This is a genomic window from Sinimarinibacterium flocculans, from assembly GCF_003201205.1.
In the GTDB taxonomy this organism is placed as follows: Bacteria; Pseudomonadota; Gammaproteobacteria; order Nevskiales; family Nevskiaceae; genus Solimonas; species Solimonas flocculans.
The window spans coordinates 55,792-113,462 of sequence record NZ_QICN01000013.1; the positions used below are offsets into that span (position 1 = coordinate 55,792).

The 57,671-nt window shown below is 67.0% G+C and carries 33 protein-coding genes (2 of these 33 only partly in view); 11 read left to right on the plus strand and 22 right to left on the minus strand.

All coding sequences use genetic code 11. The annotated features are described in order from the left end of the window. From C8D93_RS18505 to C8D93_RS18515, 3 genes are all read right to left on the minus strand, one after another. On the minus strand, nucleotides 1–1,005 hold the start of the coding sequence (locus C8D93_RS18505; RefSeq protein WP_245903996.1) for a TonB-dependent receptor. It extends 1,617 nt beyond the left edge of the window; only the first 1,005 of its 2,622 coding nucleotides appear in the window; it begins with the start codon at nucleotides 1,003–1,005; its stop codon lies off the left edge, out of view. Between the two features lie 177 nt (nucleotides 1,006–1,182). Continuing rightward, nucleotides 1,183–2,184 (minus strand): flavin reductase, encoded by a 1,002-nt coding sequence (locus tag C8D93_RS18510; RefSeq protein ID WP_281269323.1) that lies wholly within the window; start codon nucleotides 2,182–2,184, stop codon nucleotides 1,183–1,185. Then, the gene (locus C8D93_RS18515) at nucleotides 2,181–4,115 is read right to left on the minus strand and encodes a DUF1302 domain-containing protein (protein ID WP_245903999.1); all 1,935 of its coding nucleotides are present in this window, start codon (nucleotides 4,113–4,115) and stop codon (nucleotides 2,181–2,183) included. The genes C8D93_RS18510 and C8D93_RS18515 overlap by 4 nt, the downstream gene beginning before the upstream one ends. A gap of 377 nt (nucleotides 4,116–4,492) precedes the next feature. Here C8D93_RS18515 and C8D93_RS18520 point away from each other — a divergent pair, with 377 nt between their 5' ends. The 9 genes from C8D93_RS18520 (at nucleotide 4,493) to C8D93_RS18560 (ending at nucleotide 22,587) form a co-directional block, all read left to right on the plus strand. Next, a complete protein-coding gene (locus C8D93_RS18520) occupies nucleotides 4,493–7,156 on the plus strand; it encodes a GH92 family glycosyl hydrolase (protein WP_170124109.1) in 2,664 nt (887 codons plus the stop codon). 14 nt (nucleotides 7,157–7,170) lie between these two features. Next, nucleotides 7,171–8,310: an endonuclease/exonuclease/phosphatase family protein gene (locus C8D93_RS18525; protein WP_110266724.1), complete on the plus strand. Its 1,140-nt coding sequence runs from the start codon at nucleotides 7,171–7,173 to the stop codon at nucleotides 8,308–8,310. 163 nt (nucleotides 8,311–8,473) lie between these two features. Further along, the gene (locus C8D93_RS18530; protein WP_170124110.1) at nucleotides 8,474–10,906 is read left to right on the plus strand and encodes a neutral/alkaline non-lysosomal ceramidase N-terminal domain-containing protein; all 2,433 of its coding nucleotides are present in this window, start codon (nucleotides 8,474–8,476) and stop codon (nucleotides 10,904–10,906) included. 229 nt (nucleotides 10,907–11,135) lie between these two features. Further along, nucleotides 11,136–11,789, plus strand: a complete 654-nt coding sequence (locus tag C8D93_RS21260; RefSeq protein WP_110266726.1) for an alkaline phosphatase D family protein — start codon at nucleotides 11,136–11,138, stop codon at nucleotides 11,787–11,789. Beyond that, nucleotides 11,767–12,825 carry an alkaline phosphatase D family protein gene (locus C8D93_RS21265; protein WP_170124111.1) on the plus strand — a complete coding sequence of 353 codons (1,059 nt, stop codon included), beginning with the start codon at nucleotides 11,767–11,769 and terminating at the stop codon, nucleotides 12,823–12,825. The genes C8D93_RS21260 and C8D93_RS21265 overlap by 23 nt, the downstream gene beginning before the upstream one ends. 53 nt (nucleotides 12,826–12,878) lie before the next feature. Beyond that, a complete protein-coding gene (locus C8D93_RS18545) occupies nucleotides 12,879–14,378 on the plus strand; it encodes a metallophosphoesterase (protein WP_245904000.1) in 1,500 nt (499 codons plus the stop codon). A 14-nt stretch (nucleotides 14,379–14,392) separates the two neighbouring features. After that, the gene (locus C8D93_RS18550; RefSeq protein WP_146216659.1) at nucleotides 14,393–17,245 is read left to right on the plus strand and encodes a CehA/McbA family metallohydrolase; all 2,853 of its coding nucleotides are present in this window, start codon (nucleotides 14,393–14,395) and stop codon (nucleotides 17,243–17,245) included. Then, nucleotides 17,242–20,895 (plus strand): CehA/McbA family metallohydrolase, encoded by a 3,654-nt coding sequence (locus tag C8D93_RS18555; protein WP_110266729.1) that lies wholly within the window; start codon nucleotides 17,242–17,244, stop codon nucleotides 20,893–20,895. Before C8D93_RS18550 ends, C8D93_RS18555 begins: the two co-directional genes overlap by 4 nt. A 30-nt stretch (nucleotides 20,896–20,925) precedes the next feature. Next, nucleotides 20,926–22,587 carry an alkaline phosphatase D family protein gene (locus C8D93_RS18560; RefSeq protein ID WP_110266730.1) on the plus strand — a complete coding sequence of 554 codons (1,662 nt, stop codon included), beginning with the start codon at nucleotides 20,926–20,928 and terminating at the stop codon, nucleotides 22,585–22,587. Between the two features lie 23 nt (nucleotides 22,588–22,610). Here C8D93_RS18560 and C8D93_RS18565 read toward each other — a convergent pair whose 3' ends face one another. The 5 genes from C8D93_RS18565 to C8D93_RS18585 form a co-directional block, all read right to left on the minus strand. Beyond that, nucleotides 22,611–25,892, minus strand: a complete 3,282-nt coding sequence (locus tag C8D93_RS18565) for an efflux RND transporter permease subunit (protein WP_110266731.1) — start codon at nucleotides 25,890–25,892, stop codon at nucleotides 22,611–22,613. 27 nt (nucleotides 25,893–25,919) lie between these two features. Beyond that, entirely contained in the window at nucleotides 25,920–26,900 is a 981-nt protein-coding gene (locus C8D93_RS18570; protein ID WP_170124112.1) for an efflux RND transporter periplasmic adaptor subunit, read from the minus strand. Between the two features lie 256 nt (nucleotides 26,901–27,156). Next, nucleotides 27,157–28,614, minus strand: coding sequence for an efflux transporter outer membrane subunit (locus tag C8D93_RS18575; RefSeq protein WP_110266733.1), 1,458 nt, complete (start codon nucleotides 28,612–28,614; stop codon nucleotides 27,157–27,159). Next, nucleotides 28,607–31,753 (minus strand): efflux RND transporter permease subunit, encoded by a 3,147-nt coding sequence (locus C8D93_RS18580; protein ID WP_110266734.1) that lies wholly within the window; start codon nucleotides 31,751–31,753, stop codon nucleotides 28,607–28,609. The genes C8D93_RS18575 and C8D93_RS18580 overlap by 8 nt, the downstream gene beginning before the upstream one ends. Beyond that, nucleotides 31,750–32,925 (minus strand): efflux RND transporter periplasmic adaptor subunit, encoded by a 1,176-nt coding sequence (locus C8D93_RS18585; protein ID WP_211307419.1) that lies wholly within the window; start codon nucleotides 32,923–32,925, stop codon nucleotides 31,750–31,752. Before C8D93_RS18585 ends, C8D93_RS18580 begins: the two co-directional genes overlap by 4 nt. Before the next feature lie 111 nt (nucleotides 32,926–33,036). Here C8D93_RS18585 and C8D93_RS18590 point away from each other — a divergent pair, with 111 nt between their 5' ends. Beyond that, nucleotides 33,037–33,663, plus strand: coding sequence for a TetR family transcriptional regulator (locus C8D93_RS18590; protein ID WP_146216660.1), 627 nt, complete (start codon nucleotides 33,037–33,039; stop codon nucleotides 33,661–33,663). Between the two features lie 8 nt (nucleotides 33,664–33,671). Here C8D93_RS18590 and C8D93_RS18595 read toward each other — a convergent pair whose 3' ends face one another. The 9 genes from C8D93_RS18595 to C8D93_RS18635 form a co-directional block, all read right to left on the minus strand. Beyond that, nucleotides 33,672–34,694, minus strand: a complete 1,023-nt coding sequence (locus tag C8D93_RS18595) for a hypothetical protein (protein WP_110266737.1) — start codon at nucleotides 34,692–34,694, stop codon at nucleotides 33,672–33,674. Nucleotides 34,695–34,696: 2 nt separating this feature from the next. After that, nucleotides 34,697–36,583, minus strand: a complete 1,887-nt coding sequence (locus C8D93_RS18600; RefSeq protein ID WP_110266738.1) for an alkaline phosphatase D family protein — start codon at nucleotides 36,581–36,583, stop codon at nucleotides 34,697–34,699. Nucleotides 36,584–36,606: 23 nt separating this feature from the next. Continuing rightward, entirely contained in the window at nucleotides 36,607–37,911 is a 1,305-nt protein-coding gene (locus C8D93_RS18605) for an alkaline phosphatase PhoX (protein ID WP_110266739.1), read from the minus strand. Between the two features lie 49 nt (nucleotides 37,912–37,960). Next, entirely contained in the window at nucleotides 37,961–39,637 is a 1,677-nt protein-coding gene (locus tag C8D93_RS18610; protein WP_245904001.1) for an alkaline phosphatase D family protein, read from the minus strand. Between the two features lie 198 nt (nucleotides 39,638–39,835). Continuing rightward, nucleotides 39,836–42,991: a penicillin acylase family protein gene (locus C8D93_RS18615; protein ID WP_170124114.1), complete on the minus strand. Its 3,156-nt coding sequence runs from the start codon at nucleotides 42,989–42,991 to the stop codon at nucleotides 39,836–39,838. 110 nt (nucleotides 42,992–43,101) lie between these two features. Next, nucleotides 43,102–45,891, minus strand: a complete 2,790-nt coding sequence (locus tag C8D93_RS18620) for a hypothetical protein (RefSeq protein WP_110266742.1) — start codon at nucleotides 45,889–45,891, stop codon at nucleotides 43,102–43,104. Beyond that, nucleotides 45,888–47,759, minus strand: a complete 1,872-nt coding sequence (locus C8D93_RS18625) for a hypothetical protein (protein ID WP_110266743.1) — start codon at nucleotides 47,757–47,759, stop codon at nucleotides 45,888–45,890. The genes C8D93_RS18620 and C8D93_RS18625 overlap by 4 nt, the downstream gene beginning before the upstream one ends. Nucleotides 47,760–47,776: 17 nt before the next feature. Then, nucleotides 47,777–50,221, minus strand: a complete 2,445-nt coding sequence (locus tag C8D93_RS18630) for a DUF6351 family protein (protein ID WP_110266744.1) — start codon at nucleotides 50,219–50,221, stop codon at nucleotides 47,777–47,779. 126 nt (nucleotides 50,222–50,347) lie between these two features. After that, the gene (locus C8D93_RS18635) at nucleotides 50,348–52,180 is read right to left on the minus strand and encodes an alpha/beta hydrolase (protein WP_170124115.1); all 1,833 of its coding nucleotides are present in this window, start codon (nucleotides 52,178–52,180) and stop codon (nucleotides 50,348–50,350) included. Between the two features lie 214 nt (nucleotides 52,181–52,394). Between C8D93_RS18635 and C8D93_RS18640 the strand changes: the two genes are divergently transcribed. Continuing rightward, complete coding sequence (locus C8D93_RS18640) at nucleotides 52,395–53,825, plus strand: WS/DGAT/MGAT family O-acyltransferase (RefSeq protein ID WP_110266746.1); 1,431 nt, start codon at nucleotides 52,395–52,397, stop codon at nucleotides 53,823–53,825. A gap of 66 nt (nucleotides 53,826–53,891) precedes the next feature. On the opposite strand, the gene C8D93_RS18645 is transcribed toward C8D93_RS18640, so the two are convergent. The 5 genes from C8D93_RS18645 to C8D93_RS18665 form a co-directional block, all read right to left on the minus strand. After that, nucleotides 53,892–55,163, minus strand: coding sequence for a serine hydrolase domain-containing protein (locus C8D93_RS18645; RefSeq protein WP_110266747.1), 1,272 nt, complete (start codon nucleotides 55,161–55,163; stop codon nucleotides 53,892–53,894). Further along, nucleotides 55,163–55,483, minus strand: a complete 321-nt coding sequence (locus tag C8D93_RS18650; protein WP_110266771.1) for a 2Fe-2S iron-sulfur cluster-binding protein — start codon at nucleotides 55,481–55,483, stop codon at nucleotides 55,163–55,165. Before C8D93_RS18650 ends, C8D93_RS18645 begins: the two co-directional genes overlap by 1 nt. A gap of 19 nt (nucleotides 55,484–55,502) precedes the next feature. Beyond that, complete coding sequence (locus tag C8D93_RS18655) at nucleotides 55,503–56,744, minus strand: NAD(P)/FAD-dependent oxidoreductase (protein ID WP_110266748.1); 1,242 nt, start codon at nucleotides 56,742–56,744, stop codon at nucleotides 55,503–55,505. A 177-nt stretch (nucleotides 56,745–56,921) separates the two neighbouring features. Further along, nucleotides 56,922–57,344, minus strand: a complete 423-nt coding sequence (locus C8D93_RS18660; protein WP_110266749.1) for a 6-carboxytetrahydropterin synthase — start codon at nucleotides 57,342–57,344, stop codon at nucleotides 56,922–56,924. Then, on the minus strand, nucleotides 57,334–57,671 hold the 3' end of the coding sequence (locus tag C8D93_RS18665) for an SDR family oxidoreductase (RefSeq protein ID WP_170124116.1). Its footprint extends 355 nt past the window's final position; only the last 338 of its 693 coding nucleotides appear in the window; the start codon falls outside the window, past its right edge; it ends in the stop codon at nucleotides 57,334–57,336. The genes C8D93_RS18660 and C8D93_RS18665 overlap by 11 nt, the downstream gene beginning before the upstream one ends.

A 57,671-nucleotide genomic window follows, 5' to 3' on the forward strand; every position in this document is an offset into this window, starting at 1 on the left:
GTCGGAGTAAACGGAGTTCGCAACTGCATACGGCTTGAAGAACTCCGCCAAGCCATGATCGGTTTCCGGCAACAGAACCCCTTGATAGAGGTAGTTGACGTACTCCAGATCGGTGTACTCGTACCCGTAATCGACAGTCAGACCGTCGGTGGGCAGCCAGCGCGTGTCGAAGCGCAGGCCCAGCGCCCGCCGGTCGCCGAAGTCCCGACCCTCGCCGGTATTTTCAACAAAACCGTCGCTGCGGCGGGCAACCAGGGCAAGCTTGACTGCCAAGTCATCAGTCAGCGGCACGTTGATCGAGCTGCGCGCGGAGAGCAAGTTGCGCTCGCCGACGGTGAGCTTGTGCTGCATGTTGAACGCCAGCGGATCGGGGCGCTTGGAGATGACATTGATCGCGCCGCCGGTGGAGTTGCGCCCATAAAGAACACCCTGCGGCCCACGCAACACTTCCATTCTTTCGACATCCGCCAGGTCCAGGGCGAGTCCCACCGACCGAGCCAGATAAACGCCATCGATATAAATGCCGACCGCCGGATCCTGCGTGACCTGAGAGTCGTTGACGCCAACGCCTCGAATCGCGATACGCAGAGTTGTTGCGGACAATGGGAACGGCTCGATGATCATGCTCGGAACGTTGGTGCCCAGATCCTCAAGCCCGCCAATGCCGCGCAGCTCGAGTTTCTCGGCGCCGAAGGCCTCCATCGAAATCGGCGTGTCCTGCAGCGTCGAGGTCTTCTTCTGTGCGGTGACGATGATTTCCTCGAGCTGCCGGCTGCGCTCAGGCTGACGCCCGACCTCGGGTGTCGGAGTGGGCTGCGCGACTTCGATGAAGTCTTCGTAAACGTCATCATCGGCAGTGGCGGCTTTATCCGTCTCTGCGGGCGGTAGCGACTCGCTTGCGACGCCCTCTTGCAGCAGCAGCAAGTCAAGTTCGTCCTGCGCCGACACCGGCGTTTGTACGAGCACATACATCACTGCGAGCAGCACTTTTGAGGCCAGCCTCATCTTTTCTCTCTCCAGTTTGCGGAGAGCGCCAACGTCGAAGCGCTCGAATGATCACGGGTCACGGCCCCGAGTCCTCATGCCTGTGCAGGCGGACATCCGGTACCGGAAACTGCGCCCCACGCCCCTGATTGCCGCTTTCGCGGGAATGGCGTTGCCGGAGCTGAGACTCGCGATCGATCAGCCCTTGCGCTCGCCCTCGCCTGATTGCCACAACACATCCGCCGCGCTTTCATCGACGACGCCCAGCAGGCGGTTGAGCGTCGTCTTGAGAATCACTGCATCGCCGGTGCCGAGTCGTTCGAGCACCTGCGATTCGACCGCCTTGGCTGCGGCGATCAGCCGAATCGCCGCTTCGCGTCCGCCATCGGTCAATTCGAAGCCGTCGGCTGCGGTGCGTCGGGCGAAGCCACGTTCGACCAGGCCATCGAGGGCGCGCTGACGGTTGGCGTCGAGCACGCCGGCCAGGCCCTCGGCGATCTGGCCCTCGGTCAGCAGCGGCTTGAGGGTCAGCGTCGACAGGACGTAGAACTCCATGTCGTCCAGACCTTCGTGGTCCAGAAACGGACGGATCTGCGCGAAGAACCGGAAATGGCTGCGGCCAAGCAGATAGCCGAGAAAGTCCTCGCCGAAGCTGCCTGCCAGATGCGCGCTGCGCGGCTTGATATCGGGCGGATCGCGGCGCGTCGCGTGCGCGTACTTGCCGCCATGGAAGACTAGCGGCGCGGCCTCGTCGCGGTCAAAGCGCAGCACTTCGCCGATGAAGATCAGGTGATCGCCGCCCTGGTATTGCGTGGCGGTACGGCACTGGAAGCGCGCGGCGCAGCCACGCAGCAGCGGCACCCCGCCCTCGCCTTCATCGGTGTCCAGGCCGGAGAACTTGTCCTCGCCGCGCCGCGCGAACCGGCCCGACAGGTCTTCCTGATCGGAGCCGAGCACATGCACCGCCCAATGCAAAGCGTTGCGAAACGCATCGAAGCTCATCGCGTTGTTGGCCAGGCTCCACAGCACCAGCGGCGGGTCGAGCGATACGGAGTTGAAGCTGTTGGCGGTCAGGCCGATCGGCGTGCCATCCGCGGCGCGCGCGGTGATGATAGTCACGCCGGTGGCGAAAGTACCGAGCGCCTTGCGGAACTCCGTTGGATCAAACGACTCGCTGCTGGGCTGCAAGGACTGGGTCACAGGTTGTACTTGATCGTGAAGGTCGCGTAGTCGCGATCCGTAACCGGGTTGGATGGAATCGGGCTATCGCGCACTGTCTTGGCGGGGTTGCCCAAGAACCAGTTGTAACCTACGGCGACCTCCAGATTCTGCAAGTACTGCGCGCTGACCGACAGCCCGGCGCGCCGGTCGCCCTCACCGAAGAGCGCGCCAAAGCTGCCAGCCACCGATGCATAACCATCAACCGCATGCGCGTACGCTATCGGCGTACCGATATCCCAGCCGGGAAAGACGTTACGACCCTTCGGTAGAATCAGCGTTTGGAACGCCCACGCATTGCGGTCATAGAACAACTGACGGCCATCACCGCGCGGGACCTGCCCGTTAAATGCTGCGATCGGGTCAACGTTGTCCACATACAGGTACGAGACTTCTGACGCGATCGCGACTTCGTCAAAGAACAGCGCGCGCGGATTGGTCACGTACAGTGCGGAAATATTGCCCTGCCATGCCTCAGCCCGCGTAAATACCGGGCTAAGGACACCGGAGATGTCGGCTGCAGCGGAGGTATCAATGCCATCGCGATAGCTGATATCGCCGGCGACGCTGAGTCCGAACAACGTCGTAGACCAGCTCATCGCTATCATTTCGATATCATCAAAGTACTTGACGTTGTAACTCACTGGCGCAGCCTGATTCAGCAGCGCCGTGGTCAGCGGAACGCCGGCAATTTCACCGATCACCGGAAACCCGAAGTTCAGGTTCACCGTTGGATTGTGATTGTGATAGCGCAAGTAGTAGACGCCGGCGCTGGTCTCTGGGGTAACTTGAGCCTTGAAGCCAAGCCCCCACTGACCATCCTTGTCCGGACGAATGTCACTTTGACGTGGCACATTGATCGTCCTCGGCGCATTGAGAAGCACCCCGCCCAACCCACCGCCGAGTTGACACGCAAAGCTCAACGGACCCAGCAAGCCCGGGCAGTTGTCGACATAGGCCGGATTACCGGAACCGTAGACCATCTCGGCGCCCGGTCCGACGACATCGGCCACCGAGAAGAAGTCTCCGGCAGGAAACACTTCGGTCGGCCTGTACTCAAGCTGGTAGTACCCCATAAGCGAGAAGTCATAGCCGAACGCAATCGTCGCCGAAACTTGATGCACTGGCAGCAGAATTTCCTTGATCTCGGCACCCGGAAGAAATGCTTTGGTGGCATCGTTCGGGCTCTGTGCGCTGGCGATATTGGGGAAAAACAGGCTCTCACCCCAAGCTACGAGGTGCTTGCCAAAACGCAGGCTCAGCGCAACCGTGTCGGTCAACATGAAGTCGCCGTACACGAACGCATCCAGCGTCCGCGACCTCTCGCCGTTGTAATAGCGAGCCCCGTCGGAGAAACGGTCGAAATCGCAATTGAGGCGATCGGCCGCACAGGCCAGCGTGTTGGGCGCGTAATCGTCGAGATTGCCCGGGTCGACTGGATCGCGATCGTTACGCCCATGGACCACCCAGTCATAGAAGGCCGAGCCGCTGTACACCAAGCCAATATTTTCACGGCGCAGGCTGACCTCATAAACCGCCGTCAGCCGGTTGTTGATCGGGCTGCCGCGGTCAAAAGCACGGTTGCCGTCGTCGATGTTGATGGTCGTCGGCAGCCCCGTATTAGTGAACCCAATAATTTGCTGACCGTTAGGCAGCAGCGCTGCACGAAATGGGTCCACCGGGCCATCAACCAGCGCGCCGTGTGCGTCCTGCATCCGCGCGGCGAGACTGTAAGTGGTCGTAAGCTTATAACTACCATCAATGCCCGCAAATAGATCAAAAGACCCCGCTCCCGCGGGGCCGCAGAAGACGCTCGCGCCGGCAAGGAGCAGAAGCTTCCGTATTGGCCAAGTGTCGCGCAGATGGCGCTTGATCAACTGCCCCCTCATTGCAACTCCCTGTGGATCGTTCATTAACCCCTCGTTGCGGAATGTAGGAGCAAGCAAAAGCCTCGGCATCATCCGAACTGATTATTGAGGCGCCCACACCGACCCTGGTTGTACAAGGGAGGGGCAGACCCTTGCCGGCGTCCGATCCGGCGCTGCCTTGCAGCCAGGCGTAGTGCGCTCTTGGTCATGCCGTTGACAAGATTCGCTTGCGGTGAGTCAACGCCGATCGATACGACGAGGTACAGTCCTCGGGCGTCAGCAAGCTCTACGGCGGCGACGGCAGTCGGCTGCCGATGAGCCTGCGGCTCACGCGCGTGGTCGGGGCCGCGCGGAGCACCACAGTCGTCTGGCAGCGACGCGTTCGCACCTGATCACGTCGCGCGCATGTGATGGAGCACCGCATGGCCCACCTTACCACCCGGCAACTTTGGCGAACGGCCGGCATCGCCGGCATCTCGATCCTGGGCGCGTGCGGCGGAAGTGATGCGCCCGTCGCAGAAGGTGGCGGCGCCGCGGCCGACGCGGCAGCTTTGGTCAACGTCTTTCGCGGGACCCAGCCGGGCGCGCCGGACCAGGGCACCGGTGGCGGTGCCGGCAACACCTTCCCCGGCCCGGTCGTGCCTTTCGGCATGATCAAGCTGGGTCCGGATACGCTGCCCGCCCAGGCCAATTTTGGCGGCGGCTATGCCTACGATGACGACCGCATCCGCGGCTTCTCGCTGACGCGCTTTTCCGGCGCCGGCTGCTGGGGCTATCGCGATGTGCCGATCATGCCGACGACCGCGCCGATCAACCGCTCGCCAGCCAGGCCGCTGTCCTCGAATCTGAACCCAATGCACGTCGCGAATTACTCGCACGACGAGGAGGAGGGGGCGCCGGGCTATTACCGCGTGACCCTCAATCCCGCCAGTGACGCACCAATTGATGTCGAGCTTACCGCCGCCACCCGCGCGGCACAGATGCGCGTCACCTTTCCGGAAAACGCCGAGCACGCCAGCCTGCTCTTCGATCTCGGTGGCTCGGTCATGGGTGTGCGCAATGCCGAGGTGACCATTGATCCAGAGCGCGGCGAGATCAGCGGCTCGCTGCTGTCCGGCGATTTCTGCTTTCACCCGCATCGCTACCGGCTGCACTTCGTCGCTCGCTTCGATCGTCCGATTGCCTCACACGGCACCTGGCGCCGACAACTGCTGCAGCCCGGCGGCACTTCGGCCTCGGATGTCTCGCTGGTACCGCCCGGCGACCTCCTGGCGATCCCGAACCTGCTGACACTCGGGCAGAACTTCGGCCTTGGCGGGGACCTCGTCGATACTGCCTCGGTCGGCGCCTGGGCCGCGTTCGACGCGCACGAGCAGCGCGAAGTGACGATGCGCGTGGCGATCTCCTTCGTCAGTCGCGACAACGCGCGCGCCAACCTCGACGCGGAGGCCGAGGGTGTCAGCTTCGATGCCATGCGCGCGAACGCCCGGGCCCGCTGGAACGACAACCTGGAGCGTATACAGGTCGAGGGCGGCAGCGAGGCCGACCGACGCACCTTCTACACCAGCCTGTATCACGCGCTGATCCACCCCACGACCTTCACCGATGCCAACGGTGAATACATGGGCATGGACGCGCAGGTTCATGTCGCTGATGGCTACACGCAGATCACCGACCTGTCCGGCTGGGACATCTACCGCGCGCACGTGCAGCTGCTGTCGATCATCGCGCCGGAGCGCGCCCGCGACCTCCTGCATTCTCTGATCGCCAACGCGCGCGAGTCCGGGTGGCTGCCGAAGTGGCCGGTCGGCAACGGCCATACCGGCAGCATGACCGGAGATCCGGCACCGATACTGATCGCCAGCGCCCATGCCTTGGGTGTGCGCGACTTCGACACCGCTGCAGCGCTGGCCGCCATGGTGCGCGGCGGCACCGAACTCGGGCGCAGCGAGAACGCCGGCTATGTACAGCGGCCGGTGATCAACGAATACCTGCAGCTGGGCTATGTGCCGCACGAGCGCAATGCCAACCAGCTGACACAGGTCGTGGATGCGATGCTGCGCGCCTATCCGCTCCTGGGTCTCGATGGCACCGAGCCGCTGGTCACCGTGCTCGACGCGGTTCTCGGCGGCGCCAGCGCGTTGCTCGATGCGGTGCCCGGCCTGGACGTGCTGCCGGTGCCGAGCGGCGTCGACGATCTGACGCTGGCCTGGGGCTCAGCCGGCACGACCATCGAGTATGCCAAGGCCGACTTCGCCATTGCCTCGCTGGCCGGAGCGCTCGGCGAGACGGCGGTTTGCGAGGATTTTCTCGCCCGCTCCGGCAATTGGCGCAACGTCTTCGATCCCGATCTCGGCGCGATGCGGCCGAAATGGGCCAGCGGTCTGTGGCTGGCGCCCTACGACCCCGCCTTCAACGACATCTTTTCGAGCATGGGCTTCGCCGAAGGCAATGGCGTGCAGTACACCTGGAGCGTCGGCCACGACCCGGCCGGATTGATCGCCCTGTTGGGCGGTCAGGCGGCGGCGGTGGCGCGACTGAGCGAGCATCTGACCAAACTCAACGACGGTTTTTCCTCGCCCCATGCCTTTCTCGGCAACGAGCCGTCCTTCTACACGCCGTGGCTGTTCAACTGGATGCAGCGGCCGGATCTCACCCAGGCCACCGTGCGCCGCGTGCTGTTGGAACTCTTCAACGACGGCCCGGGCGGTTATCCCGGCAATGACGATCTCGGCACGATGTCGGCGTACTACATCTTCTCCGCCCTCGGCTTTTACCCCTTCCAGCACGGCCAGGACACGCTCGCGCTGAGTGCGCCGCTGTTTCCGCGCATCACGCTGCGCCGCGCGCGCGGCGATATCGTCATCACGGCGCCGGGCGCCTCACACAGCCGCGGCTTCGTTGCCGGGCTGCGTGTCAACGGCGGGGAGCACGAGCGGCCCTGGCTGCCTTTCACCGAGCTGGTCGACGGTGGTCGACTGGACTATGTGCTGGCCGACACGCCACAGGCATGGGGCAGCGATGCCGGCGCCGCGCCGCCTTCCTTCAGTGCAGACAGCGTGGCACGGTTGTGCCTGAGACCTTGAACGAGGAGTAGACCATGCGCCGCTATTCCCTTCTCGCGCACACGACGGGCAGGTCGCTGCTGCTGGCAGCGTTGCTGACGCTGTCCGCCTGTGGCAACAGCAGCGATGACGGCGAAAGCGGCACCTTCCTTGCCGTGACCTACAACGTGGCCGGTCTGCCGCTGCCGGGCGTCATCACGGGCGAAGACCCCGCAGCCAACGCCCCACTGATCAGTCCATTGCTCAATACCTACGACCTGGTGCTGCTGCAGGAGGACTGGGGCGACCCCCTTGCCTTTCTGGAGGAAGCGGGCGTGGTGCCGGCCGGCACGCAGCCGGGCATTCTCGGCTTTCATCACCTCGTCGTCGCCGAGGCCGACCATCCCTACCGTTCCGAGCCGGCACCGTTTCCGCTGCTCGATCTGGGGCTGCGACGCGGGCTCGACGGAGTGCTGGGCCCGACCTTGCTGGGCGACGGCCTCAACCGCCTGTCGCGCAGCCCCTTCGGGCCGCTCGAGCGGATCATGTGGCGTCAGTGCAATGGCTCGATTCTGGTGACGCCGTTGGAGGAACTGCTCGACGTACTGCTCGACAACGTGCCTGGCCTTGATTCGCTACTCGCGCCGTTGAACCTCACCGGCGACGAAGGGCTGATCGATGACGGCTCCACCGACTGCGCCGCGCTGAAAGGCTTTTCCGTGGCGACGCACGAGATGGCACCGGGCGTTTTCGTCGATGTCTACAATCTCCACGGTGACGCCGGCGGCAACGACCGCGATATCGACGTTCGGGTGGACAACTTCGAACAACTGGCGGATTTCCTGCTCACCCACTCCGAGGGGCGGGCAGTGGTGCTCGGCGGAGATACCAACTTGTCCTTCGAAAGCGACCGTCGCCCGCGGCAACGCGACACCGATGGCAGCACCTGGGCACGCTTCCAGGCGCGCACCGGGCTGGTCGATGTTTGCGCCGTGCTGGCGTGCGGCGACCAGGACGAACTGCGTGCCCAGGGCTTCAAGAACATCGACCGCTTTGCGTACCGCAGCGGCGGCGGCGTCGAACTGCGTCCTCTCGACCATCGCTTCGAGCGCGAACGCTTTACACGCGAGGACGGCGAGCAGATGTCTGATCATGACCCGGTGGTCGTGACCTTCCAATGGCGCCGGTTACCCTAGCGACCTGGCGCAGCACGTTGACGTGGCCTGCGCCCAGGACACATCTCTCCGACGCTCAACGGTATAGTCGATACGCAACCGGACCGGCCGCGACCACGGGTACGCGCCTTGGACTCCGGTCTTCTCTTTGAAGCGTGGTTTTATGATTCGACGGGCAGACACTTTGAAGACAGTCACCAGCGTGCGTCTGGCCATGGCCGGCACGATCGTCGCCAGCCTGCTCGCCGGGTGCGGCAGCAGCAGCACACCGGACGCGGCCGTGGGCGGATCGAGCGCCCCGTTCGCGGATTCGCAACTGGCGCGCTGCATGCTCGACAGTCCACTGCGCGAGGTGGGCGCCGGCCTGGACGCCCGCAGTCAGCGTCTTGAGGTGGAGGTTGCGGCAGCGGTGGGTCGTGCCGAGGGTCCCTGTGCCGACAACACGGCGTTCCGCTTCGGTTCCGGCATCTACGACATCACCGGTCCGGTCGCGCTCAAGAGCGGCGCCGGCTGGGAGGACCCCGCGCAGGTGATGCGGGGGATCCATCAGCGGCAGTTTGCACGTGCCTTCAGTGTGGCATCGCCCTGCAACGGCAAGCGGGTGATGCTGGTGGTGGCCGACATCGGCATGGTCTGGGGCGATCTGCGCGTGGCGATTCTCGATGCCGTCGCCGCCGACCCGGTGCTGTCGCGCGATTACCGTGGCGAGAATGTGATGCTCTCGGCCACACACACGCACAATGGTCCGGCGGGCTTCTCGCATCACCATGCCAGCTACTTGTTGCACCTGGGCTTCGATCCGCTGGTGCGGCAAACGATTGTTGACGGCACGATCGAAGCGATGCGGCTGGCCCACGCCAATCTGGAAGCGCATCCGCAGAGCGCGCCCATCCGTCTGGCCAGCGGCGAGCTGCTGAACGCCAACATCAACCGCTCTCCCCCTGCCTTCGCAATGAATCCGGAGAATGAGCGCCGGCAATTCCTCGATACCGGCGGCGAGGAAGTCGACGTCAACAAGCGCATGGTTCAGCTCAACCTCGCCCGTGACGACGGCTCCGGCGTCGGTGCGATCAACTGGTTTGGTGTCCACGCCACCGTCCTTGGCCCCGAGACCGACCTGGTCAGCTCGGACAACAAGGGCTTCGCCTCACTCGGCTTCGAACGCATCATGCGGACGCGCTACGACGCGCCCGCGGGCGAGGACCGATTCGTCGCCGCCTTCGCCCAGGCCGACGAAGGAGACGCCTCCCCCAACATCTTCATTCTCGAACGGCCGCACCCGGACCCCACGCGCGGCGGTGGTGAGAATGTGTTCGAATCGCTGGCGATATCCGGCACCAAACAGCTCGCACGCGCTTTGGAACTGTGGGCCGAGGGTGGACCGTTGCGCGGGCCGGTGGACTTCCGACTGGTGCATGTGCCCATGAACCAGGTTCGCGTGGAAGATCCCGAGGTTCTGTCGCGCCTGCACCACCCACCGGAGCTCGATAGCCCCGACAAGCACACCTGCAATGCGGCACTGGGCGTGTCCTTTCCAGCCGGCGCCGAAGACGGCCCCGGTCCGCTCAGCCAGGAAGGGATCCGTTGCGACGCCGAGGGCATCCCCCTGCTCGGCGCGCTGGTCAACGACCTGCAGACGCTACTGTTGGACTTCGGCGTCCCGGTCGAAGCGGTCTCCGAACTGTTGCTCTGCAACCTCGATACGCTGCCCTTGCTGGGGCTTGGCTGTCACGCCGAGAAGCCGGTGCTGCTGCCGCTGAATCTCGGCGAGATCGTCGGCGGACTGCCCGAGGGCGTGACCCAGTTGCTGGGCCTCACCGTCAATTTCGAGTCGCCGATTCAGCCGCTGCAGATCTTCCGCATCGGCAATCTGGCGCTGGTCGGCCTGCCGTGGGAAGTGACCACCATGTCGGCACGCCGGCTGCGCGCGCTGCTGCTGGAGGAATTGGCTCCGGTAGGCATCGACACGGTGATCATCGGCAGCCTGACCAACGATTTTGTCCATTACCTGACCACGCGCGAGGAGTACGCCAGTCAGCAGTACGAGGGCGCATCGACCATCTACGGGCCATGGAGTCTAGCCGCGGTCATGCAGGAGACGCGCCGGTTGGCGCTGAGCATGGTGCAGGACACGCAGCCGGAGCCGGGCCCGGAATACCCGGACGTCGCGCCATTGCTGCTACGCGTCCCCTACATTCCGCTTGATCCGGTGGCGCCCGGTGGCTTCGGCAGCGTGGTGGAAGATGTGCCGGCCACAGCCGCGCCCGGAGAAACGGTGACCGCGATCTTTCGCGCCGGCCATCCACGTAATGATCTGCGGCTGCAGGACAGCTTCGTCTACGCTGAACGGCAGCAAGCCGACGGCACCTGGGTTGCGGTTGCACGCGACCGCGACCCGGAGTTGCTCTTCGTCTGGGCGCCACTGGTGGTGCCGCCGGTGGCACTCGACCTGCCGCTTACCGGTCCCTCGAACGCCGAGGTTCAATGGCACATTCCACGCGACATCGCGCCAGGCACCTATCGCCTGCGCCACGTCGGCCGCGCCGTGCCGGGCGGGGACTATGAAGGAATCTCCAGCCCCTTCACCGTGGTCGGCGAAGGCGCGCTCTGCCCCTGATTGCGCAGGAGCGCCTGAACCGGGCTCAGGTCATTTTCCTGTCACAGCGTCCGGATAGCCTTGGGCGCTGGTTGGCTTGGCGTCCACCGTCCTGATCTTGCGACGGCGTCGCGGCCTCGGGGCCCGAAGCTCCCGCGCGCAGGCTGCGCAGTGATCGCAGCGGGTCGGTTGCCGCGAGACCAGTGCCCCCTGCACGCCGCTCAGGCGCCCCTCGGACAGGGCTGTATTCATGAACCGTCGCACGTTCCTGCAAGGCTTGAGCCTGGTCTCCGGCAGCAGTCTGCTGCCGCTGTTGACGCACTGCGCCGACTCGCAAGCGCCCCTGGACGATGCCGGCGGTGCGGTTCGTTTCGCGCACGGCGTCGCCAGTGGCGATCCCTTGCAGGATCGCGTGATCCTGTGGACCCGGGTGACGCCGGAAATCGACGCGCCGGTGCGTGTGCGCTACCGCGTCGCCACCGACCCCGCCATGACCGACGTGCACATCGACGCGCAGGTGCTCACCGACGCCTCGCGTGACTACACGGTCAAGGTCGATCCGGCGGGCCTGGCGCCGGGCACGACCTACTATTACCAGTTCGTCTCCGGCGGCGCGCGCTCCGCGGTCGGACGCACCCGGACACTGCCGTCGGGGCCGGTCGAGCGGCTGCGCCTGGTGTCGCTCTCCTGCGCCAGATTCAATTCCGGTTTTTATAATGTCTACCGGGCAGTGGCCGGACGCGCCGACCTCGACGCGGTGCTCCATCTCGGCGACTACATCTACGAAAACGGCAGTGCCGGCGATCTCGGTCGCGCGCACGATCCGCCGCACGAGCTGTTCACGCTGGCCGACTATCGCCGGCGCTACGCGCAGTACCGCAGTGATCTGGACCTGCAGGAATGACCGCCAGCATCCCTTCATCTGCGCCTGGGACGATCACGAGAGCGCGAACGACGCGTGGAGAGAAGGCTCGGAGACCCACGACCCGGCCCTCCACGGAAGCTGGTCCGATCGCGTGAACGCAGCGACGCAGGCTTATCACGAGTGGCTCCCGATCCGCACGCCCGATGCCGCCGATCTGCGGCGCATCTGGCGTCACTTTGCCTTCGGCGATCTGGCCGAGCTGTTCATGCTGGAGACGCGCCTGTTCGGCCGCGACCCACCCGCGCGCACGCTGCTCAACCTGGGCCAGACCGAGGACACGGCGCGCACCATGCTGGGCTTCGAGCAGGAGCAATGGCTTGCCGCCCGGCTCGCCGGCAACCCGGCGCGCTGGCGCGTCTACGGCAACCAGACGATGTTTGCGCAGCTGCATGTGCTCAACACCCTGGGCCTGATTTCCGGCGGCATTCCGGGCAACCCGGATCAATGGGACGGCTACGCCGCCAACCGCAACCGCATCTTCGATCAGTGGGCGGCGAACGGCCTGCGCAACAACATCGTGCTGTCCGGCGACATTCACAGCTCATGGGCCGCCGAGCTGACCCGTTTCCCCGGCAATCCGGCCACCTACAGTCCGCTCAATGGCCGCGGTTCGGTGGGCGCCGAATTTGTCTGTTCGGCCGTGACCAGCGGTACCGCGCCGGAGCTGGATCCGATCGCCGACGTGGTCCGTCTGCTCAACACGCACATCAAATATGTGGAGCTGCGCAGCCACGGCTATGTGCTGCTCGACCTCACGCCGCAGCGGGCGCAGGGTGAGTTCTGGCTGGTCGACACCGTCGACACGCCGGTGTTCAGCGAACGCTTCGGTGCGGCGTTCGCGACGCCAGACGCCAACGACCAGGGTGGCAGTCACAACCCGCTGCGCGCAGTCGCCCAAGCCAGCGAACCGCGCGCGGATGCGCCGTTGCTGGCGCCCGACGTTGCCGGCGACCTCGCGCGCCTGCCCCGGCCCCAAGTCGACACACCTGAACGCTCACGCGCCCCAGTGCAGTAGCGCAATCGGCGCGCGCCGTCCGCGGTCCGCCCACCCCTTCTGGAAATCCCCCCGTGCTCATCCACCGCAAACCGTCTTCCCTGATCGTTCCCCCGTCGGTAGACCTGCGCCGTCGCCTGTTGCTGCGCGGCGGCGCCAGTCTGGCGAGTCTGGCCAGCCTGCCCTGGCTGCCGGGCTGTGGCGGCAATTCATCAGCCGATTTCGACCCCGCGCCCGGGCCAAATAATCTGCCGCAGGGCTGTGTGCCGCCGGCCACGGACACGGCCGCGGTGCCGCGCGGCCTGCACGCCAGCTTTACCGGCGACCCGGTGAGCACGCGCACACTCACCTGGTTCACCGACGGACTCGAAGACCCCGGCACCTTCGTCGAGTACGGGCCGGTGTGGCCAGGCATGAGTGGCGAGCAGATGGCCTGCGAGCCGTTTCCGGCGCGCGCCGCCGGTCAGGTGCAGCAGACGCACGGCGTGCAGGCCCTGACCCACGCGGCGACGATGGTGGCGCTGCAACCCGACCTGCCGGTGCGCTACCGGGTCGGTGCGCCCGGTGCCTGGTCCGACGTGCGCGTGCTGCCGGCCGCGCCGCAGGGGGCGTTCCGGTTCTGTCACTTCGGCGATCACGGCCGCAACGACGCCAGCCTGGCGGTACTCGACGGCGTGCGCGCCCTGCAACCGGACTTCTTCATCATCGCCGGCGACCTGTCCTACGCCAACGGCGATCATCCGACCTGGGACGACTGGTTCAACCGCCTCGATCCCTATGCCTCGCGCATTCCCATGCTCACCGCGCCGGGCAACCACGAGGCGGAAGACAACGGCGGCGGCGCCTACAAGAACCGCATCAGCCAGCCGGGGCTCGGCTATCGCTACACCTTCGACTATGGTCGGGTCTGTTTCCTGTTCAGTACCGGCGGCAGCCTGGTGGGTGGCAATCTGGCCCAGGACGCCGACCTGGTCGCCGAACTCGCGTGGGCGGAGGTGGAACTCTCCCGCGCCGCCGCGCGCCGCGCGCGTGGCGAGATCGACTTCATCGTGCTGGTCCAGCACTTCACCATCTGGACCGACCAGAGCGGGCGCGAACCGGCCAATCTGTCGCTGGTGCTGCTCGAAGAGGGCAAGCTGCTGCGCTACGGCGTCGACCTGGCCGTGGTCGGACACGACCACATCTATCAGCGCTCGGTACCGATGGGCCGCGGCCGGCCACGCGAGGACGGCTATATCCAGATCACGGGCGGTGCCGGTGGGCAGAGCCTGCGCGGCTTTGCGCCGATCAGCCATTGGTCGGCCACCGACGCGATCCGCTACTGCTTCACCGAGTACATCGTGGACGGCCCGAAGCTGACCGCGATCACCTGGGCCGTGGACCGGGCCGACAACAGCCTGGCCGGCGGCGAACTGACCGAGATCGACCGCTTCGAGATTCAGGCCCGCGACTCCGCGGCGCGCCGCCTGTTCGCGCAATCTCCGGAACCCGCCATCGGCGGCGAGGACGCCGAAAAGCTGCTCGCCAACACGCGCCGGCGCAATGCCCTGCACCACCGCAGCGAACCCCTTTGAAAGGTTCTGTCAGCGTGCCGCCCACCCCTGAGCAGGCCGGCAAGGCAAGCGCTGCCGCGACGAGCGTGTTGCTGTGCGCCGCGCTACTGGCCGGCTGCGACGGCTCCGGTGAGGGTTCGCGCGGCTCCGCTCCCACGCCCGCCGACCCGCTGAGCCTGCAACTGACGGTCGAGGGCGATGGGCAGGTCTCGTCCTCGCCCCGCACCCGCGACTGCTTCGGCGCCTGCACGCTGGACTTCGCCGCCGGCACGCGGCCCACGCTGCTGGCCGTGCCCGCACGCGGCGGGCGCTTCGCCGGCTGGGGCGGCGCCTGCGCCGACGAGACGACATCCGTCTGCACCCCGGCGGGCTCCGGCAGCCTGCGGGTGACGGCGCGCTTCGAGCCGGTACCCGCGGAAGCCGCGGACTGGTACGAGGGCGATCTGCACACCCACTCCGATCATTCGTCCGACGGCAGCCTGCCGCGCCAGACCTTCGACGACCGCGCACCGGGCAACATGCCGATCACCGACATCCTGCGCCTGGCCGGCAATCTGGGCGCGGATTTCCTGCCGATCACCGACCATCGCACCTACGACCAGCACTACGACCCGCAGTGGACCTCGGACACCGTGCTGCTGATTCCGGGCGAGGAGGCCAATGGCCGCCCGCACGCCACCGTGCACGGCGCGGTCGACATGATCGACCAGAACGCCGCGCTCGAAGGCGCGCCCGGCAGCCGCGTGGTGCAGGAATCGATCTGGCTCGCGCACAGCCAGGGCGCGGTCTGGGTCAGCGCGCACCCGGATCGCGACTCGGTGGATAGCGACGGCGATCCCCTCTCGCGTGCCGATGCGGTGGGCGTGGATCTGGTCGAAATCTGGAACCGCGCCGAAAACCCGGAAGCCGAGATCGACTACGCCGAAAACCGCTGGAATGCCGGCTGGCGCTTCGGCGTCGCCGGGGCCAGCGACAACCATTTCAAGGAACTCTGGGCGCTCGGCGGAACGCCGCTGCGGCCGGCCACGGCGACGCTGGCGCCAGTGCTGAACGAACGCGCGGTGCTCGACAGCCTGCGCAGCGGCAGCACCATCGTGTACTCGAACGGCCCCACCACGCCCCGCGTGAAACTGGAGGCGGACTTTGATGGCGACGGCGTCTTCGAAGCCGTGGCCGGCCAGGAGCGCCTGGTTCCCGGCGGCACGGCCGGTCGCCTGCGCGCCCGGGTCGAAGGCGGGCTCGGCAGCCGGCTGCTGATCTTTGCTGCGCCCGGGCGCAGCGCCGGGCCGATCGCCAGTATCGCCCTGGCCGGCGCGCCCGGCGGCGACGAGCACGAGATCGAGGTCGTGACCCCCGAAGACCCCGGCTGGTACCGCGCCGAGCTGCGCAGCATCGGGCTCGCCGAGCCGGCCAGCCTGCTCACGGGCGTGCTGCTGGGGCCATACAACCTGGAAAACCTGTTCCAGGAACTGCTCGCGCAACTGCGCGCGGCGACCTCGCCGATCTTTGTCTCGGCCGCGCCGGTGGCGCCGGTTGGCGACTTCCTGCCGCCGGCGGACGCGGGCCAGGACGACGGCGCCGAGTACGCGCTCGGCGCCCCCGGCGAGTTCGCTGGCTTCCCTGACGCCGCCGTCGATGCCGGCGTGCTGCACGTGGTTGGTGAAGTGCACGACGCGCAGGCCACGCGCGTGCAGTACCTGGCCCGCAGTGCCGACGGCCGCTGGTTACCGCCGCTGACGCTGAGTGACTCGAACAGCGCCCGTTTCCCGAAGGTCGCCGCGCGCGATGGGCGCATCGTCGTCGCCTGGCAGGACGAGCGCGCCGGACAGATCCCGCGGCGACCGGCGGTCTGGCTGCGGGTGAGCGATGACGGCGGCCTCAGCTTTGGTCCCGAAATAGCCGTGCGTGGCACCGAGGGCCGCGCGATGCACCCGGAGCTCGCGCTCGCCGCCGACGGCGCCGCGCATCTGGTCTGGCAGGAAATCACCGCCGGCGCGCCCTTCGACGTCTGGTACACGACCCTGGATGCCGACGGGGTCGTCGCCGAAGCGGTGAACCTGAGCCGCGCGGGCAAGGACATCGACCCCGGCTCGCCGCTCGATGCGCGCAGCGCGCGTTACCCGGCCTCGGTGTGGCCAGCGATCGCGCTCGACGCTGCCGGCCCGGTCGTCGCCTGGCAGGACAATCGCTTCGACCTCGACCCCCTGTGGACCGGCGGTGCCGGCTACGGCGAGGGCACCAGCCCCGACGACTGGCAGATCGCCGTGCTGCGGCCCGGTCTCGATGCAGCACCGGTGTTTCTGGGCGATAGCGATGCTGCCGACCGCCACCCCGATGTCATCATCGACGGCGCCGGCCGCACCCACGTGGTGTGGGACAGCAAGGCCCTGCTCGCCGCAGGTGCCAATCTGCGCATCCTCGCCGCCGTGCGCGCGCCGACCGCGGCAGACTTCAGCTCTGCCCAGGCCGTTGCCGAAACACCCGCCGCCTCCGCGCGCCGCCCGCGCCTCGGGCTCGATGGCCAGGGCAGCGCCCGCCTGAACTGGTTCGACAGCCGCAGCGCGGACTGGCGCTGGCGCGTGATGCACGCGGCATACGATGGCGCGCAATGGGGCGCCGGAAGCCTGCTCGACGGCCCCGGCGTCAACACCTGGCCGGTGCCGGCCGGCCCCTTCACCGTCTTTGCCAGCACCCGGCACGCACAGCGCCTGCAACGCGACCGGACCCAGCAGGTTTTCGCCATTGCCGGGGCATCGCCGGTGGCGCGTGCCGCCACGCCGCTCACCCGGCGCCTGGCGCCGATGCCGCCCGAACACGCCGACCCCGACGACTGCGCGCACCCCATCCCAGGCCCGATCCCCGCGACATCCGGAGTGCACACCCGATGATCCCGACCCGAACCGCCACCGGCGGCACGCGCCGCGCCGTGTGGCAGGCGCTGACGATCCTGCTGGGCATCTGGGCGGCGCCGGCCTATAGCGCCGAGGCCCTGCCGCACCACGGCTGGATCCTCACCCAGAACGACACCGACTATAACCGCGCGGTGATTGCGCGGATGCGCGAGTACGCCGTGACCCACGCGCAGCTCTCACACCGCATCGTCACCCGCGTGGACCAGTTCGACGACCCCGAGGTCGTGGCCCGGGTGCGCCTGCTCGCCGACGACATCCACGCCCAGGGCGCCAAGGTGCTGGTCTGGGCCCAGGAGCTGGGCGAGGATCGTCTGAGCTTCTGCTTCGATCCCGACGGCGCCGACATGCGCGCACGCATGCAGCGCTACCGGGACGCGCTGACGCAGATTCCCGCCATCGACGGCGTGGTGATCAGCTTCGGCAGCGCGCCTTCGGAACTGAGCACTGTCGTGCCCAGCTGCCAGCCGGCGCAGTACGCCCGGATCGCCGAGCGCTACAAGGCGATGATCGAAGCGGTGTCGCGCGTGGTGAGCGACGAATTCGGCAAGGACGTCTACGTCCGCACCTTTTACCACAAGGGTCTGGAGATTCCCTTCCTGCGCGCGGCGCTGGCGGAGACGCAGCGGCCGATCACGGTGATGACCAAATCCGAGCCCAACGACTTCGCGCCCTACTACCCCCTGAATCCGCTGGTCGCCGATGTCGGCGCGCATCCGCAGTTCCTGGAGCTGGACTGCGCCGGCGAGTACTGGGGCCGCAGCACCATTCCCTTCGTGGCCGCCGAGTACTTCGCCCAGCGCTACCGCGAGACCCGCGAGCAATTCGCCGCCGGCTCCGAGGGCCGGTTCATCGGCAGCGCCTGCCGCGTCGACCGCTACGAACACCCCGCCCTGGGCACGCTCAACGAGGCCAACATCGACGCACAAGCGCGGCTCGTGCAGAACCCGGACACGGACTGGCGCGAGATACTCGCCCGCTTCGTCAGCACCCGCTTCGGCCTGGCGCCGGGCAGCGCGGCCACGACCGAGCTGGTCGAGATCCTGCGGCGCACCTACTGGATCGGACGCAAGATGTACTACGCCAAGGGCGACTGGGCCTTCAAGAAGGGCAGCACGCTGCCCGACAGCGGCACCGACGCCCTGACCCTGCTGCTCGACAAAAACATCGCGCAGTGGAACGCCGACTACCGGTCGGTGACCCAGCAGTTGCTCACCCCCAACCGGCAGACCCTGCTCGAACTGCTGCAGGAAAAGCGCGAGGCCGTCGATCTGGCGGAGCGCAACCTGCAGGCGCTTGCCGGCCTGCGTGAGAACCTCGACGCAGCCGCCTACGCGCAGCTCGAAACCCTGCTGCTCAAGCAGCGGCTGGCCACCGAAATCTGGTTGCACATGACCGGCGCGATCTTCGGGCTGCGCCACAACAGCAGCCATCTCGAATCGGCCGCCCGGCCCTGGGTGCCCTGGCACCTGGGCGAACTGGAACGCCTGGCCGCAGCACTGGAGAACGGGGATTATCCGCAGATCAGCGATCCCTACCCGTTCCCGCCCGGCGACATCCGCCGGCTGATCGCCAACACCCGCGATCCGCTGCTGCAGTTCGGGCCGGGCAGCCCGCCGCAGTGGCTCGCCATAGACGGCATCGACATCGTCGAGACCGGCCCCGACAGCGTCACCGTGGGCTGGCAGGCGCGCGCCGGCCTGCGCTACCAAGTCGAGCTGACGCAGACGCTGCCGCACTATCCGCAAACCTACGCCCCCGACTCCGCCATCACCGCCGACGGCCCGGTCAGCTTGCGGATCGCCGATCTGCAGCCGGGCACGCCCTACGCCGTGCGCGTCCGCGCCGAAGCCGACGGCCAGAGCATGGTCTCCGGCGACTACCCCTTCTGGACGCGCCAGACCGCCACAGCCGGCGGCGATGCCCCGTCGACCCGCTCCGGCGGCGGCGCGATGCCCGCGGCGGCGCTGCCACTGATGCTGCTGCTGGCCCTGTGGCGCCGGTACGCAGGCCGGCGAGTGGTTGGCGGCCGGCTGCTGTTGTCGGCGGGCCTGGCCGCGGGCCTGAGCGCCTGCGGTGGTTCGGAGGGCGCTGCCGCCGATGGCGGCCCGCCGCCCGAGCCCACGGTGCTGCGACTCGAAGGCAGCGTCGGCAGTGCCGGCGATACCCTTTACCTGCCCTTCGAGCTGCCCGCCGGCGTGCAGCGGCTCGATGCGACGCTCAGCGAGGACAGCCCCGGCAACCTCGGCCTGGGCGTGTTCGACGCACGCGGCGCCGACTTCGGCAGCCCCGGCTTTCGCGGCATCAGCGGTGCCGAGCGACGCGAGGTGTTCATCGCCGACGACGCCGCCACCCCCGGCTTCATCGCCGGCCCCCTGGCGCCGGGGCCATGGACGCTCGCCATCCCCAATTTTCTTGCCACCGGCAAGGCCCGGGTCGAAGTCAAGCTCAGCTTTGGCAGCAGCGCGGCCGGCGCCGCGCTGCTGCCGGCACAGGAACTCGCGCGCAATACCCCCGGCTGGTACTTCGGCGACCTGCATGTGCACACCGTGCACTCCTCCGACGCCTTCAGCTCCGGCGCCGCGCTCGAGCCGGCGCAGATGGCTGAGCGCGCGCAGGCGCACGGGCTCGACTTCCTGTCGCTGACCGACCACAACGTCACCACGCAGAACGACCGCCTGTCCGCTGCGGCACCGCCAGGCTTTCTGCTGCTGGGCGGCGAGGAAGTCACCACCTGGATGTCTGGACCGGGCCACTTGACCGTTACCGGCCTGCAGTCCGGCGACTGGGTCGACTGGCGCTTCCGCCCGAGCCTGGGCGTCTTTGCCGATACCGCGGCCTGGAGCGCCTACGACCGCCCCGTGCAGGTCGTGCTCGAACAGGCCCGGGCGCTGGGCCTCTACAGCGCCGTGGCGCACCCGATGATCTGGCCGGGCTTCGGCTCCAACTGGGGATTTTTTGCCGATGCCGAGACCGACCCGGCAGCGCTGCCGGACGGCTTCGAAGTCTGGAACGGCAGCGCCGACTTCGCGCTCACCTGGGGACCGGCGGCGCTGCGACGCTGGGACGAGGAACTGGCGCGCGGACGTCACGTCTGCGGAAACGGCGGCTCGGACGTGCACGGTGTCGGCGGCGAGGTCGAGGTCGGTCGACCGGCGACGGTGGTCTACGCGCCCGCGCTGTCGCGCGCGGCGATCACCGCCGCCCTGCGCGGCTGCCGCGGCTACATGACCGCGGACCCGGACGGGCCGGCGCTGATGCTCAGCGGCGCCGGCCCCGACGGCCAGCAGCAACTGGTCGGCGGCACACTCTACGGCAGCCCCGGCGACAGCGTCACGCTCAGCGCCCGCGTCACCGGCGGCGAAGGCGCCGTGCTGATCTGGATCCACAACGGTCGCAGCGCCGGACGGGTCACGCTGGGGGCGGCCGATCAGACCGTCTCCCAGGATTTCGGCATCGGCGAGGGCGGCGCGGTCCGTGCCGAGCTACGCGCCAGTGCGCTGGCCGGCGAGCCGCTCGCCCTGAGCAATCCGATCTTTCTCAGACTCGGCGCCGCTTCGTCCGGCGGCGATGAATCGGCGCTGATCGGGCAGGCCGCCGCGCTGCTGCCGGGCGCCAGCCCGCAGTGAATCGTCCCATCCCCATCGGGTGACACTTTGATGAAGCTCCAGACCGTACAGGCTCGCCCCGTCCCGCCCCTCAGCCGGCGCCGGGTGCTGCAGGCGCTCGCCTCCGGCGTCGCGCTGACGTTGCTGCCCGGTTGTGGCGACGACGCCCATTCGGATGGCTCGTCCGGCACCGCAACCGAACCCTCGACCGGCGGGCGTTTCTTGCACGGCGTGGCCAGCGGCGATCCGCTGGCCGACGCGGTCATCCTGTGGACCCGGGTCACGCCGGACAACGCCACCGCCGAAAGTGCCGACTGCCACTGGAGCCTGTACACGGACGCGGCACTGCGTGATCGGGTTGCCGAGGGCGCGATGCCCGCGCTGGCGGCACACGACTGGTGCGTGAAGCTCGACGTCGGTGGCCTGGCGCCGGATCGCCACTACTGGTATCGCTTTCGCAGCGGCGCGCACGTCTCTCCCGTGGGCCGGACCCGCACCGCGCCGCAGGGCGAGATCGATGCGCTGCGTCTGGCCTTCGTCACCTGCGGCGATTACTCACGTGGCTTTTTCCACGCCTACCGTCGCGTAGCCGAGCGCGAGGATCTGGCGGTCGTCGTGCATCTGGGCGACTACCTCTACGAAAGCGGCCGCAATGACGTCCGCGCACACGATCCGCCGCACGAGCTGCTGAGTCTGGACGACTACCGTCGGCGCTATGCGCAATACCGCAGCGACGCGGACCTGCAATCCCTGCACGCAGCACACCCGATGATCTGGATCTGGGACGACCACGAGATCGTCAACGACGCCTGGAAGGACGGCGCCGACAACCACGACCCGCAGACCGAGGGCGACTACCTGCTGCGGCGCGCGACCGCCGCCCAGGTCGCGCACGAATGGCTGCCGATCCGCTCCCCTTCGGCAGACGAGCCGACCCGCATCTACCGACGTTTCGCCTTCGGCGATCTGGTCGAGCTCATCGCGATCGACGCGCGGCACGTCGGTCGCGACGCTCCGGTGCCTGCCAACTCGCTCTTCGGCGCAGAACTCCCCGTGCACCGGCACAGCGGCGCAATCACCGACCCGGCGCGGCAGATCCTCGGCGTCGAGCAGGAAGCCTGGCTGCTGGATGCACTGGCCACCACGCCGGCGCGCTGGCGCCTGATCGCCAACCAGGTCATCTTCTCGCCGCTGGTCGTACTCGGCGCCCCGCGCGCCCTGGGTACCAGCCTGTATCTGAGCGCGGACAAATGGGACGGCTTTCCCGCCGCGCGCGACCGCGTGCTGGCCGGTATCCGGGCCACGCGCAATGTCGTCATCTTCACCGGAGACGCGCACGAGTCCTACGCCTTCGACGTCACCGACGATCCGAACAACCCCGCCTCCTATGGACGCTTCAGTGGCGAAGGTGCGGCCGCGGCCGAGTTCGTCGCGCCCTCGATCACCTCACGCGGCGATGCCGAACCGCTCGCCAGCCTCAGTGGCGTGCTCGACGCGGTGGCCGCTGGCGCCGAACAGCTGCTGGGTGTGACCAATCCCCACCTCAAGTTCTTCGAAAACACCCGCAACGGCTACGTCTACGCCGAGGTGGACGCGAATCGGCTCGTTGCCGAATTCTGGCATGTGCCCCGGGTTCGCGAGCCCACAGCCGACCAGACCCTGGCCGCACGCTTCGAGGTACAGGACGGGCGTCCCGGCGTCGTGCGGCTATAAAACACCCGGACGCGGCCCCGTCATCACGTCCGGCCGGATGCATCGGGGGGTTCCCGGACCCATTCGGGGAAGTGGCGCGCCACTCGCTCGTAGAGCGGCGGCAGTGCCAGCAGGGTCAACCCGGTGGACGTCAGCGTCCCGAAGATCATCGAGGTCGCCAAGCCTGCGAACAGCGGGTCCCGGTACAGCACCAGCGTGGCGAGGATCAGGGCAGAGGACGTCAGCAGGATCGGGCGCAGGCGCACCGCACCCGCCAGTTTCACCGCTTCGCGCAGTGGATGTCCCTGCCGCTGGTAGTCGTGGATGAAGTCGATGATCAGCAGCGAGTTGCGGACGACGACGCCGGCCAGCGCAACGACACCGATCAGTGACGCCATGCTGAAATTGATGTCGACCAGCCAGTGTCCGGGAAAAACGCCGATGATGCCGAGTGGAATGGCGATCATGCCGAGCACGGGCAGCAGGAAGGAGCGGTAAGCCGCCACCAGCAACAGGTAGATCATCAGCACGACCACGCCAAAGATCAGGGACATTTCCCGGAACGAGTCGAACGTTACGCGCAGCTCGCCGTCCCACAGCAGTTGGTAGCCGTCGAGGCTGTTGGGGGCTTGCTCCACCAGCGAGAGATTGCCGGTGCGCAGGGGCTGTCCCGCCACCGGCGCCGCGGCCAGCTTCTGGTTCATGGCCAGGATCGCATAGATCGGTGCGGTGTTGGGAGTTACGTTGCCGCCGACGATACTGATCCGCTCGTTGTCCCTGCGCTGGACCGCGGCCTCGGAGGGCCGCGTCACCACGTCAGCGAGTTCGGAAACCGGAATCGCTTGTCCCCGCGCATTGCGCACCAGAATCCGGTCGAGCAGCTCCGGGGCGATTTCGGAGTGGCGCGGCACCCGGATGCGGACGGGCACTGGGTTCTTCTCGCCCTCGACATGCGTCTGCGCGATCACCAGGCCGTCCATCAGCGCGCGAAGGGTCTGCTCGATGTCGGCGGTGGAGACGCCGGACAGCATGGCCTTGTCCTTGTCCACGACGACGTCGACCTGCATCCTCTGCGTGGCCTCGATGTCGAAAACATCGACGGCGCCGTAGGTAGTCCGGAAGAGTGCCTTGACCTCAGCCGATATCCCGCGGAGCACCTCCGGGTCGGGGCCATGGATGTGGGCGAGGATGACGGCCGCCGAAGGCGGTCCCGCAGGCGCCTCGATGAAGCGAACGTCCAGATCCGGGTAGCGTGACTGAATGGGGCGGACGGCACCGCGCAGCTCGTCGATGACCGCACCCGACTGCGTCCGGCGCTCGGATTTGTCGATGAGGTTCACCCGAAGCTCGGCAACATTCGGACCCTGCCGCGAGGCACCGCCACTGATTTGACCGGCAAAGTCCACCACGCCGGGGATGCCGACGTAGCTGAGGTAGTGATCCACCATCGGCTGCGCCGAGACCAGCTCGCCGACCTCGCGTGCCACCCGATCCGTGGTTTCGATCGGCGTGCCTTCCGCCAGGTCGAGCCAGATCGTGAAAGTGTTGCGGTTCTCGCGCGGCATGATGGAAAGACCCACACCCCCGAACGAGAGGGGGCCCTCCACACCGGAAGGGCGAATGAACTGCCAGGCCATCATCATCGACGATGCCAGCAGCAGAAGGAGGATGCCGGCGAACAGGGCGTTGGCGCGGCGGGGATGCTCGACGAGCGCCGTGACGGCCATGGAATAGCGACGCTCCAGCAAGCCGGGTGGCTGATCGATGCGGTGGCCGGCGGGTGCCGGCAGCCAGTGATGGCAGGCCCAGGGCACCACGACATACGCCACCAGCAAGGAGGCGGCGATGGCGACCGCAACATTGAACGATATGGGGAAGAAGAACGCCCCGTTCATTCCGGTCAGGAGGCTGAGCGAAAGAAATACCAGCACGATGGTGATGGTGGCCAGTGTCGTCGGCGTGCCGATCTCGTGTGTCGCCAGCACGGCGGTCCAGCGGCGGTCGGTCGTGCCCTGCTCGTAGTGACGGTGGATGTTTTCCATCACCACGATCGCGTCGTCCACCAGCATGCCCAGTGCCAGGATCAGGCCGAACATGGACATGCGGTTGATCGTGACTCCGGCGAGCAGATCGACGGCGAGCGTCAGCCCGATCACCAGCGGGATCACCAGGGCCACGATCATGGCCTGACGGCCGCCCAGCGCGGGCACCAGCAACAGCGTCACCACGGTGATGGCGATTGCGAGGTCAAAGATCAGGTGGTTGACCACGCGGTTGGCGTTGCGGCCATCATCGCGTGTGGTCACGACATGCACATCGGCGGGGACGATCTGTGCGCGTATCTTCTCCACCATCGTCAGCACGTCGCGGCTGACTTCCACCGCGTTGGTTCCGGGCTTCTTTGCCACCGAGATCGTCACCGCCGCCATCTCGCCCTGGGAGTCTTCCGCGGCAAACAGCGGATTGCCGGAACCGAAGGCCAGCCGGGTGACGTGATCCCGCTCGGGCGCAGGACCGTCGACGACCTCGGCCAGGTCTTCCAGATGAATCAGCCGACCGCCACGCTCGGCCAGCGGGAGCCGGCGCAAACCCTCGGCCGAGCTGAGGCGGCCGTCCAGGTAAACAAGTCGTTCGCTCCCGTTGCGGGTCGAATGCCCGGCCAGCGCATCCACGTTGTTGCCGGTGATGGCCGCAATGCCTTCGTTCAGGGTCAGGCCGTGTGCCTGCAAGCGCGCCGGGTCCAGATTGACGCGCAGTTCGCGCAGCCGCCCGCCGTGAATCTGGGTGACCGATACTTCCTTGATGTTGTTGAGCCGCTCGGCGATGCGCTCTGCCAGACGGCGCAGTGCGTAGTCGTCATAGCGCTGCGAGGCCAGGGTGAGGGTCACGATGGGGGCGTCGTCGACCCGAATTTGCTCGATGCGCGGGTCGAGCGTGGCCCTCGGCAACCGGTCACGATGCACCGCTACGCGTTGCTTCACCCGCTCCAGCACCCGGTCCTCGTCCTGTCCGACGTGGAACTCGACCATCACCCGGCCGATTCCGTGCGCGGCTGCAGCGGAACTGTGCTTGACGCCATCGATCTCGCGCAGCGCCGCCTCCATGGGGACCACGACCAGGCGGTCCACCTCTTCCGGTGTGGCGCCCGGCAGCAACCAGGTCACCTGCACGGCCGGCACGATGATTTGCGGATTCTCCTCCCGCGGCGTCACCAGTGACGAGAAGATCGCGAGCAGGAACCCCGCCACCACGAACAATGGCGTGAGCTTGGACTCGATGAAGGACTGCGCCAGTCGACCGGCGGAGTTAAGTCGGACGGGATGCATCGGCGGGTTGGATCTGCGGGCGGCTGCTCAACCGTGGTGCGTCGCGGCCGCAAGGACATCACCATCGCGCATGTCGGCTGGTACCCGCTCGACAATCCTCTCCCCGGCATCGAGGCCGGCCTCGGCCAGCACACCGTCCGCGACGATGTGCCCGGTCCGCAGCCAGCGGAACCGCAGCTTTTGATCCGGCCCGGCAACGAACACACCCTTCAACCCCCCTCGGTCGGCCAGCGCCGAAAGGGGGACCACCAGTGCCTGCCGCTGCCCGACAGTGAACGCCGCGCGCCCGAACATGCCAGGCAGCAGGCCGGATGACGCCGGCAAGGCGATCTTCACTTCGAACCCGCGAGTGACCGGATTGCCGGAGCTGACCCGACGCACCACCTCGCCCGAGAAGCTTTGCTGCACGGCATCTACCTTTACCGCCACTGCGTCGCCCTCGGCGATGCCTGCCACGCGCTGTTCCGGCACCTCGGTCTGGAACAGCAGCGCGGTGTCCGACTCCACCGTGAGCAGGGGCGTCCCCGGGGTGATCAGATCGCCCGCGTGGCGATGACGCGCCACCACCACGCCAGCCACCGGGCTCACGATCTGCGTGTACTGGCGCTCCGATTGCGTGCGCGACAACTCGGCTTCAGCCGCGATGGCAGCTTCCGTCGCGGCAGCCAACGCGAGCTGCGTCTTGCGCTGGTGGGCTTCGGCCACGAGGCCACGAGCGAACAAGGTTGCGCTGTCCTTGGCGTCACGCTCGGCGTCGGCTTGTGTTGCGAGGGCCTGGTCGCGAGCCGCCGTTGCCGCGCGGATGCGGGCGTCGAGGTCCTGGCTGTCCAGGTGGGCAAGTAACTGACCCTGCCGCACCCGCTGACCCTCGCGCACCTCCAGCGTCCGCACATAGGCGGTCGTACGCGAGCTGATCTGCACGCGCTCGTCCGACACCACGGTACCGGTGGCCGTGTAGACCAGCGGTACCGCACGCTGCTCGACCACGACGGTCGGAACGTCGAACACCCGGCCCGCCAGACCGGCATGTGGAGGAGGATCGCCACCACAAGCGATCAGCCCACAGATCAAGACAGCCGACCAGACCGGTCGCCACCCTAGTGTGCCCGACATTGGCATGAGTCGCTTCATGTGCGAACGATACAACATTGGGAGGCGGCTTCCATTCCGAAGACGTGGTTTTACATCGAAACCGATGTCGCGGGCTTGCGAGTTGGAGCCGGCCTTGACTATCCATCTGAACGCACGGCGCGCTGCGGGCCGCTCACCCTCCGGCGGCACAGTCCGGGCAGGGTTCACGCCAACCGCCGCCCAGTGCCTTGAACAGCAGGGCGGTGGCGATGAGCCGATCGCGAACGGCTTCGGTCTGCGCCAGTTCGGCGGCGAGCAGCGAGCGCCGCGCGTCCAGCACTTCGAAGAACGGCGAGTAGCCGTTGCGGTAGCGGGTTTCCGCTAGGCGCACCGCGGCCTGCAGGGCGCCGACCTGTCGGGTGAGGGCTTCGAGCCGGCGGCTGGCGGTTTCGAGCAGGGTCCAGGCGTCGCCGGCCTCGCGCAGGGCGTCGCGAATGCTCGCGCGGTATTGCAGCTCGGCCAGATCACGCTGCGCTTCGGCGACGTCCACGCCGGCGCGGATGCGGCCAAAATCGAGCAGCGGGGCGAGCACCGATCCGCCCAGGTCCCACAGCTGCGCCGGGCCGGTGAACAGGGCGTCGGCATCGGTGGCGGCGCTGCCGATGGTGCCGGCGAGGTTGATGCGCGGCAGCCAGGCGGTGCGGGCAACCGAGATGTCGGCCTGCGCGGCCATCAGCCCGGCCTCCGCCGCGCGAATGTCGGGCCGGCGTTCGATCAGCTCGGAAGGCAGCAGCTTCGGCAGGCGGGTGTCGAGGGTAAGGTCCCTCAGCGCCACGGCGGGCAGCGCCGGTGGCTGCAGCACCTGGGACGGCGGTCGCCCGGTGAGGATCGCCAGCGTGCGCCGCACCTGTCCGGCGCGGTTCTGCAGCGCGGGCAACTGGGCCTCGGCCAGCGCGAGCTCGGCTTCCGACTGGCGCAGCGTCAGCTCGGTGGTGGCACCGTTGCGGTAGTTGACCTGCTCCAGCCGGTAGGCCTCGTTGCGGGTAGCGATCGTGTCCTGGGTGGTGCGGATCTGGCGATCCAGCGCGCGCAGGTTGAAGTAGGCGGTGACCACATCGGTGATCAGCGCCAGGCGCACGGCGTCGGCGCCGAAGGTGGTTTGCAGCCAGCGGCCACGGGCAGCCTCGGTGGCCTGGGCCAGCCGCCCCCAAAGGTCGAGTTCGTAGGCCAGCACACCGGCGATCCGGTAGCGGGTGACCGGGCCATCGGCAGCCGACGTGGTTTGCCCGGTGTCGCCACGCACGACGTCGGCCTGGGCGTTCAGCGTCGGGTATTGGTCGGCGCGGGTGAAGCCGAGTTCAGCCCGTGCCCGACGTACCCGGGCGGCCGCGGCGCGCAGGTCGAGATTGGCGGCAAGGGCGTCGTCGACGAGTTGGGTGAGTGCCGGGTCCTCGTAGCGCTGCCACCATTGGGTCCAGTCGCCCTGAAGTTGCTGGGCGGCCTGCAGGGTGTCAGGCCATTGCGCCGGCAGATCCAGCACCGGACGCTGATAGTCCGCCGTCAACGCGCATCCGGCGAGTGCGGCGGCGCTGGCGATGCCGACCATGCGCAAGGCCGCGCCGGTCCGCCCCGGAGTCCGAGGCTCAGTCATGGCTGCGGACCTCAGTGGCGGATGCGGCACCGCGCCGGCCGCCCAGGCGTTCGGTGATCTCCTCGATCAGGCGGTAGAACATCGGCACGAAAATGATCGCCAGCACCGTGGCCCCGAGCATGCCGCCGATCACGCCGGTGCCGATGGAGTGCCGGCTGGCAGCGCCGGCACCGCTGGCCAGCGCCAGCGGCACGACCCCCATGATGAAGGCCAGCGAGGTCATGATGATGGGGCGGAAGCGCAGGCGCGCGGCGTTGATCGCGGCGTCGCGGATCGACTGTCCTTCGGCGCGCGACAGCACCGCAAACTCGACGATGAGAATCGCGTTCTTGGCCGCCAGGCCGATCAACACCAGCATGCCGACCTGAAAATACAGGTCCACCTCGAGGCCGCGCATCCAGATCGCCAGCGCGGCGCCGAACACGGCGAAGGGCACCGCCGTGACCACGGCCAGCGGCAGCGTCCAGCGCTCGTACTGCGCGGCAAGAATCAGGAACACCATGACGATGCCGAACACGAATGCGAGTTGCCCGGCACCCGCAGCAGCGATTTCCTGGTACGCGAGCCCGACCCAGCCAATCTGGTAATCCGCCGGCAGGGTTTCTGCCGCCACCGCCTGCATCGCCGCGAGGGCCTGGCCTGAGCTGTAGCCAGGGGCCGGGGCGCCCAGGATCTTGGCTGCCGGGAAGACGTTGAAGCGATCGACCAGATCGGGGCCCCGGCTGCGTTCGATCCGGACCAAGGTCGAGACCGGCACCATGTGGCCGTCGTCGGAGCGGACGAACACTTCCTTGAGATCGTCGGGTGTTTCCCGGAACTCGGCTTCTGACTGAAGATTGACCTGATAATTGCGACCGAACAGCGTGAAGTCGTTCACATAGAGCGAGCCGAAGGTGCTCTGCATCGCCTCGTAGACCGCGCTCACCGGCACGCGCAGCGCGCGCGCCTGGTCACGGTCCACATCCATGCGGTAGCGCGGGACCTGTGTCGTAAAGGTGGAACGCACTCCCGAGAGCTCCGGCCGCTGGTTGGCAGCCGCCACCAGTTTTTGGGCGGTGGCGGCGATCTCGTCTGGCGGCGCTGCCGAGCGGCTCTGCAGATAACCCTCGAAACCGCCGGTGGTCGAAATGCCGGTGATCGGCGGCGGATTCATCACTTTGACCTTGACCTCGGGGATGCTCCCGCCAACGCGCATCAGCTGGTCAACAACGGAAAAGGAATCCTGATCTTTCCCGGTGCGCTCGTCCCAGTGCTTGAGTGAGATAAAGGACGCGCCGGCATAGCTTTTCAGCGCGCCAGCGAGCAGATCGAACCCGGCGAAGCTGGTCATGCCCTCGATCGCCTTGTTCTCCAGCACTTTGGTCGTGAAGTCCTCCATTGACGCCGAAGTGCGGTGCAACGCGGCGGCCGGCGGCAGCTGGCTCACGGCGATCACATAGCCCTGGTCTTCGCCAGGCACCAGAGCGCCCGGCAGCCGCATGAGCAGGACGACCGTTATCGCGGTCAGGCCCGCGAACAGGAACACCCCCAGCACGGCATGTTGAAGCAGGTAGCGCACGGCGGCGAGATAGCCTTGCGTGACGCGATCGAACACCCGATTGAACCAGCGAAACGGCGCCGCAGGCTCGTCGTGCACGGGCTTGAGAATCAAGGCGCACAGTGCCGGCGTGAGCGTCAGCGCGACGATGCCGGAAATGACCACCGACACCGCAATGGTGATCGCGAACTGCCGGTACATGACACCCGTCATGCCGCCGAGAAAGGCCACGGGGATGAACACCGCCACCAGCACCAGCACAATGGCGATGACCGGCCCCGTCACCTCTTGCATCGCCCTGACCGCGGCCTGACGCGGAGGCAGCTTTTCCTGCGTCATCAGGCGCTCGACGTTTTCGAGCACGACGATGGCGTCGTCCACCACGATGCCGATCGCGAGGATCATGCCGAACAGGGTCAGCAGGTTGATCGAGAAACCCAGCAGCTGCATACCGGCAAAGGTGCCGATCAGCGAGACCGGAATCGCCAGCAGCGGAATGAGGGTGGCGCGCACATTCTGCAGAAACACGAAGACCACCACGACCACCAGGACCAGCGCTTCGATGAAGGTCTTGATGACCTCATCGATGGAGACCTCGACAAAGCGTGTGGTCGTGAACGGAATGTTGTACTCGAGGCCTTCGGGGAAGCGCTGCGCCATCGCTTCCATCCGCCGCTCCACCGCGGCCATCGTGTCCAGCGCGTTGGCCCCCGGCTGCAGAGAGAGCCTGATCGGCACGGTGGGCTTGCCGTTGAATACGGCGGAGAATTCGTAACGCTGGGCACCCAGTTCGATTCGTGCGACGTCCTTGAGGCGCAGGGACGATCCGTCGTCATTGGAGCGGACGATGATGTTCTTGAACTGTTCGGCGTCGGACAGGCGCCCCAGGGCGGTGACGGTATAGGTAAAAGCGACGTCGCTGCCGGCTGGCGGTGCGCCGAGACTGCCGATCGCCGCGTCGGTATTCTGCTCTCGGAGCCGCTCCGCGATATCGTTGGGCGTCAGTTCATATTCAGCGAGCTTGTCGGGCCGCAGCCAGATGCGCATCGAGTAGTCGGCGGCACCGAACAACGACGCATCGCCGATGCCCGGTATGCGCCGAATCTCGTCGATGATGTTGATCAGCGCGTAATTGCTCATGAACAGGCGGTCGTAGCGCCCGTCCGGCGAGGACAGCGCGACCAGCCCGAGAATCGAGCTGGACTGCTTGCGGACGGTCACGCCCAGATTGCGCACGTTGGCCGGCAAGGTGGGCAGCGCAGCCTGGACACGGTTGTTGACGTTGATCGTGGCCTGGTCAGGATCGGTGCCGACGTCAAAGTACACGGACATGCGCATCGAGCCGGCATCCGAGCTGGTGGAGCGCATGTAGATCATGTTCTCGACACCATTCACCTGCTGTTCGATCGGCGCCGCGACGGTCTCGGAGATCGTCTGCGCGTTGGCGCCCGGAAAGCGCGCCTGGATCACCACCTCCGGTGGGACGATCTGCGGATACTGCTCGACCGGCAAGGACCGCATCGCCACCAGCCCCGCCAGGGTGATGGTGATCGAAAGCACCGTCGCAAACACGGGCCGGTCGATGAAGAACTTGGAAATCATGGGGCCGCTTCCACGGGCGGATCAGAGGGCGCGACCCGCGCACCCGGACGCACCCCGACCAGACCGCCGACGATCACCCGCTCGCCGCCGCTCAGGCCGGTGCCAATCACCTGGCCCTGCTCGGCCAGTGCGCCCAGGGTCACCGGTCGCGGTTGCGCCTGCTGCTGGTCGTCGACGACATACACCACCGGTCCTTCGGCGCCCTGCGCGATGGCCTGCGGCGGCACCACCAGTGCATCGTCGATGCGCAGCCCTTCGATCGACACGCGCACGAACTGGCCCGGCGTCAGCTCGCCCTGCGGATTGGGAAAGATGGCGCGTACCTGCACATTGCCGGTCTGGGCATCAACGCGGGCTGCGAGAAAATCGATCATCCCCTCGTGCATATCCTTGAGGCCGTCCGAAGATCGGGCCTTCACCCGCAAACGCCCCTGCGACGGCGCGGCGTCGTCCGCCCTCATGGTGAGGTGGCGCCGGTACAGGGCCGCGTCCGCCTCCGGCACCGAAAACAGCACATGGATCGGGTCGATCTGTTGCACCGAGGTCAGCAGGTCGCCGACGTTCACCAGATTGCCTTCCGAGACCGCACGCAGACCGGTCACGCCGCCGATCGGCGCAGTCACCCGGGTATACCCCAGGTCGATGCGCGCGGCGCGCAGCGCCGCCTGGGCCGTAGCCGAGACCGCCTCGGCCAGCTCGAGCGCCGACTGGGCTTCATCGCGCTGGCGGGCGCTCACGGCATTCTCGGCAAACAGCGCAGCGACCCGCTCCCATTCACGCTGCGCCTGCCGCAACTGCGCCTGGGCGCGCTGGGCCTCGGCTTCGGCCTGCGCCACACGGGCCTCGAACGGCGCCGGGTCGATCCGGAACAGCAGCGTGCCAGCCTCGACCCGCGCACCTTCCTGATACGCCTGCGCCACCAGCAGGCCCGGCACCCGGGCACGCACCTGCGCGTCGGCCACGGCGTGCACGCGCGCCGGATAAGCGCGCGCCAGCGACACCGACTGCGGCTGCACCGGCATCAGGCTCACGCGTGCCGGGGGCGGTTGCGGCGGGGTGGATTGGGGCGCCGACGCACCATCGGAGCAGCCTGCGGCCAGCAGCAACAGCGCGCAGCCGAGTCCGGGGGAATAGCGGCGGACCAACAGACCGCGAAGGGTGCAGCGTGCCATCAGGAAACCTCCAGCCGACAGAACCGGCATTTTGCATACAGACGTGCATGTATGCAAACATAAACCAATGTAACGCGGGAGTCGCGTCATTTGGATGACGAAGAGGGATCGATGGCCAGACGTACCAAGCTAGAGGCAGCTGAAACCCGCGACTCGCTGCTGGACGCCGCCGAGCAAGTTTTTCTTGAGCGAGGTTATGCGCGCAGCACCCTGGAAGCCATTGCACGCCGGGCAGGCGCGACGCGGGGGGCGATCTACTGGCATTTCCGCGACAAGGCGGATGTGCTTGATGCCATGGTCACGCGCGGCCGGCTGCCCCTGCAGGAGCTGATCTGCGGCATTGGGGATAGCCCGCCCGAGGGCTTTTTGAACACCCTGCATACCCTCTGCCTGGACGCCCTGCTGGAGCTGGCCCGGGATCGTCGCCGGCAGCGGGTGTATGCGATTCTGCTGCTGCGCCTGGAAGATGGCTCCAGCTCGCCGGAAACCCAGGCCTATGTGCGCCGCAGCCTCGAAGACGCCCGCGCGCACCTGGAGCAGCTTTTCGATCGCGCACGCGCTGCCGGCGAAATCGACCCGGACCTGGAACCGCGCACGGCGGCGCTGTCGCTGCACGCCTACATGCTGGGCATCTACTGCAGCTGGCTAAGGGCGCCGACCTCGTTCTCGCTCGAAGGCCAGGCGCAGGCCATGATCAAGCTGTTTTTTCAGGGGATCTCAAGCAACAACCACGCCTGAGCCAGGGTTTAGCTTGCGCCACGCGATGCAGCGCCTATCTGGGTCGGCAGGCGCAGATGGCAGACGATGGGCAGGTGGTCGAAGGCGCGGATGGCGGTGGCAGTGCCGGCGACGCAGTCACCCTCGAGGCGGTCACTGACCAGGTGATCGATGTTGAACAGCCTGGCGTAGGTCGGCTCGGCGCCGGGGCCGGCGTCCGTGAGCAGGCCAAAGGCCAGACCGTCGCCGACGTGGCGGTTCCAGGTCGCCGCGCTGGCGTCCCAGAACATGCGCGCCGGATCGACGTTGAGATCGCCGATCACCAGGTTGCGGGCGCCATTGGCGGCCGGCGCGCCGCTGCCGTCGCCCAGATCGGCGAACACCTGCTCGAACTGTTGCGAGCGGCAGGCCTGGTCGGCGCGGGTGATGCCGGAGGTGCCGTGGACGTGGACCACAGTGAGCTCGCCGCCGCCGGCCAGCATGATCACGCCGCGGCCGACGCGCGAACCGCCGCCGCAGTCGGCCACCCGCGCGCCGGCCAGATGATCGAGGCACAGCGCGCCCGTGCAGCCGCGCCAGCGGCCGAACGCCTCCTTCACCGCGAGGCACTTGTCCGGCTTTTCCAGGTTGCAGGCGATCTGGTAACCGGGACCGAGCACGCGCTGCACCACGCTCGGATCGCCCGGCTGCCAGTCCTCGCAGACGAAGCCGGGATGGAACGCCGGCGGAATCTGCGCGCAAGCCTCGCTATGGAAGATTTCCTGGAACGCGACGATGTCGGGCTGGACGCCGGCAATGTACGCCTGCACTTCTGCCACGAGCACTTTGAACGACAGGCCGGTGCCGTACCACTCTCCAGCGACCCGGGCGTCGTCGCAGTCGTACGCTGCGCCCGGGGCGCGCGAGCAGTCAGGGATGCCGGTGTTGAAGGTCATGGCGACGAAGTCACCATGCGTCTGCGCGGCGCCCGCGTCCAGCGCGCCGTCACCGTCGCAGGCAGCGACGCCCAGGGCCAGTGCGGCGCACGCGACGCGCAACATGGGAGCGCGCATGCTCAGACGCCCGCCGGCAAAGGCGCCGCAGGCGATTGACGCCCGCCCCGCGTCGGCTGTGGGTTGGGCACGGACGCCAGGTGCGGCGCGCCCACGGCCGAGACGAACTGCCGCAGCAAGGTCTGCTCCGGGGCGGCCTGCGGGCTTGGCACTTCCCACAGCTCGCAAACCAGCGTGTCCGCGGTCAGATGCGCCAGACCATACCCGTAGGTGCGCCAGTTGAAGTAGCGCAGCTGCGGATTGACCAGGCGCGCGGCGTCCTCGACCAGCACCATGATCGGCGTCGCCAGCGGCACGTACACATTGGCCTGCGTGGCGTAGTCGGCAAGCGGCGGCTGGCCGCCGTGGGCCGCCGCGTAGAGCGCCCCGGCCACCACATCCACTCCGTTGGCACGGCCCATCGCCGAGGGCACGATCTCGACGCCGACGACGCCGCGCGTGCCGCCGCCGTTGGCCGGATTGTAGGCCGGCAGCCCGGCGGTTTCGATGAGGTCATTGGCGAACCAGCCGTGACTGTCGCCGGACATCACCAGGTTGTCGACGATGCCGTGCTCGCGCAGAAAGCCGTAGAACTCGTCGCGCGCCGCCGGAAAGCCGCCCCAGCCGCTGGTGTACAGCTCGGGGCCGTTGGGGTTCAGGCCTAGAGTCTCGAACAGGCCCGGCAGCGGCGCGGTGAACAGCAGCAGCTGCGACAGGTTGATCTGGTTGACGACCACGCGCTGCACCGCGCCACGCTCATTGGTCGAGGCCAGCAGTACGCGCTGCAGCCACGCGGTCTGTGCTTGACCGAGCAGCTTGCCCATCTCGCTGGGCGCCTGTGGATCGCGGTGGCGGCGCTGGTCGATCAATATGACGTCGGCCAGATCACCGTAGGGCAGGTAGCGGTAGAACAGCTCGGCCGCCGTGCGCGGCACGAAGGCGATGTTGGTATCGGGCGTGGGCGGCGGGCCGAATTCACCGGAGCCGTCGGGCAGCGGGGGCCGCGACGGCGTCCACAGCCAGAACACCTGCGCCGCCTCGGCGCGGGTGAATTCGATGCCGGTGTCGGGATCGGTGGCATCGTCTACATCGTGCTGGTCGGGCATGATCGCGAACGGCAGCGACTGATGCGCCTTGAGCAGATCCGGGTCGCTGTAGTACAGCGCGTAGCGGCGGCCGCATTCGTCGGCGTTGCGCCAGTCGCGGAAGTCGACGTACTCCGGGTCGAAGACGTCGTTGCGCGCGCGATACCACTGTTTGTCGTCGACGAAATCGTAGACATGATCGCCGGCATGACAGAACAGGTCGAGATCGTCGCGCTCGGCGATGCGCGCATAGGGGTGAAAGTCCATCGACCAGTACGAGGAGCAGGCGGCGTGCGCGATGCGCAGCTCGGCGACCGCGTCGCCCGGCGCCGGCGCGGTGCGGGTGCGACCGGTGATCGAGCGGCGCCCCAGCGCTTCGAAGGCGTAGTAGTAGGTCGTGGCCGAGGGCAGCCCGGCGGCATCGACTTTCACCGTCCAGTCGAGGCCGCGGTCGGTGCGCACGCGCCCGCGGGCCACGATGTCGTCGAGCGCCGGGTCGGTGGCGACGAGCCAGTCGACGGCGACTTCCGTCAGCCCCTGAGGATCGGCGACGGCCCAGCCGCGCGCGTCGGGCACGGTGATGCGCGTCCACAGGATCACGCGGTCGGCCAGCGGATCGCCGGAGGCCACGCCATGGCCGAAAGGCAACAGCTCATTGATGGCCGGATAGTCCCAGCCTGGCGGCGGCACGAGGTCGACCGCAGCCCCGCCGTCGGCGGCGGCCGGCCCACTGTCCCCGCAGGCGCCCAGGCCGCCCAGCGCGGCAAAGGCGCCGAGCGCTGCACTGCCGCGCAGGAACTTTCGACGGTCGATCGGCGGACTCATCGTGGCGCTCCCAATGATCGGCCTCAGCGTCCGCTGAAGGGCCCGGTGACTTCGTAGGTGATGCCGCCGGACAGGCGCCCGCCGCGCTGCGAGCTGAAGTACAGGCGGGTGCCGTCGGGCGAGAATGCCGGGCCGGTGATCTCGGAGCCGTCCTGCCCGTCGACGCGCAGGATCGGCACGACGCTGCCGTCCAGCCCGATCGCCGCGATGCGCATGTCGCCGCCGTCCTCGGCCACCAGCAGGTCGCGCGTGGGGTTGTAGACCACGCAGTTGTCGACGCCGCGCAGCGGCGCGGCATCACCGCCGAACAGGCTCGCGGCGTAGATCAGCTCGATCGTCTCTTGGGCGGTGTCGTAGGCCCAGACGCGGTTGCCGGACTTGGCGGTGAAGTACACCAGATCGTCCACGTACCAGATGCCCTCGGAGCCGGCGAAGATCGTCGCCTCGGCGATACGGTTGTTGCTCTGCGGCTGGTCGGGACTGAGCGCGTCGATCCACTGCACCGGCATCGGCGGGGCATCCAGCGGGATGTCGCGGGAGTCGGCAAAGCCGGGCACTTCCATCACCTGCAAGACGCCGTCTTCGAGCTGCGGACGCTCGGCGCCGACGGGCCAGTCGCTGCTGCTGGGCACGAATCGATAAAACCGCGCGTCGCCGGTGTCCTCGGTCAAGAACAGCTGGCGGCGCGCCGGATCGACCGCCACGGCCTCGTGGTCGAAAATCCCCAGCGCCGGCAGCGCCCGTGCCGCCAGCAGGCCGCCGAAGGGATTGCACTCATGCACCCGGCCAATCGGAATCTCCTCGCAGGACAGCCAGGTACCCCACGGCGTCGGCCCGCCGGCGCAGTTGATGAGGGTGCCGGCGAGGATGCGGTAGGCATCCACGCGATTGCCCTGGGCGTCGAAACGAATCGCGCCGACCCCGCCGGGCACCGATTCGCTGTTGGAGACATAGACCCAGCCGCCGTCCTCCGCGGCAAAGGTGGCGCCGCCGTCGGGAAAGGTGTGCCAGTTGTAGCCGAGCAGCGGGCTGAGCAGGTTGCCGAGCAGGTCGGACACCACCGGCAGTCCCGACTCGGCGATCACGCGCGAGCTGAAGCCGGGCGGCAGCATGATGCCGTTGGCGTCCGGCGCGCCCAGCGGCCCGAGCGCGGTCAGCGATGGCGCCAGCACGGTGCCGCCCGGTCCCGATCCGGAGTCGCTGCAACTCCACAGCAGCGGCCCGGTGGCGATCAGGCCCGAGCTGGCCAGACTCTGGCGCAGAAAACTGCGGCGGCTGAGGCCCTGCGGGCTGGGGCGGCGATGGGCGTGCGGCAGGCTGCGAAACATGGGACGCGCTCCGGTTGAGGGGTAGGGCGCTGAAGCGGCTCGTTGCAGTTCAGGGCGCGAGCGGCGGCGCGTCGGTGCGCGCGGGGCTCGGCGCGTCGGCGCGGCGCAGGCGGTTTTCACCGGAGCGGCTGAACAGGGCGTGGCCGAATGACTCGCCGCCGCCGCGCTCGGCGATGGTGTCGACATACCACCAGTCGCACTGGCAGCGGTCGCGGTTGATGTCGAGCACCACATAGCCGTTGCGGTCGCCCTGGAAGTACTGGATGTGTGGGTCGACCGCCCGGAACAGCGTGCGCAACAGGGGCGTGGTGGCCGCCGGAAAGCCCGGCGAGGTTACCGAAGGGGTGACGAACTCGACCGCGCTCGCCTTGATCAGGCCCAGATCGAGGGGGTTGCCGGTAATGTTGTTGAGCAGCGTGACCAACTCGCCGGGATCGCGATACAGCTCGATGCCCCAGGAACTGTGGATGTCACCGGTGAGCACCACCACGTTTTCGACCTGCCCGGCGTCAATGGCATCGAAGACCCGCTGGCGGGCAGCGGCATACCCGTCCCATTGGTCGCCGTTGATCGCCAGCAGCTCCCGCGTCAATGGCACACCGAGCAGCTCCACCTCGGGCAAGGTCAACAATCTAAGTTGGCCGAACATGATCTGCTGACCGATGAACTTCCATTGCGCGCTCGCCTCGTTGAGACGCGACGTGAGCCACGCCTGCTGCGGCGCGCCCAGCAGCTGCCGGTCGGGGGAATTGACCCGCGGCCCGCCCACGGCGAGCAGCAGCGGCTCGTCGCGGCCATACAGGCGCGTGTCGAGCATCAGCAGATCGAGCAGATCGCCAAACTGGAACTGACGCCAGATGCGCTGCGGGTCGTTGGTATCCACCATGCGAATCGGCATCCACTCGAAGTACGCCTGGATGGACTCAGCCTTGCGCAGCAGCCAGTTACCCTCTGCGCCCTCGGTGTGGTTCTCGGCGCCTTCGACCCAGGCATTGTTGGCCGACTCGTGGTCGTCCCAGATGCAGATCATCGGGTGCTGGCGATGCAGCTCGGCGAGGTCTTCGTCGCGCCGGTATTGCGCGTAACGCATCCGGTAGTCGGACAGTGTGAGGATCTCGGTGGGCGGCTCGTAGTCGCGCGCGCTGCCGTACTCGCCGTTGCCGTATTCATAGATGTAGTCGCCCAGATGCAGCACGCAGTCGATGTCGCTGCGCTGCGCGAGCAGCCGGTAGGCATTGAACCAGCCGTGCGCCAGGCTCGAACACGACACCATGCCCAGCCGCAGATGATCGACCGCGCCTACCGGCAGGGTGCGGGTGCGCCCCACCGGCGAGCGCGTGGTGCCGACCTCGAACTGGTAGTAATAGGTCGTGCCGGGCTGCAAGCCCAGCGGATCGACCTTGACCGTGTAGTCGCGGTCGGCATCGGTGAACACGCGCTCGTCGATCAGCACCTGGGTCATGGCCGGATCGGTGGCGACGCGATAGCGCACCTGCAACGAACCCTCGCCCTCCGGGGTGACGCGCGTCCACAGAATCACCCGATCGGACAGCGGATCACCCGAGGCGACGCCGTGCAGGAAGGCCGCCTCACCAGCGCGTGGGTCTATGCCAATTGCGGTACTGCTCCCGCAACCGGCCAGTACTGGGAGCAAAGCCCCCCCCGAAGCGATACTGACTTGGCGGAGAAACTGACGACGGTCCATATTCACGATTCCGATGCGCAATCAAAGACGCGCGAGACTAGATTCGGGCAGTGTCATGATGATGACGAAACCGTGAGATGGGCCCGCAATAGGCCAACTTTACCCACCGACTCTGGGCAAAGCGATGCGGCCACCCCAAAAAACGGCACGCGCCCTTGGGCCACGTTCCATTAAAGGCCCCCTACCGCAAGCACCCCAAACAAACGCCCGAATCAACCATCACCGTCGATCGCTGAACTCCACCGCCCATTGAATCGTCGGTTTATTGACCCAGTGCTGATTGGGCACACCGACGACGCCAATCGCCTGAAACACCACCTCTTCAACAGACTGGTCGGCGCCCCAGCTATCGAGACTGCCGATGCCGCCGAGACTGTCGACGGCCCCGTTCAGGCTCGCGATCAGCGCATTGGCGCAATCTTCAAGCTGGTTCGAACCGGCGCAGCGAATCTGCCGGTAAGACACGGGCGCGCGACCCAGCGCCATATCGAGCACTCGGCCGAGATAGCTGTACCAACCATCGTTGTAAGCACTGCCCTCGCCGCCCGGCGAATCGTGCCGCCCCACTGGGATGAGCCTGCGGCCGTTCACGTTTTCGAGTGGCAGCAACTGCGGCAGCGCGGCGTCGAGTAGTGGGTTCCACCACGCGTCCATCAGCGCCACCGCCTGCGTATCGTCATACACGCCGTCGCCGCTGCGATCACGCCGCTGTGCGCGGTCGCTCAGCGGCTTTTCTGTCCAGTCGCGCATCAGGTTCACCGCAGGCCAGAGCGGATCGTCCAGCGGCAAGAATTGCTCGATGACATCAAGCGCCCGCGGGATGAGTTCCTGACCGCGCAGATCCACATAAGCCGCGTCATTCACTGCTTCCACGACTTCTTCAAGACGCACGTTACCGCGCGCAACCAGCGGCTCGGCACGCACCTCCAGCAGGTTGTTACGGTCGAAGGCGCCGGCCATGCCACTGTCTGCCGGCCACCAGTCGCGGGTCGCCTGATTGTTCCAGTTGGCAAAAAAGCCCGTTTGCGGATTGCGGTCGCGCGCCAGCCGCTCGAATGGCAACACCCCGCGCCAATCGTGCTGGCCGTTGCCCCACGACGGAAAATCGGGGTAAACCGTCGTGGCCCGCGCCGGCAGCAGCGACGGGGTAATAAAGGCGATGTCTTCGGCGTCGATATAGAACCAGTTGAAGGCGCTCGCCATCAGGCTGAAACTCTCCTGAAAGCTGTCGACGTCGTGAATGGCGTTGCTTGCAGCCAGTGCAAACGGCGGCGCGGCATCAAGCTCTTGAAAATAGGTGCTGCGCTCTTGTGTTAGCGCCACCGGCTGGCCGCCCACGGTCGCGAAACCGATGACCGGGCCATAACGCATTGACCGAATCACCCTTCTCTCGGCGATGAAGTTCTGCCCGATCTGGTCGGCATCGAAAGTCGAGCCCAGGTTCCAGCGCGCCGTCCATTGATCCTCGATGACATCAAAGTTCTGGCACACCCCATTCACCCGATAACTGCCGGGGGTGACCACCCGCGGGTCCTCGCAGAGTTCGAGCACACGGACGTCGGCGATATCCACGCCGCTGGAGGTCGCACTCCAGGCGAAGTCGATGCCCCGGCCCGGCACGACCACGTAGGGCAAGCCGGGAATCGTGCCGCCCCGCACGGCGATCTGGTCGCCGTCGTACATCGCCACCTCGGCGATCAACTGCGGGGTGAAATAGCTCACCTGCGGGCCGAACACCGCGATGGGATTTCCGGATTCGGTCCGGCTGCGGTCGATCAACAGCGCATTGCTCGCGCTCTTCGGAAATACGTCGCCGATGCTGCGCGCCGCGCCCAGCGCATTGGCGAGCACGGCTTCGGCCTGCTCGCGCAGCGCCTGACCTTCGGGTGTGTCCTCGGCCAGCTTGGCGGCAAAGCGCGCCTGGGCCTGCGCAACCGCGTCAGCAGCCCGCCGCGCATTGGCCTGCTCCCGACCCGTCAGGATGTCGGTGAGAAAATCCAGCGACAGGCCCAACACCCCACCGAGGCCCAGAATCTGATCGATGGCGTCAACCAGCTCCTCAACCAGCCCGAAGGCAGGCAATCCGGGCACCTGTCCGAGCAGACCGCCCGGACACAACGGCTGCCCTGGGCGACCGCAAGGCCCCGCCTGAAACGGGGCGTAGGGCTCGAAACTGTCGGCGTCAAAGATCACATTGCCGGGGTAACGCTGGGCAAAATCTGCGCGCAGCGGACACACCGTGGGATCGAGGCGTCCCGGCTCCTGGGTCGGGAAGCGCCGCTCGGTCGTGACATTGATTTCAGGGTCGTCACTCATGCGCAGGTCGTGATACAGCGCACACGCCGTCTCGACATCGCCGGTTTGCGCATGCAGCGCCTGAATCAGCTCGACGTTGCGCTGTTCGGCGCCCCCGCCGGCGCCGAGCTCGGCCTGAATCACGGTGGCAACCGCGACCACGTCCTCTTCAACAAATTCTTCGAGCGGAACACCCAGCAGCAGATATTCCAGCGGCACATCGAGCAGGCCCATACGCGCCTGCCGAATCCATTCGTTCACGCCGCGGATGAAGGCCTCGCCATCGATGCGCATCTGAACACCGAGCGCGCCGTATCGATCACGCAACTGTTCGAATTGCGCGGTGCGTTCGGCTTCACGATAGGGCGCAAACGCGTTGATGGCGCGATCGAAACTGAACTCTGCACGGCCGAGAAACTGCGATAACTCACCGCGCCCGGCGCGACGCAGCACGTCCATCAAAAACAGCCGGTCACCGGCCACGGCGTAGCCCGCGCCAAAGAACGCGCCGCGACGATCATCGCCGTAGACATGCGGCACCCCGAACTCGGCCTCGCGCTTGACGGTCGCGCCGAGATCGCCAGACTCGACGCGCTCCTCGCTGGCCCAGTTCGGGCCTTCAGGGGGCAACAACGACGCATCCTTGAAGAAGCGATCGACATCCGCGCGGGTCAGGCCCGGTTGCGCTTGCGTCGGCCCGAAGTACATGCCGAGCTGGTTGTCGAAATTGTCGGACTTGGACAAGGCTGGCGTCAGGCCGGTAGCGCCCACGATGTCATCGAGCAACGTCTGGAGCACCGGGCCAAGCAACGGCAGGTCGCCCACCAGTCCGGCGATGCCGCCCTGCCCGGACTGCCCCGGCGGCAGCACGGTACGCACCGTGCCCACGTCCTTGAAGGGGTCGCTGACCAGCGGTCCTGGAATGCTGGGGGGTACGAAGTCGAGCGGCACATCACCGAATTCGTCCTGACCATCGACACCGCCTTGCCCGCCGGAACCGAGCTCGACCGACGAGGACGAGCCGCATCCAGATACACCGGCCATCAGCGCGATGACAGCGCCACGCTTGAGCAGCCGCACGACGCCACTGCTTGAATTACCACACAGCTTCAATTGGCGCATCGTTCCTCTCTCACTCATCGTCTTATGAACTTTGTGTTTGAACGGTCAAGCGCATGGTGCGAGTCGAATCACTCCACGATGACGGTGGTGCGGTGGGTGGCTTGACCGCCCCGACCATCATCGACGCGCACCTCAAGCTGCACATCACCCGAGCAGTTTTCAGCGAGCTGCAATCGCGCGCCGGGTTGGTCGGCATCGATCAGATCGGCCACACAATTTGCGCCCGCCACCACCTGCCACTGCGCGGTGAGCGCGTCGAGGTCAGGGTCGGCCGCAACGCTGAGCAGCGGCACCGAAGTGCCGGCCCTCGCCCATGCCGGCCCCGGCGCGCGTACCAGCGGCAGGGCATTGCCCGACGCTCCGCTGGCGACCGCTTCCGAGACGTACTCACGTGCAAAGCAAGGGCGTGGTCCACAAACATTGGTGAAGCGCTGACCGACCAAAAAATCGTAGCGCTGGATACCGCTGCTTAATTCGCGGCGCGGATTGCCGTGCGGGTCCTGCCCGATCCGCGGCGGGATGTTCCGGGTGGGCGATGGCGGCGTGCCGGCGTTGAAAGGGTTGTCGAGCGGGCCGATGTCCCAGACCACCATCACCGAACCGTTGTCGCCGTCGACCGCCGCGGGCATGCCCCAGTACGGGTTCACGTTGGTGTGCCGCCCCGGCTCGGCGCCCGGCAGATGCACGCTGGCCGCCATGCTGCGGTTCATGACCTCGGCGGAAACGTCTGCAACCTGGTGGTCGCCAAAGGCCACATGCATCAGGATTTCCTTGTCTGGCGTGGGTGCCCCCAGCCCGGCGTAACCGTCCTGATTACGCAGGTCGTTGATGTAGCCGGTGTTCTCGCCACGTTCCCAGAGATTGCTGATCAGCGAGAACAGAAAGCTCTGGTCGAAGCTGTTGGGATAGGCGGCATACATGAAGATGCCGTAGAGGTCGAAATCGACACTGCGCCGCAGCAGCGTGGAGTAGTTCATGCCGGGCACGCCGAAGGAGGCGCGCTCGATGTCGGGCGAGGTGGCCACCACCGGCGCACTGAGAATGCCGCCCTGGCTGTTGCCGTCGTAGAACAACCGATCGGGCTCGAAAACCGGACGCCCGTCTGCGGTCTGGAAGGCCGGCGAACTCACGAGACCATCGGGGTGCTTCATCAGCCGGCCCATGAAATGCCAGTTGATGATGCCCTGTTGCAGGCGGTCGCTGAGGCTGCGGAACTGCCCAAGCTCCAACAGGATGATCAAGGTCATGGGGACATCGCGCGTGGACATGCCGATCCAATCGATCGCGCAGTGCATGAAGTTCAGCTCGCGCAGCCGGGCCGTGCTGCTGCCGCCCACCTCGCCTTTGGCGCCGAGCAGGCCGTGTCCGTAGAGTGTGGCGGCGGCGGGCCGCACCCAGGTCTGTGGGTCATCGAAGCTGCCGACGGCGGTGCGTGGAATCTCGCACTGAAAGCGATATTCCTGCTCCGGCTGCAGCGGGTTGATCTGCGGAAATTCGCCACGCGGCAGGCCATAGTTGAGGCGTGAAAGCGGCAATTGGCCGATATCCCGCAGCAGCAAGCCCAGGGCATCGCCGGCCACGCCCCCGATTTGTTCAAGCGGCGGCACGCCAGTGCCCTCGATGGCGCCCAGCAGCGCTTCGACGCCTGCACAGTAGTCCACCAAGTCGCTGAGCAGCGGCAGGTTGTCGCACAGGCCGTCGGGCAGGTTCAGGAAGTTCGGCACCGTGAAACGACCTTCGATACGGCGGATGGTCGCACCATCGTCGAAATCCTCAACACTGTCGATCTCGAAGTCCGGAGCGGCATCGCCCAGGATTTCGAGGGCGCGATCGCGCATGTGCAAGCTGCGGCCGGCAAGATTGCGCTTGCTGCGCACGGTGAAGTCCCAGGCCAGATACAGCGACTCGCGCGCGACGCCGTGCTGGCCCAGGCGCGCGAAGATGTCTTCCATGGCCGCGCGCCGGTCGTTGACCGCGTCGAGGTCGCTGGCGTGGTTGTCGCGAAACACGCGAAAGTGGGGCCTTGCCGGCAAGGGCGCGCCACCGGCATCCACCAGATTGCGCATGGCGACGATGTAACGACGCCCTTCGGTGAAATTGATGCCCGGCCGGATGATGAGCGCAGGTGGATCGATCTTGAAGGCGCTGTTGGGCAACAGGCCGGTGCGGTCGAGCAGTTGCCCCAGCACATTGAAGACCGGGCCCAGCGCCGCGCTGCAGCCGGCGCCGACGGCGCCCAACAGTGGACCGAGGGGCCCGGTGGCATCGCCGATCAAACTGCCCAAATCGCCGACGAGGCCGCAGGCGGGGGTGGCAGCGGTGCCACTTTGGTCGAACTCCACCCAGATGGGATGCCGCTGCAGGGTTTCGGCATCGACGATGAGGATCGGCGCATCCGGCTCCAGCGAGGCCTCGATATCGGTGACGGGCGCCGCCCTGCTGCGATCGAGGTCCAGGTCGGGCACGTGGCTCAAAATCATCTGGCCCGGCGAGAAGCCGTCGTCCTGATTCCACTCGGCGGGATTCACCGGCAGCAGGGCGATGTTCATCGGCATGCCGGCCAGGCGCAGATCGAGCCGCAGTCCAGTGTCGGTACCGGCATCGGGCCGCGTCAGGGCATTCGAGGGCCACGGAAACTGGCAGTAGGACGGATCGAGAAAATCACAGCCACGCAGGCTGGACGACAGGATGTCGCCGCGGATCTGGCTGTCGAGCGAGGCCGGATTCTGCGGAGGCAGGGCGGCGTTGCCGCTGGTGTCTGGCGCGGAGCTTGAGCCGCAGGCGCTGAGCAGCAGCAGCGACGGGACCAGGACGCTGAGCGCGCGCCGGCGCCCGACCAACATCGAGGCGAGCTTCATGGCAATGTCCCTGTAACCGGGGCTGCGTTCGCACCGAGCACCTGCGACGGCGACAGCCAACCGAGAATGAACGAGTTGCGCAGGTAGACCAGCACGCGAGCAATCAGGCAATCCGTCGATGACGGCTCCGTGAGGCAGGCCGACAGGGGATCGCCACCCAGCTCGGCCATCGGCGCGTCAAAGAGCGGCCGGTAGGCCTGCAGCATCAGCAGCGGCGCCGTGAGGGCACCGAGGGACACCAGCTCTTCATAGGGGTCGGAGCCCGCGAGAATCTCGCCGACCACGAACTCATCGAGCGGGATGATGTAACCGAAGGAATTCTGCGTGAGGCCGAGCAGCATGGTGTGCGATGCCGACGACAGCGCGCGGATATCCTGCCCCAGGGTATTCGTGGCCTCCCCTGGGATGGTCACCATCTCCAGCCCCAAGCCGTTCGGATCGCCAATGGTCACGCGACTGACCGGCGTGGACACACTCAGCGCAAGCTGCGGCAGCGCCGCATCGATCTCGGCGAGCAGCTCCCCGAGGGGGCCGAGCGGCTCGATGAGGGGCAGATTGATCAGGTCGCCGGCACCGATCAGCGGCAGCGCTTCGATGACGTCGAGCAGCGGGCCGACGACCGGCAGCCCGCCGAGCACATCCCCCAGCAGCTGCGTGTCCTCAAAGGGCGGCAACAACGCAAACTGGTAATAGCCATCAAAACTGCCCAGCACGCCGGCCAACAAGAACAGCGGGTTCAGCAACGGGAGCAGCACTGTTTCCGAACGAAAGGCGAGCGTCGGTGGCAACTCGACGGCCGCCTGCGGCCAGGCTTCGAGGAGACGCTCGGCAATGGCCTCACCGCGCAGACGCGAGCGCGTATAACGGTCGTCGGCGTCAGGCCCTTGATTGCTGGCGTCCGCAATGGCCCCGTTGTAGAACAGTGCGGTCCCGCCATGCGCCCGCTCGATCGCATCAATCACACCCACGACGTAATCCGGGTGCGGAATCCGTGGATTCTCGCCGGCGCCGATGTTGGTCGGATGGGCGTTGTATTGCACGATCGAGCCGATGGCCGCACCGTCGCCGGCCCGCGCAGCCTGCAGCATCATCAGGCTGTCGTCGGCCTGCTCGCTGCCCAGAATCCGGGCGCGCCGGTAGCTGTTGAACTCCGGCGCGCTCGTCTCCATCACGCGCAGGCGTGCCGGTTCGCGGTTGGCCAGCGCAGTCTGCGCCGCGCGCACGCCGGCCTGATAAAGGCCCGGCTGCAGCGGGTCGTCGTTGTCCAGCCAGCTGCGTGGAACGCCGCCCCACAGGCCCTGCAAATCCGGCCCGGCGTGGGTATGCGTCGATCCGAGCAGGATGTTGTTCGGCGGCAGGCCCGTGGCCACCGAGATGCGCTCGCGCATCTCGCGCTGAATGGTATTGCCGGTGCCCACCGCATCCAGCGTCAGGAACAGGACATCCTCCGCCGCCAGATCGGATTCGGCGCTTGAAATCACCATCGCCCGCAGCCAGATAGGCTCAGGGCCAAACGGCCCCTCGTAGACGGTGGCACCGGCAGGCGGATTGGCGAACAGATTGTTGAGAAGATCGGGAAGGGCCGGAAACGGCCCCAGCCCGAAGCCGCCAAGATGAAAATACTGGGTTGTGCTGCGCCCCAGCGGTCGTGACTCCTCGACCCCCATCACCTGGTTCACGCTCGGCGGCACGGCGATGGTGGCGGCGCCAGCCCTGAGCAGGCGCTGATCGCCGACGCCGGGGGACGGGGCGAGCCCCGCCTCGGGCACTGCGCTCGAACCACAGCCGGCCTGCAGTGCCAGACTCAAGACCACGGCCAGGCCAAGCGGGTTGCGCGCCGCCCGCGAGTCTGACGTCGCGGATGCCATGTTCGCAGCCCCCGATCTCAGTTGGCTGCGGCGGCGCGTGCCACCCGCCACTTCAGGCTGATCGGTTCCTCCAGCAGCTCACGGCCACCCATGGACGGCCAGAGCAGGCTGGACCCCGTGTCTCCGACCGACGGACGGCTGTAATCGCAGACGCCGTCGGGGAAAACCGCCATCAACTCGCCCAGCTGGGCGCTGCTCAGCGCCTCGCTGTAGTCCCGCGGGTCCACCGGCTTGAGCTGACATTTCACCACGTCATCGCTCATCGGCATGCCGGCCACGATGCGCGGTGTATCGACGACCGGCAGCAGTGTATTGCACAGCGCCAGGCCCGCCGGGCCTGGCACATCGATGCGCAGCTGCAGGCCGGGTCCGGTCGGGGTCACGCCCGGCAGCCCGATCACCGACTCGATCGTGGGCAGAATCGGCAGCTCCAGACCCAGCGGCAGGATCACCGTCAGCGCACCCAACTCGAGACGGCCGCCGAGTACGCCGACCGAACAGGCGTCGCCCGCGGTCGCAGGCTTGCTGTTGAGCACGGTTTGCACGCGGTTGCGATCGAAGCCGGCAACCGCCTCGGCGGCGTTGATGTTGTCCAGCCAGCGATCCATGACCACGAAGTTGTCAGGCGGCGTCACCACGCCGCGCTTGATGCTGTAGGTATCGCTACCGCCGGGGCGCGTCTGCAGCCGCGCGCGCAGGTTGAACGGCCGCACCGATTCGTGAATGTTGAGCACCGGAATGAGGTCGAGGTAGGCGGCGGAATCGATGAACGGCGTTTGCTCCAGTGCACCGCGGCCGACGACCGCGCCAAGACGATAGAGGCGGCGGGCGACGTCGTCATCCATCACCATGCGGCCCTCAACGCCCGGCACGACGTTGCCGTCGATGTCGTAGCCGCCGATATTGCGGTTGAGGTCGATGAACTCCTCGAAGCTGATGAGCCCCCGGTTGAAGGCCTGCAGGCCGTACTGCACGCCGCGGTTGTCCAGCGGACGGCGCGCGAAGCCGGTGTCCGGGTCAATGCCGAAGATGTTGACCAAGCCGTCCTGCAAAGTGCAGCGCGGTCCGTCGGGCCGCTCGACCGGGTCGTAACGGATGTCGCCCGGCACCCCGCAGCCGCTGCCGGCCGTGGGAATCAGCCGGTCGACGAAGGTGCTTTCCCAAGACGTGCAGATATCGTTGAGCGGCAGGCCGGTCAGCACGTTGTGCCCGTTCACCGCCCAGCGCTTGGGGCCGAGCCAGTTCAGATTGCTGCGCTCGTAGTAGGCATTGAGCAATCCGCAATCCGCGACCGTCATCGCGGTGGAAGGGATGTCGGCAAAGGTGGCGATCGTCAACCCGGCCGAGATCAGCCCCGGCGCGTTGTTGGCCGCGTTGATCTGCTGCATCGCCGCGCCCGAGCCATTGGTGCCGATGAAGCGGTTGATCAGGCCGTAGCGCTCGATGATGTGCTCCTTGGTCATCATCGTGCTCTCGATGCTCAAGAGCGGATTGCAGTGATTGCCGTAGGCCGACAGGGTGTTGTGGACCGTGATGTCGCCATTGCCGAGGCGGTCCGACACGCCCATCAGGATGATGAGGATGTTGTCGTCCGACAGCTCGGCGAGATTGGGGAAGCCGCCCAATACGAAGTCCGGCGTGCTGCTGCCCTGCTGAAAGCCCACTCCGCAGGACTCGCCGTACACGTAATACACATTGCCGTTCCACAAGCTCGCTTCGAAGCGATCGGGATCAAAGCGCGCCGCCGCGTCGCGCGCCAGCGGATCGTCCAGAACCGCCATGCGCGCGATGCCGCGGTTGATCGGCCGCGTCTCCACGCGCACCACCCACGGCACGCTTTCGCCGTGGGTGGTGCGCGTGCCCATGGTGTCCGGCGGGTAGCTGTCGAAAGGCGGTTCGAGCTCGGTGAACCCGACTAGGCTGCGCGCAAACCACTGATAGCGCGGCTCGAACGAGCAATGCTCGTCCAGGGGCTCGCCCAGCCCGGACGGCTCGGTGCGGCAGAAGAAGGGCTGTTGATGCGGCCCCGAAATTACCGGTCCAGTCGACGGGTGGTTGCGCACCTCCAGTACGGCGCTGCGGATTCCGCCCGGGCCTGAGGCTTGTGCGCCAATCTGGTTGACGCCCTCGACGAGCCCCTCGACCAGACCGACCCATTGGCCGTCCTCGCGCAGCGAGAACGCGCCGCTGACATCGACGCTGTTGCGGCTCACGGTGAGCCGGTCGTCCGGGGCGAGTCCGCGCACCGCCACCAGCACATCGCCCCCGGTGACCGCGTCCGGCAGGGCGGACAGGGTCAGCAAGTCGAACTCACCCGGCTGCAGCGGTTCGGTTTTCAGGGTGTGGTAATCGGCATCGACGGTCTTTTGAAAGCCCTCGTCGAAGCCGACCGGATCGCTGCCGTCACACGCCATCAGAAGTGCGGCGCCGACGCACGCGGCTCCAAATCCCGGCTTGATCATGGTCTCTCCCCTCTACTTCGTCGCGATCCTGCGCTGAGAATAGCCGCTACGCAAGCGCTGCAGACCGTCTGGATGGATGAATTCGCGCCGCAACCCTTGCCGGTTTTCTGCGTGAGCGCCGCTGCGTCATGGCCCGAGTATCGGCAGCTTGACCGTGCCTCCTACGGTGACCGGTGTGGGCACGCGCGCAAACGACGAGAAGAATTGCGGGTGGAAGGGCATGATCAGAAGCCCGATGGTGTCGCCCGGTTGCAGCTCCACGCTGACGCCGGCAAGCGGAAACTCCTGCAGCCCCCCCTCGCGGTTCGGCATCACCTGCTCATGCAGCAGTCCCACATCTCCCCCCATGCGCCTGACGCCGATGCCGTAGTACAAAATCGGCGCGGCCAGATCGCTGCCGCTGACGAACAGACTCACCTCCGGAATGCCCGCCACGACAGTCCGCTGTTCGGCGGTGAGCAGGGGGGCAAAGTTTTCGAACGTCAACAGCTCGTTCAACAGTTGCGGAGGCAGCAGATTCAACAGCTCGGGGATGACGGCGGCAAAGTCTTCCGTGGGGTTGCGCAGACCGCTAACCAAGGCTTCGACCAGGCTCGCCGTGTTGCCCGGCAGCTGTGCGAGGAGGCCCTGCAGCACGGCCGGCTCGAGCGTCTGCAGCAGCCCCAGAACCGCACCGGGCAACAGCCCGGTGACGACGGTCTGATCCGCGGCAACGAAAGGGCTTCCGCCCGTCGGCACAGCGTCGAGGACGACCCCGCTTGTGGTGCTTTGGGTGATGCAGACCTTGGGTATCGCCTGCGCGGGCCGCACACCGCGCAGCTTCTCGTTGAGAAAGTCGAACATCATCGTCGGCACATTGAGCCGCCGATCGCCACACTGCACATCAAACTCGACACCGAAGAGGATCTGATTGCCGGACTGCTGCAACAGCGGAATGATGTGACCGTCGCGCTGCAGCAGCAGGCGGGTATCGGCGCCGGTGGCGTCCAGACACTGTGCCATCCACACGGCCTCGTTGGCATTGAACAGCTGGTCGTGCAGACCCTGCACAAAGAAGGCATCGACCTTTGGCGCCGTCCGCCCGTCCTCGCGACGGCCCTCGCAGAAGGACGCCAGGCCGTTGTTCGCCAACCGTCGCTGCGAGTCCTCGCCCAGCTCATTGAGCAACAGCCCTTCGAACAGCGCGCGATAGATGAAGGGGTCTGCAATACCGGAGATGACGCTGGAGCCGACCAATACCGTGGCCCAAAGCGACTTGGGGACCCCGCCGGGCATCAGGCTATAGGTCAGGTCATACCAGGTGGCGGTCGGCACGATCGCATCGATGCGTGAGTCCACCGCCGCGCCAATCGTCTGAAAGCCTCCGCCGTAGGACAGGCCGAGTCCGCCTACCACAGGATCGCCCTGCCAACGGGCGAGATGCGGGCTCAGATGATCGACCGCCCAGTCGATAATCGCGGCCACGTCCCGGCCCTCGAAGTCGGGGTCCTGCACCTTGACTTGGCCTTGCGAGCGGCCCCAGCCGCGCTGATCGAAGGAGATCACAAAATACCCTTCGTTCCAGGCCTTCTCGGCGGCTGCCGCCGGCGCATCGCCGAAGACCACGTCCGTCACCGGGTTGGTGTCGAAACTGCGGATGCCGAACAGGCCCCACCCATGGCTGTGCAAGACCAGCGGCGCTGGCGTATTCGCCGGCAGCTCAGGCTGAAAGACCGTGAAAAAGATCTCCGCCCCGTCGAATGACGGCATCGACACGGTATAAGAGGTCTTCTGCAGAGGCGCGCCACCGCCCTCGAGCCGGCGAGGGAAACTCGAATCGCCTCCGTCTTCGCGGGGTGAATCGCTACCGCCGCAGGCGGATAGCGTCACCAGCGCGACAACAGCCAGCGCCGACCAGATTTTTCGGGCTCGCCCGAACAACACGCCGCCCATACTGACAATTAGCCACAGCACGCCCATCTCCAGTCCATCCTGCCGACGAACGAACGGCTGCACTAGAAGCCGCTTTGTCGAGCGGCTGCTGTGAACCCATCCAGTAATGCGAAGCAGCATAAGTCCGTCATATCTCTATGCGACTCATTAGGATACGGCGTCAGCCGCGATTCGTCACGGCCACTGCTCGAGACTGACGAACCGGCGCAAACTGCGATCGCGTACCACGTGGGGGGAGACCATGAATCGCCTGAGTCCAATCGACGCCGCGTTCCTGCGGATGGAGTCCAAGCGCACGCCGATGCACGTCGGCGCGATGATGACCTTCAAGCTGCCCGCGGACGCGCCGGCCGATTTCTGCCAGCAGCTCGTCCAGCAGATGCGCAGCAAGCCGTTCATGCCCGACCCGTTCAGCAGCCGTCTCGCCCGCGGCCGTTTCGGCCGTCGCCTGCCGGCCTGGGAGGACAGCGAGGTGGACATGGAATACCACCTGCGCCATTCCGCACTGCCGTTTCCCGGCGGCGAGAAAGAACTCGGCGTGCTCGTCGCGCGCATGCACTCGCATCCGCTGGACCTGTCGCGGCCGCTGTGGGAATGCCATGTCATCGAGGGCCTCGAAGGCAACCGCTTTGCGCTGTACTTCAAGGCCCACCACTGCGCGATCGACGGCGTCGGCGCGATGCGCATGGTCCAGAACTGGTTGTCGAAGGACCCGAACGACCGCAGCGGCGTCGGGCCGTGGACGGTCCTCGAGCGCAAGCGAATGACGCGCGCCAAGCCGACGCTGCGCGAACGGGTTTCGACACCGGCGCGCAGCGCAGCGGCACAACTGCGCGGGCTGCAGGATCTGGTCCGCAATCTCGCGGCGATGGTCCAGGGCGACGACAGCTCGGTGCGCCTTGCGCTGAAGGTGCCGCGCAGCCTGTTCAATCAGCGCATCTCGCAGCAGCGCCGGCTCGGCACCCAGATCCTGAGTCTGAAGCGCCTGCGCGCCGTCGCCGAGGCCGAGCGGGTCACCGTCAACGATGTCCTGCTTGCGGTCGTCGGCGGCGCCTTCCGTCGCTACCTCCAGGCGCAGGACGCACTACCCGAGCGCGGCCTGATTGCCTCGGTGCCGATGGGCCTGGCCCGCGCCGATGACACTGCCGGCACCGCCGCCGTCGGCTTCATCACGCCGCTGGGCACCGAGCTCGAGGATCCTGCCGAGCGCCTGCGCTGGATTCATCGCGTGACCACGCGGGGCAAGCGCGATCTGTCGTCGATGCCGGCGGCGGCGCAGAGCCAGTTCGCGCTGCTTGGCATCGCACCACTGCTGATCGGCCAGGTCACCGGGGTGCTGCCGAAGCTGCCGCCGCTGTTCAACTGCGTGGTCTCGAACGTGGTGCTGTCGAAGGACCCGATGTACCTGATGGGCGCTGAACTCGAGGCGATGTACCCGGTGTCGTTCCTGTTCGACGGCTATGCGCTCAATGTGACGCTGGTCGGGTATCGCGATGGCGTCGCTGTCGGCTTTCTCGGTTGCCGCGACGCGATTCCGAGCCTGCAGAAGCTCGCGATCCACAGCAGCGAAGCGCTGGCCGAGCTCGAAGTGGCGGTCGGCGTGGCGGCGCCCAGCCCTGCGGCGAAACCAAAGCCGCGCCCACGCAAAGCACCGCGGAAGCGCGCCTCCTAGGCGCCACGCCACTGCCCGCAACACAGCGCGGCGGCGGCGAACGGCCGCCGGCGCGCGCTGCCAGCGCTACGAATGCGGCTCGAGCAGGCGTGCCGCGCGCACCGGCCGGCACGAGCGCGAGATCGCACCGACGATGCGCACCGTGCGCAGAAAGCCGGCCGGCGCCACCGATTTGCCGTTGTTGAGAATCGCGACCGAGATGTCGCGCTCCGGATCGGCCCAGCACAGCACGGTCAGAAAGCCGATGTGGCCGAAGGCCGCACGGCAGTTCGGACCCCACAGACCCACCGGGTTCTCGCCGAGCATGAAGCCGGGTGAGAAGCGGATCGGCAGGCCGAGCATGCCGTCGAACTGGATCTTGCCGACCGGGCGCGTTGCGGTGCGCACGGTCTCGGGCTTGAGCACGCGACGGCCGTCGAATTCGCCGTCATCGAGCAGCATCTGGAACACCTTGCAGGCATCGTCGGCGGACGCGTAGATGTTGCCGGCCGGGACCACCGACGACAGGAAGGCATTGTCGTTCGAGGCCTCGACCGCGCGTTCGAAATCAACGCCAAGCACGCGCTTGGAGATTGCGGTGATCGGCCACATCGGTTTCGGTCCGGTCCGGTAGTGCAGCGGCGCCAGCGTCCGCTGCCCCGGCGGCAGGCCGTAACTCATGTAGTCGAGCTTGAGCGGCTCGGCGATCCATTGGCGCAGCGCGTCCGGCAGCTCGATCTTGCCGACGCGGCGCACCAGCTCGCCGATGATGAAGCCGCTGGTCAGCGCGTGGTAGGCCTGCTTCTCGAAGCGCGGATCGAATGGCGGTGCAAGGCACAGCAGGTGCACCATCGCGTCCCAGTGCTGCAGCAGGCTCGGGTCCGGATGCTGCACCGGCAGCGTCGGGATGCCGGCGCGATGCGCGAGCAGCTGGCGAATCGTGACCCGGTCCTTGCCGTGCGGCGCGAACTCGGGGATGTACTCGACGACGCGCTGGTCGAGCGAGAGCTTGCCACCCTCGGCGAGCTTGTGCAGCAGCAACGCAGTGATCGCCTTGGACGCCGAGAACAAGCACATCGGCGCATCGGGGTTCAGCGCCACGCGATCGTCACGTTCGCCCGGGCCGTTGCCGCGCAGGTTGCCGATCGAGCGCTTCATCAGGATCCGGCCGTGGCGGCGGATCACGATGGTGAACGCCGGCTGCAGGCCGGTGCGATAGAGATTCTCGACCGCCTCCCAGATGCGCGCGCGACCGCGATCGCTGACGCCGAGTTCGTTCGGCAGCGTCTCGGCGGCGTGATCGATCTGCGTGATCGCCGACAGGTCGCGCGGTACCGCGACCCGCCGGTAGCCCAGCATCAGAACTGCGCAGCTGGCACGTGGACGACGATGCCGTCGAGCGCATCGCTCATGCGCAGCTGGCAGGACAGGCGGCTGCGCTCGTTCGGATCAATCGCACCTTCAAGCATCGACTGCTCGACGTCGTCGGCCGGCGTGAGCTTCGCGACCCACTCGGGATCGACATAGACGTGGCAGGTCGCGCAGGAGCAGCCGCCGCCACAGTCGGCGACGATGCCCTTCACGAGATTGGCGGTTGCGGCCTCCATGATCGACTGCCCGACGGCGGCGTCGATGGTCTGCTGGCTGCCGTCGGGCAGCACGAAGTTGATCTTGGGCATCATTAATCTCCAAAAAAAATCAGGCCGCCGGCGTCGCCAGCGACTTCATCGGCACCGATTCGTCGGCGAGCTTCGCCGGGTCGATCACCGCACCCTCGGCGACGAGCTTCTTGGCGAACATGAATTCCTGCGGTCGACTGACCGTATCGGCGGCAATGAGCTTGCCGCCCTTGAGGTAGAACACGGCGAAGTTGCGCGCGGTCGCCGGATCGCCGCGCAGCACGATCTGGTCGTGCGCGCCGGAGATGCCGACCGTCTGCAGCTTGAGGTCATACTGATCCGACCAGAACCACGGCACGGTCTGGTACGGCTCGTTCTTGCCGAGGATGTTGCGCGCGACCGCGCGGCCTTGCTCCATCGCGTTCTGCACCGATTCGAGGCGGACGTTGCGCCCAAGGAAGGTGCTTGGATGATTGGTGCAGTCGCCGGCGGCGTAGATGTCCGGATCACCGGTGCGCGCGTACTGGTCGACCACGATGCCGTTGTCGATCTTCAGCCCGGCGGCGTCGGCGAGCTCGGTGTTGGGGATCAGGCCGATGCCGACGACGACGAAATCGGTCTCGATCCGGGTGCCGTCGGCGAGGGTCACGGCATTGACCGGCGTGCCCTCGAAGCCGGCGAGCTGCGCGCCGGTGCGCAAGTCGACGCCGGCCTCGCGGTGCACGCGCTCGAAAAAGGCCGACACCTCCGGCACGGTAACGCGGGCGAGCACCCGCGGCAGGCCTTCGAGCAAGGTGACCTTGAGGCCCATCTTGACCAGCACCGCCGCGCCCTCGAGGCCGATGAAGCCGCCACCGATGATGGTGACGCGCTTGCCCGGCTCGCACAGCGCCTTGATCTTCTGCACATCCTCGATCGTGCGCAGCACGAAGACGTTGCTGGCATCGGCGCCCGGCAGCGGCAGCGGTCGCGCGCGACCACCGGTGGCAATGACCAGCTTGTCGTACTTCTGGGTGCTGCCGTCGGCGAGCTCGAGCAGCTTGTCCTTGCGGTCAATGCGCACGACCTTGGTATTGCCGCGGAACTCGATCTTGACCTTGTCGAGCTGCGCCGGCTGCATCACATAGAGACTTTCCTGCGTGGCCGCGCCCGACAGATAGGCCTTCGACAGAGGCGGGCGCTTGTACGGCGGCTGCGTCTCCTCGCCCAGCATGATCACGCGCCCGGCAAAGCCCTGCCGGCGCAGTTCGGCCGCTGCCTCGCCGCCGGCCTGACCGGCACCGACGATAACCACGGTGGAATCCACGTTGAGTTCGCTCATTGCTCTTCGTTGCTGTGGTAGGAATAGGCCGCGGGGGCAGCCGCGAGTGTCACGGGGCCGTCATTCTAGAGGCATCCTGCGTTCGGCGGTGGGCGAACCTGGCCCAGACCCGCATCCGGTTCGACGGGCGTCCTGCCCGTGCCCGCAGGGGGCTTGCGAGGCCGACGGTCGTCGCCGCTACTCGCCGCGATAGCGCGCCCAGTTCTTCTCGGTCTCATGCAGGCAGACCTCATAAAGCAGCTCGCCGTAGTGAGCGCGCAGGACCTTGAAGAACAGCACCGTCAGGTTCTCGACGGTCGGGTTGATGCCGCGGCAGAGCTTCGAATCGTGATTCAGATGCCGATGATCGACGTCGTCGAGAATCAGTCGCCGGATCGTGTCGCGCAGCTCGGTGACATTGACGAGGATGCCGGTCCTGGCGTCGATCGGTCCGCGCAGCGTCACCTCGATCACGTAATTGTGGCCGTGGCCGTGGTCGTAGGCACACTTGCCGAACAGCGCCCGGTTTTCGGCCTCGGTCAGCGCATCTGACCACAGCCGGTGCGCGGCGGCGAAGGTCTCACGCCGGGTCAGGCAGATCTGCGGGGCCTCAGTCGTCATTGCAGTGGATGTCCACGATGGTGCCCGTGACCGGGGCCGACTGGCTGCGGTCGAGAAGGTACTCAATCGTCGGGGCGACCGCGTCCGGCGTCGTCTGCGGGCTCAGCCCGAGCGCGGCCATCATGCCGGTGCGCATCGTTCCCGGCGCGATCGCGTTGACGCGGATGTCGTGCGGCCGGCCCTCGAGCGCGAGCGCCTCGGTCAGTCCGCAGACCGCGTGCTTGGACGTCGCGTAGGCGCCGAAGCCGCTGAAGCGCTGCATCCCGCGCAGGCCACCGAGCGAGGACACGTTGACGATGTCGCCGCCGCTGCCGCGCTCGCGCCACA

Bases quoted from the DNA above. Each gene is read 5' to 3' on its own strand.
- C8D93_RS18645 (WP_110266747.1), bottom strand. From the start codon at position 55,163: ATGCTGGGCTACCGGCGGGTCGCGGTACCGCGCGACCTGTCGGCGATC.
- C8D93_RS18580 (WP_110266734.1), bottom strand. From the start codon at position 31,753: ATGATTTCCAAGTTCTTCATCGACCGGCCCGTGTTTGCGACGGTGCTT.
- C8D93_RS18565 (WP_110266731.1), bottom strand. From the start codon at position 25,892: ATGCATCCCGTCCGACTTAACTCCGCCGGTCGACTGGCGCAGTCCTTC.
- C8D93_RS18630 (WP_110266744.1), bottom strand. From the start codon at position 50,221: ATGATCAAGCCGGGATTTGGAGCCGCGTGCGTCGGCGCCGCACTTCTG.
- C8D93_RS18560 (WP_110266730.1), top strand. From the start codon at position 20,926: ATGAAGCTCCAGACCGTACAGGCTCGCCCCGTCCCGCCCCTCAGCCGG.
- C8D93_RS18625 (WP_110266743.1), bottom strand. From the start codon at position 47,759: ATGGCATCCGCGACGTCAGACTCGCGGGCGGCGCGCAACCCGCTTGGC.
- C8D93_RS18520 (WP_170124109.1), top strand. From the start codon at position 4,493: ATGGCCCACCTTACCACCCGGCAACTTTGGCGAACGGCCGGCATCGCC.
- C8D93_RS21260 (WP_110266726.1), top strand. From the start codon at position 11,136: ATGAACCGTCGCACGTTCCTGCAAGGCTTGAGCCTGGTCTCCGGCAGC.
- C8D93_RS18585 (WP_211307419.1), bottom strand. From the start codon at position 32,925: ATGGCACGCTGCACCCTTCGCGGTCTGTTGGTCCGCCGCTATTCCCCC.
- C8D93_RS18555 (WP_110266729.1), top strand. From the start codon at position 17,242: ATGATCCCGACCCGAACCGCCACCGGCGGCACGCGCCGCGCCGTGTGG.
- C8D93_RS18660 (WP_110266749.1), bottom strand. From the start codon at position 57,344: ATGACGACTGAGGCCCCGCAGATCTGCCTGACCCGGCGTGAGACCTTC.
- C8D93_RS18595 (WP_110266737.1), bottom strand. From the start codon at position 34,694: ATGCGCGCTCCCATGTTGCGCGTCGCGTGCGCCGCACTGGCCCTGGGC.
- C8D93_RS18590 (WP_146216660.1), top strand. From the start codon at position 33,037: ATGGCCAGACGTACCAAGCTAGAGGCAGCTGAAACCCGCGACTCGCTG.
- C8D93_RS18620 (WP_110266742.1), bottom strand. From the start codon at position 45,891: ATGAAGCTCGCCTCGATGTTGGTCGGGCGCCGGCGCGCGCTCAGCGTC.
- C8D93_RS18655 (WP_110266748.1), bottom strand. From the start codon at position 56,744: ATGAGCGAACTCAACGTGGATTCCACCGTGGTTATCGTCGGTGCCGGT.
- C8D93_RS18605 (WP_110266739.1), bottom strand. From the start codon at position 37,911: ATGTTTCGCAGCCTGCCGCACGCCCATCGCCGCCCCAGCCCGCAGGGC.
- C8D93_RS18515 (WP_245903999.1), bottom strand. From the start codon at position 4,115: ATGAACGATCCACAGGGAGTTGCAATGAGGGGGCAGTTGATCAAGCGC.
- C8D93_RS18650 (WP_110266771.1), bottom strand. From the start codon at position 55,483: ATGCCCAAGATCAACTTCGTGCTGCCCGACGGCAGCCAGCAGACCATC.
- C8D93_RS18525 (WP_110266724.1), top strand. From the start codon at position 7,171: ATGCGCCGCTATTCCCTTCTCGCGCACACGACGGGCAGGTCGCTGCTG.
- C8D93_RS18640 (WP_110266746.1), top strand. From the start codon at position 52,395: ATGAATCGCCTGAGTCCAATCGACGCCGCGTTCCTGCGGATGGAGTCC.
- C8D93_RS18600 (WP_110266738.1), bottom strand. From the start codon at position 36,583: ATGAGTCCGCCGATCGACCGTCGAAAGTTCCTGCGCGGCAGTGCAGCG.
- C8D93_RS18635 (WP_170124115.1), bottom strand. From the start codon at position 52,180: ATGGGCGTGCTGTGGCTAATTGTCAGTATGGGCGGCGTGTTGTTCGGG.
- C8D93_RS18575 (WP_110266733.1), bottom strand. From the start codon at position 28,614: ATGACTGAGCCTCGGACTCCGGGGCGGACCGGCGCGGCCTTGCGCATG.